The sequence below is a fragment of the Paraglaciecola sp. MB-3u-78 genome, from assembly GCF_002835935.1.
Lineage (GTDB): Bacteria > Pseudomonadota > Gammaproteobacteria > Enterobacterales > Alteromonadaceae > Paraglaciecola.
Window position 1 is genome coordinate 461,372 of sequence record NZ_PJCF01000006.1, and the last position, 57,671, is coordinate 519,042.

The window sequence follows — 57,671 nt, forward strand, 5'->3', positions numbered from 1 at the left end:
TCAAAGGGCCAATTATGCTGCAATTCGCTGAAAACGATAAACGTGTGAATGCCACTTGGCCTGACTATGAAGTTATTTTAAAAGCTAATAATGTGAATTATACCGCCCACTTTTATCCGAGTACCCAACATGGTTTCCATAATGATTCTACCAGCCGTTATGATCCCAAAGCGGCTGAACTTGGATGGTCGCGAACGCTGGAATTTTTTAAACAACACTTAGCCTGATTATCCTGTCTTCTAATGTGTTTTACTTTATTAAGAGCCAGCTACATTAGCTGGCTTTTCTGATCTTTACCTGTAATCCATTCTGGTCTTAAAGACGTATTAGATGAAACTGATTGTAGAGTTAAAAATTATAATGAAAAATTTTTTCATGTTGTTTTTATTAAGCCTACTACTGCAAGGCTGCGCTAATTACGATTATCCCAGTCAGGTTGTATTGGGTGAGAACATTATTGAATTTAAAGGCGAAAGCTTAGCAGGTGAAGCCACTTCTATCCCTCAAGTATTTTCAGGTCGCAATACCTTGTTGTTGTTTGGCTATGTACATAAATCGCAATTTGATATCGACCGCTGGTTGATTGGGTTAGACCAAACCAACACACAAGTTGCGGCCTACGAAATCCCCACCATTAAAGGCATGATTCCACAGATGTTTAGCACAGTGTTTGACGATGCTATGCGCGAAGGGATCCCAAAGGAAATATGGCAAGGCGTGATCACTGTGTATAAAGATGGCGAGAAAGTACAAAAATACACTGGCAATATAAAGCCAAAAAATGCCCGTGTGCTGTTGATAAATGCCCAAGGTGAAGTGACACATTTTTATGATAGAGGTTTTTCAGTTGAGGCTTTAAACGCTCTGAGAGACAAGCTTTAAAAACAGATTGAGTGTTTTGTTTAGACGTTGATAAATTTAGTTACATTTTTAGTAGTGACCTAAGTGTGAGGGTAAGCCATGCTTAACTGCTTAAATAAGGAATAAACAATGAATAAAGATATCAAAGGCTTGTGCTTGTTTTTGGGAATGATTGGTTTAGCTTATGCTGCAATACTGGTATTGACCATGTTGTTTACTGGCGTGAAAATTCTAAAAAGCATTGTATTTATCTCCGCTTTTTCATCATTTTTAGTCAGCCTTGGCCTAACACCTCAGGTTAAACAACGCTTAATGCAAGTGCTTAAGCAAAAAACTGCATTCTACAAATAGACTATTTAACCTGAAAATCTGGTTAAGATGTGCCGCTGCCCTTAAAATAACTTCAATAATAACAGTATGTTAGATTGTAATAGTGGCGCTGGACGGTATGACTTATCCAGAGCTCAGGTTATTTAATAAGGTGTGTTAAAACATGTCTTTATATTATTCATTTAGCAGATTTTATCTAGAACGGTCATTCATTTAGCCCAAATAGCCGAATAGTCACCACCGCTATTGAGTCTTTCGTCTGTCTCTTGCGGGTTGTATATCACATCATGGTAAGTGAATAAGGCCATGTTTGAACAATATGGCGGTAGAGTGAAATTTTAACAGGCAGGTTGTGAGCCTGTAGATGCTTGGGCACGTCCCTTAGATGAGAAATAATCGATTTAATACATATACTTTTTCTAGTAGCTGTAGATAATTGCATAACAATAATAATCTCATTAAAGTTGTCACAAAGGTAAAGGATAACACTTTGAAACTGTTCACATTTCGTCTAGCTACGCTATTTATTATGCTTATATTAACGAGCTGCGCTGCCTTAAATCCTAATTTTGAGAAGCCCAAAGTCAGTGTTAATTCCTTTAAAATACTGCCAAGGGGAAGTATCAATCCTACTTTTGAAATTGGTTTGCGAGTGGTTAATCCCAACAGTATCCCATTGAATTTAAAAGGCATGTCATACACTGCGAGTATTGAAGACAACAAGATTTTTTCGGGTGTGGCTAATCAACTCCCTATCGTGCAGGCTTATGGAGAAGAAGACATAAAACTAAATGCACAAGCAGATTTATTTGGGGGTATTCGGTTATTTGCGGATCTAATGAAGAAAAGGGATACACCGATTTCTTACACTTTAAAAGTCAAATTGGATGTCGGCACTTTTGCTCTGCCTATTTACATCACTCGAGAGGGAAATTTGACTATTCCAACCACTCATTAATCCAAAAAAAAGCACTACCTTTATCAGAGGTAGTGCTTTATTCACATAGGATTTTGAGTTAGTTAAACACGCTCAAACACCGTTGCAATACCCTGACCTAAACCAATACACATAGTGGCCAAACCGATAGACTTATCGTTAGCTTCCATGAGATTGATTAAGGTGGTGGAGATACGCGAACCAGAACACCCTAGTGGGTGACCTAGTGCAATCGCACCACCGTTCAGGTTGACTTTGTCTTCGTAACTATCAATCCAACCTAGCTGTTTGATACAAGACAATGCTTGTGCCGAAAAGGCTTCGTTAAACTCAGCCAGTTCTATATCTGCCATCGTCATACCAGCACGTTTCAGTGCTTTTTGAGTGGCAGGTACCGGACCATAACCCATAATAGCCGCATCACAACCTGCAACTGCCATAGCGCGAATTTTAGCCCTTGGGGTTAATCCTAGTGCTTTAGCTTTATCAGCCGACATGATCAGCATGGCAGATGCACCGTCAGATAAAGCAGATGATGTACCTGCTGTGACTGTGCCATTGACTGGATCAAATACTGGCCTTAGGGCTGCCATTGATTCAGCTGTAGAGTCTGGACGGATCGTTTCATCTACACTGATAGACTTTAAAATTCCGTCTACGTCATGGCCTTGTGTGGCGACAATTTCAGTGGCCCAGCGGCCCTCGAGTGTTGCTTTGTGAGCTCGTTGGTGTGAGCGTGCACCAAAGGCATCCTGCATTTCACGAGTGATACCATTTTGACGACCTAACAATTCAGCTGTCATACCCATGCTGCCTGATGCTTTGGCGGTGTGCTTCGCAATACCTGGATGAAAGTCTAAATTAAAATCCATAGGCACATGGCCCATATGTTCAACACCACCAATCATATACACGTCACCACGACCAGACATGATACCGCTAGTGGCATCATGTAAGGCTTGCATCGATGAGCCACATAAGCGGTTTACTGTGACTGCGCCCGTTGAGCGTGGGATATTCGTTAATAATTGTGCATTACGAGCAATATTGAAACCTTGCTCTTTGGTTTGCTGAACACAGCCCCAGATGATGTCTTCTATATCATTAGGATCTAAGTTCGGATTGCGTTCAACCAACTTTGACATTAAATGTGCAGATAAGGTTTCTGCTCGCACATTACGAAATATGCCGCCTTTAGAGCGACCCATAGGTGTGCGTATACAATCAACTACTACGACTTCTTTCATGATCTTCTCCTGAATTAATGTGACAAAGACTAAGCAAAATATGATTTATTTGATGCAGCCATTTCGCGCACACCATCAGAAATCTGATAAACCGGACCTAAATCAGCATATTTATCGGCTAATGCTACAAAGTTGGCTAAGCCCATCGTCTCGATAAAGCGAAATATGCCACCTTTAAAGGGAGGAAAGCCTAAGCCATAAAGCAATGCCATATCGGCTTCAGCTGCGCTGTCAACGATGCCTTCTTCTAAGCAACGAATAGCTTCATTGGCCATAGGGATCATCACTCGTGCAATAATTTCGTCTTTATCGAAGTCACGTTTGGCGGCGCAATGCGGGGCGAACAATTCGTAAGCTTCTGGCGCAGCTACTTTAGCTGGGCGGCCACGCTTGTCTAAACTAAAGTTATAAAAACCTTTTCCATTTTTTTGACCTAAGCGATCTGCTTTGTACAACAAGGTAACCGGGTCGTTAGCAATTTTCTGCATACGCTCTGGAATACCATCAGACATAACGCTAGATGCATGGTCAGATGTGTCCATACCTACCACGTCCAATAGATAAGCAGGGCCCATAGGCATGCCAAATATTTTCTCCATGACTTTATCAACCGCAACAAAGTCTGCACCATCCATTATCAACCTGCTGAAACCGGCAAAGTAAGGAAACAATACACGGTTGACTAAAAAGCCTGGGCAATCATTAACCACAATGGGGGTTTTACCCATTTTTAAAGTGGCTGCAACAACAGCTGAAATGGTATCTTCAGAGGTGTTTTCACCGCGAATAATTTCAACAAGGGGCATTTTGTGCACGGGATTAAAGAAGTGCATGCCACAGAAGCGTTCTGGTTTTTTCAGACTTTTAGCTAAATGATTAATAGAAATAGTCGAAGTGTTAGAACAAATAATCGCGTCATCAGAGACATACTGTTCTGTTTCGGCCAATACTATGCCTTTTACTTTAGGATTTTCGACGACCGCTTCAATCACTAAGTCGACGTCTTTAATGGCCGAATATTCTAATGTAGGCACGATGTTATTCAGCGTCGATGCCATAGTGGCTGCGTCGACTTTACCGCGCTGCATGCCTTTGCCTAAAATAGTCGCGGCTTCTTTTAAACCTAAGTCTAATGCAGCTTGGTTTATGTCTTTCATTATCACAGGCGTGCCTTTCACCGCAGACTGGTACGCGATACCGCCACCCATGATACCTGCGCCTAAGACGGCTGTTTGTTTGATCACCTTTTTAGCGGCTTTGGCTTGTTTTTTACCTTTACCTTTAACCAATTGATCAGCTAAGAAGATACCCACTTGGGCCTTGGCTGCGTCGGTTTTTGCTAATTTCGCAAAACCTTGGTTTTCTAATTTAAGGGCCCCATCCCTATCAAGGCCAGCGGCTTTTGATACGGTCTCTACCATCATATGCGGCGCTGGGTAATGTTTACCTGCCTGGGCAGCCACCATAGCTTTGGCAGTTGAGAAGCTCATCATAGCTTCGTTTTGATTAAGTGTCAGGGGTGCTTTTTTCTCTGCACGGCGATCTTGCCAATCAAAATCGCCAGCAATCGCGTCTTTAAGCATGCTCAAAGCTGCATCAGCTAACTTTTCTGGTGCAACGACTGCATCTATCGCGCCTTCACCTAGTGCTTTTAATGCTTTGCGATCACGGCCTGTGGTCATCCACTCTAGTGCATTATCAGCGCCAATAAGGCGAGGAAGACGCACTGTGCCACCAAAGCCTGGCATTAAGCCTAGCTTCACTTCTGGAAAGCCTAAGCTTGCGGTGGTATCTGCCACACGAAAATCACAGGCTAAGGTCATTTCACAACCGCCACCCAGTGCAAAACCGTTTATCGCTGCGATAGTTGGGAAAGGTAAGTCTTCAAAGCGATCAAATACTTGAGAGGTTTTGCCTACCCAAGCCAGCACTTCTTGGTCTGGCATATCAAATAAACCAGTAAATTCAGTGATATCTGCACCCACTATAAAGGTGGATTTTGCTGAACGGACTACTACACCTTTTACATCTGAATTGGCTGCTAGTGCCTGCGTCGCCGCATCTAAGTCTGCAACGGTTTGTTGATCAAACTTGTTCACCGAACCTTGCGCATCAAATACTAATTCTGCAATACCATCTTGCAGTAAATTAACCGTAAGGCTCTTACCTTCGTATATCATTATCATCTCCTGTGGCTATCGCCAAAGCGTGGGTGTGGAAGAGGCCAACGGCTCTCCGAGTACAGATTATATGAATTGTTGTTAAAAAAAATGGAAAGGGCAACCTAACCTTTAACAAAACAAACTATGAGTTATTACATGTGGGTGAATAGAGTCAATTCAACTGGTCATGCCAGTTAATGTATGAAATATTCAAAATACTCGCATTTATCATTACGCAAGTTTGTTAGTATCAGGACTTGTACATTAGTTGGCCCCCCTTTTATGTTTTGGAACTTGTGACTATTCGCTATTTACTATGCCTGGTCGTTGCTACCGCGTTGTTTACTCAGATTGTAGTGGCAGCACCTACGTTCGATCGTGAGCAACAAAGAATCCTTTTTCTTAAAGCAGAGAGGCTTGCATATAATCCAAATAGTAGTGCCTTTAAAGAGATAATGGAACAACTGGAAGGTTATCCATTAAAGCCTTACGTTGAATTAAAAACGTTAAGTAAGTTCCCTTTTATGGCGAATAAAAAACAAATAGAAGGTTTTTTAGGCAAATACGGATCATCTCCTTTAGACAGACCTTTGCGCAAAAAATGGTTGGTCTATTTGGCCAAACAAAATCAACCTGAACTGTTTATGCATTTTTATCGAGATATGGGTAATGTCGCTTTGAACTGCACTTATGCAGAAATGTTGCTGCAAAAAGACTCGTCTAATGCTGAAGCATTGAAGCTGGCAGAAAATCTGTGGGTCGTGGGTAAATCACAGCCAAATGACTGTGATGAATTATTCAAGACCTGGCAAAAGGCTGGTAAACGTACATTAGAATTAGTATGGAAAAGGATGTCCTTGGCGGCTGACGGTGGCAATCACACCTTGATCCCCTATTTAAAAACATTGATGCCCAAGGAACAGCAATATTTAGCTGATCTTTGGTTAAAGGTGCGTCGCTCACCTAGCCAGGTTTCTCGGCTATCTAATTTTCCGGGCAAATACCCAGAAAAGGAAACTGAGATACTGGTTTACGGTTTACAACGCCTTATCAGTAATAATAGGGATTTAGCGTTACGTAGTTGGGAAAAACTGTCGAGTAAATTTGCTTTTTCGACATCACAACAAAAACAAATTTCACATAGGTTTGCTATTTTTTTAGCCCTAGCAGATCATGAACAAGCTGAAGTTTGGCTAGAAAAAGCCACAAGCTTTGAACCAGATGCCGAATTATTACGTTGGCATTTAGCCCATGTTTTAAGGCAAAAAAACTGGCAAGATGCCTTAGATGTCATAAGCCTCGTGCCCGCCAACTCAGCCGACGATAATGTATTTCAATACTGGAAAGCCCTGGCTTACGAGAAGGTAGGCGCCCAAAAATTAGCGGACGAAGGCTTACATAAATTAGCTAAACAACGTCATTATTATGGTTTTTTGGCAAGCGGGAAATTATCTGAAATGCCTAGCTTAAATGACAATCCATTACTCATCCCCCAGGAGGAAATAGACAAGGTGGCTTCACTGCCTAGTGCACAAAGAGCTTTTGAATTCAGAAAGTTAGGACGTAATCTTAGTGCAAGGCGAGAGTGGTTTTCTTTACAAGGTCAATTGACCGATCAACAGAACGTAACCGCAGCTGTGCTTGCCAGTCAGCAGAACTGGCATGACCAAGCCATTTTTGGTTTTTCCAAATCAGGCTATCTGGATGACTTGAGCCGACGTTTCCCCATGCCGTTTGATAGTCAACTGCAAAGCAATGCTAAAAAAAATAATATTGATGTCGCTTGGGCATATGCCATCGTCAGACGTGAAAGTTCTTTTATGCCAGACGCAGCCTCTCACGCCGGCGCTTTGGGCTTGATGCAAGTGATGCCGGGTACGGCTCGTTATCTCGCCAAGAAAAAAATCAGAAGAAATAGTTTATTTAATCCCAACAGAAATGTTGAACTGGGTACGCAATATATGCGTTACCTGATGGATAAAATGGATAACAATGCCATATTGGCCACTGCGTCTTATAATGCCGGTTGGCGAAGGGTTCAACAGTGGCTGCCTGAAAAAGGTAATATGCCCTTGGACTTATGGATAGAAACCATTCCCTACAAAGAAACCCGAAATTACGTTAAGGCAGTGTTGGCTTATCAGCAAATATACAGCCAACATTTAGGTGGCAGTGAGAACCTATTTAAGAAATTAGCCACTATGGAAATACAACCAAAAAGTTAGACGCGTCTTTGCAACATATGCAAGGCCAACAGCCCTAAGCTTATGTTAATCTACTATTCTATTCTTTGATGAGAGTCAGGCATGTCAGTTCTAGCGCAATCAGTACAATTAGCACAATTAGCACAAACCTATCCACAACATATTTCTGAGCTTCAAAGCCGGACCCGTGAAGCTATTCAGCGGGAAAGTATTGAAGGTTTGATCATCCATTCGGGGCAAGGTAAGCGCTTGTTTTTAGACGATAACAACTACCCTTTCAAAGTGAACCCTCAGTTTAAGGCGTGGTTGCCCGTCATCGATAATCCCAATTGTTGGCTGATTGTGAACGGCGTTGATAAGCCAAAGTTAGTATTTTACCGACCTAAAGATTTTTGGCATAAAGTGCCTAATGAGCCAAATGATTTTTGGGCTGAGCATTTTGATATAGTATTTCTGACTCAAGCTGATGCAGTGGAAAAGCATCTACCATTTGATAAAAGTAAATATGCTTATATAGGCGAATATATTGAAGTGGCTAAGGCCTTGGGTTTTGAATTAGTGAATCCAGATAGGATCATGCATTATCTTCATTACCAGCGCGCCTATAAAACAGATTACGAATTACTGTGTATGCGTGAAGCAAACCGTATTGCGGTGGATGGACATCGTGCTGCCAAAATGGCTTTTGATCAGGGACTAAGTGAGTTTGATATTAATTTGGCTTATCTTGGAGCCGTCAGGCAAGGTGACAACCAGGTCCCCTATCATAATATTGTTGCACTTAATGAAAATGCATCCATATTGCATTACACCAATTTAGAAACAGAAGCGCCGACCCCAGCCCATTCTTTTTTAATTGATGCTGGGGCAAGTTTTAATGGTTATGCTGCTGATATTACCCGCACTTACGCTCGAGAAAAAGGGGTCTTTGCAGACTTAATCAAGTCTATGCATCAAATTACACAACAATGTGTGAGTGAGTTAAAACCAGGTGCCTCTTATGTTCAAATTCATACCAGTGCTTATCATCAAGTCGCAGCACTTTTATGTGACTCAGGTATAGTGAATTTGGATGCTTACGATATGATTGAAACAGGCATAGTTAACACCTTCTATCCCCATGGCATTGGGCATTTCCTTGGTTTGCAAGTCCATGATGTGGCGGGTCATGTTTCTGATGATAGAGGTACACCTCATCCCGCCCCTGATGCCCATCCATTTTTGCGCAATACCCGCACTATCGAAGCACGGCAAGTTTTTACTATTGAACCAGGTTTATATTTTATTAATAGTCTACTGGCGGAGCTAAAAAGCAGTGAGCAATGCAAATATATTAATTGGAATGTTGTGGATAGTTTACGACCTTTTGGTGGTATTCGAATCGAAGATAATATCATTGTGCACCGCGATAAAAACGAAAACATGACCCGTGAGTTACATTTAAATTAACCTGAACTCTGGATAAGACGTGCCGCAACACGAAAAGTAATTATAACAAAAACAGTATGTTTGATAAGGGCTTTTGAAATCTGCTAAAATTGACCTGCTACAAAGTGAAGCACTTGTTTAGTCTTTATTGTAAAAACTAGCGACCAACAGAAACACTTATGAAGTGTTTCTGTTGGTCTAGTGATTTTCAATATTTGTGTGGCACAATGTCAAGCTGACACATCTGATAGTGATACCTTCTCCATTGCTGAAAAAGTGTTGTATATAGCCAAACATAGAGTCCCTTACAGTGGCATATGCAACTTGTCTGGCTAACAGGTTGATTTAACGCATAAATATGTTTTTACTGCACATTTAGTTTACCCTTTTTCGATTTGTCAAAAACGCCATGTTGGATGAATGCTTTTGTTAATCGGAACCTTTATACATGCTTCGACTTTTTTTCTGTCTACTACTTTTTCTGGTATTCACTCACAACACTTATGCACAACAAACTACTTCTAAAGAGGATATTTCAAATGACTTCGCCAAACTAGATATTCCAAATTTAGGTGGAGAAATAAAAGTTGATGGTGAGCTTGATGATATCCAGTGGCAACAAGCGAAAGAGTTAGAGCTTAACTATGTTACACGTCCATTTGAAAATACCCGCCCTCCGGTGACCACTAGAGTCAAAATATTTGAGAATGGCGATACCCTATATGTGGCATTTATTGCTCAAGATCCCAGGGTAGAAAACATCAGTGCGTTTTATCGAGACCGAGATGGCATATGGAGTGATGATTTAGTCGGGATTAAGCTTGATACTTTTAATGATAGTCGTTTAGCTTACCAGTTTTTTGTGAATCCTCATGGTATTCAAGCAGATTCTATTCAAAATGAAATGACTGGCGGCGAAAGTGATAGTTGGGATGGTATCTGGCAATCGGCAGGTAAAATTGTTGCTGATGGTTATCAGGTGGAAATGGCTATTCCGTTGCGTATTTTAAACTTTGAAGAGGGTAACGAGAATAAAGTTTGGGGCGCTGAACTTGTTCGTTATTATCCAAGAGCGGATCGTTTACGTATTTCGAATATGCCTCGAGACCGCAACAACTCCTGTAATTTGTGTCAAATGGGCGCTATTGTTGGTTTCAAACAAGCCAAACAAGGTAAAAATTTAGCCTTAGTGCCCACATTGGTATTGGGTAAAGGGCAGAGCCGTGACCCAGAAGAAAGCTTTGAATGGGAAGACTCAGATAACCAAGAAATAGGCTTGGACGTGAAGTGGGGCATTACCCCAGAAATATCTTTACAAGCCACACTTAATCCAGATTTTTCTCAGGTGGAAGCCGATGTGGCTCAGCTGAGTATTAACGACACCTTTGCACTTTTCTTTGATGAAAAACGGACATTTTTTTTAGAAAATGCCGATTACTTTTCGAGCAACTACAATCTCGTTTATACCCGTAATGTGGGGGCGCCTGATTATGGTGCTAAAGTAACTGGGCGAATTGATCAACATACCTTTGGTATTTTTGTTGCCAATGATGAATCCACAACTTTCTTAGTACCAGGGAATTTGGGCTCCAGTATTGCTAATGTTGAACAGGAGTCACTTAATCTAGCTTTACGTTATCGATATGATTTATCCGAGCATCTATCCATCGGCTGGACCGGCACTTTGCGTGATGCACAGGGGTATTACAATTACGTCAATGCTATTGATGCTAAATATCAACTTACAGATAACGATACCTTTCGTGCACAAATATTACGTTCAGATACGCAATATCCAATTGACCTATACACAGAGTTTTGCGACAACAACTGTGAGCAGGACGAGGACTATTCAGAGACCGCCTTACGCTTGAAAAATACCGACGCTTTTAGCGGTAAAGCTTATCGTGTCAGTTATACCCACGAGGAGCGTAATTGGAATGTTTTTTTAAACCGAAATAGCCGTGGATCAGGTATTCGCACTGATTTAGGTTTTGGCTCTTTGGCTGACCGTCATCAGTCGGTAGTGGGCGGTGGTTACAACTGGTACAGTGAAAACACTTGGTGGAATAAAGTCAGATTATCCGGTGACTGGGATATCAGCCATAACGATAATAACGAACTGATCGAGAAAGAGTCTGAAGTGCATCTGAGCATGAATGGTCGATTGCAGTCCTACTTTGAAATAAGCTTTTTAAAGCGAGATAAAGTGGGGCTTCGTGCTGACTCAAGTATTCTGAGTATCACTGACAACAGCACATTATTCACCGAGCAGCAAGGCAGTTTTTATTTTGAAATGCGTCCAAGTCCATCGTGGTATTTTAGTACATTTATGCGTTTTGGAGACCATATTGACTACGACAACAACCGCTTGGGTAAACAATGGTTAGTGCGTCCTACTATAAACTGGAATATTGGCAAAAGTTTGCAGTTTAAACTGCGTCACACTTATCAAAACCTTGATGTGCATAATCAGCAACTGTTTACCGCCAACCTATCTGATTTTCGTACTACTTATCAGTTCAATCAACGCCAGTTCTTGCGTCTAATTTTGGTGTATTCTGATATTGAACGTAACCAACAAAATTATACTTTTGATGTTGACGCCAACAGTATAGGATTAGGCACGCAACTTTTATATTCGTACAAACTCAATCCACTCACCAAATTTTTTGTAGGTTATTCAGACTCTGCCTATCAAGATGATGTACTCACTTCATTGACCAAAAGTGGGCGTTCTGTGTTTATGAAATTCAGTTATGCATGGCTAAACTAGCGGATTGGTGAAGCTTGATAATTGTTTGCTTTGGCCATATATATTAACTTGCGGCAAGTCTAGCCGTGTCGAAGAAGGAAGGCAGTGATGGAAGTATTACTCGATTATATTTTGACCGCACAAACACTCGTTTTAGTTTTTGTGGTGGTGTTACTTAAAACCTCAATTAAATTTGTCCCACAAAACCGTGCCTATGTAATAGAACGATTTGGTAAATATCAGTCAACTAAAGAAGCTGGGTTAAATTTTATTGTACCCTTTATTGATCGTATTTCCGCGGATCGTTCGTTGAAAGAGAAGGCTGTAGATGTACCTGAACAAAGCGCCATTACCAAAGACAATATCTCGCTGTCAGTTGATGGTGTTTTGTATTTTCGAGTGCTTGACCCTTATAAGGCCACCTATGGAATAGATGATTACGAGTTTGCCGTGACTCAACTAGCACAGACCACTATGCGTTCTGAATTAGGCAAAATGGAACTCGATAAAACCTTTGAAGAAAGAGACGTGTTAAACATCAATATCGTCTCGGCGATCAATGATGCTGCGGGTCCATGGGGTATCCAAGTTCTTCGTTATGAAATCAAAGATATTGTGCCGCCTCAATCTGTAATGGAAGCGATGGAAGCGCAAATGAAGGCCGAACGAGTCAAACGGGCACAAATTTTAGAGTCTGAAGGTGACAGACAGGCCGCCATTAATCGCGCCGAAGGTCAGAAAGCCTCAGTAGTCTTAGCCGCAGAAGCCGATAAAGAAGAACAAGTATTACGTGCAGAAGGCGAAGCCAAAGCGATAGTTGCAGTCGCTGCCGCTCAGGCAGAAGCCCTCAGACAAGTAGGTGAAGCCGCTGTCACCCCTGAAGGACAAAAAGCCATACAATTGGATTTAGCCACTAAGGCCATTGAGGCCAAACATGCGATTGCTAAAGAATCCTCTGTGGTGTTATTGCCTGATAGCAGTACTGAAGCCGCGAGTGTTGTAGCCCAAGCGATGACCATTATTAATCAGTTGAATAAGGGGTAGTGTATGGACTGGGCATTCAATAATTTAGCTGAAAGTTTGCTCATTCTCGGCATACTTTTATTAGTGATTGAAGTGGCAGTGTTGGGTTTTTCAACCTTTGTACTGTTTTTTGTAGGCTGCGCTGCTGTGGTCACCGCAGGTTTATTGTATGTGGGTTTTATTCCAGATACTTGGTTGTCAGCAATGTTGAGCACAGGCGTGCTCACTGGGTTATCCGCTGTTTTGTTATGGAAGCCTTTAAAAAATATGCAAACGCAGGTGGACACTACAAAAGCACAAGGCGATTTGGTCGGACACCGTTTTATATTATTGGAAGATGTGGCTCCTGAGTTGACCCCTGAATATCATTATTCAGGGATCGACTGGAAGCTAAAGTCCAATGAACATTTGGTAGCTGGCACTCAGGTAGAAGTGACACAAGCTGATGTTGGCGAATTCCACATCAAAGCTAGCTAACTTTTACACTGCGAGTGTCTTTTATGTAAGTCGGGTTGATCCCGACTTTTTTTATTGTTTTAGGGTCATTGCTTGTAATTTTTTGTGCAAGCTCATATAAATAATCAGCAGCCAATCACACGCAATACATCTATTAGAAATTTATGCTTAAGCACAGACCACTTTTTAAATACATTCGAAATCACGATACGCTTTTTAGTGAGCTGGCGATGGCCAGAAACTCTTATGCGCAAAGTCTTGGTCTGAACGATTATGCCTATCACAAAACCCCCAAATTTATCACTGCTGATGGCCGTAGGCTGACCATTGAGCCAGAGAGAAGTTTGATAGTGCAAGACTACCAATCCTTTTTAGGTGTGAAGAGTCTTTTGCAGCGAGAAATTCCGGGCTTTTATATTGTCAATAACAGCGATATTGGGTTTCGCTACCCCACTGCCGCGATTGCAGGTCAAGATGCGCCCTTTATTAAACGTTTTCGGTCGGAGTTTTTTCATAAGGTTGATGAAGATAGAAGTATTTGCCGACCACGGAATCTGTCTTATGGGATTAAAAGTCGTGGCAAAGGTGACAACAGACAGGAATACGAAGTGTGGGTGCCAGATGAGCATGTTCAACTCGATCCCACTCCGTTATTTATTGATAAGTATGGTGAGGATTTGCCTGATGATGTGCGCGATTTTGCAAGCCTGACACCTGTTGTCTATGGTTGGATGGGGGTTAAACGCGCTGCATTTGAAGCTATATATGTGAATAAGAAAAGTATGGGTGATATTGCCATCAATATAGGTTTGTCGGTTGACGCTTATAATATTGGTGCTATGCCAGATTTGTCTTATTCTCCTGTGATTGGTAGTTCGATAGCCGTGAGTAACGCTGAACTGGAATGGGAAGTGATGGGGTATTACGCCCCAAAAGGCGATCACCCTGATCACGATCACATCTGGTCTGCTATAAATCATGTTATTGAAGCCGTGGGAACCGCGACTAGTGATATCTATAACAAGATAGCTATTCCTACTAGCGAGAGTAAAACAGAACGTATTCTTAGCGCTATACAAGAGCAACACATTTCCACAGAGCAAGTTCTCCAATGGGATTTAAAACCGTGGGAGTTTTTACAAGATGCCAGTATTCATAGGCGTAAATCACACGATCCTAGTCGCTCAGTGAACTTGTTAGGCAGACTCAACCGGCTTTTTTATCAAGAATCCTTTAAACTGCCATCGCTCAAAAAGATACACGATTTGATTGCTCAGCCCGTTAAGCGATAGCTCAATGCAATCGGTATACACTTCCTTGGCTATCAATAACTTTCCTCTTTGTGATAGCTTTGTTGTTGATACTGCTCAAATACTCGCGAGTAAAATAAAAATAAGATACTCATTGTTACTCAGTTATTCGTTGTATGTTGTTGAAAATATATAAGCAATTTGACTGTTCTTTTCAGTAACTGCTTATATCGTCTTATTCTCCCGCCACCTGCATTTGTTCAATTAAAATTGAACCTGTTTGCACACTACCGCGGGTCTCTTGTACAGCACCTATAGCCACAATATTCTTTAACATGTCGCTTAAGTTACCTGCAATGGTAATTTCGTGAACCGGATATTGGATCACGCCATTTTCAACCCAAAAGCCTGCTGCGCCTCTAGAGTAGTCTCCGGTAACAATATTAACACCTTGACCCATCAGTTCAGTGACTAACAAACCTGTGCCTAGTTTGGCCAGCATTTCTTTATCTGAGTCACCGGTATGTTGAATAAACCAATTGTGAATACCACCTGCATGACCTGTGGTTTGCATCTTGAGCTTTCGAGCTGAGTAACTGGTTAATAGATAGTGATTGAGTAATCCGTTTGTGACTACATCCATATCTTGGGTTTTGACACCTTCATGATCAAAGGGGGAGCTGGCTAATCCCTTCAATATATGTGGGCGTTCAGTAATATTGAGCCAACTTGGTAGTACTTGCTGGCCTAATTGATCTAACAAGAAAGATGATTTTCGATACAGATTACCACCACTTATGGCGCTGATAAAATGGCCGAATAGACCTGCAGCAATTTCGCGATCAAACAATACTGGTACTTTACAGGTCTTCACTGTTCTAGCACCGAGTCTGCCCAAGGTAAATTGTGCAGCTTCAATACCTAATTGTTCTGGGCTGCTTAACATGCCTACTTCACGGCCGACAGAATAGCTATAATCTCTCTGCATTTCACCGTCTTGTTCACCAATCACTACGCAACTCATGCTGTAACGACTGCTGTTATATCCTGCGACTAGGCCATGGCTATTACCATATACTTTAGTGCCTAAGTTGGCGTTGTAGGACGCGCCATCTGAATTGGTAATACGGGGATCTACGTTTAAGGCACTTGTTTCAGCGGCAATCACTTGTCGAATGGCAGATTCGGTGTCTAGTTCTATTGGATGAAATAAATCCAGATCAGGGAAGTCATAAGCCATCAGTTCTTTATCAGCCAAACCAGAACAATCATCGTCACCAGTATGTTTGGCTATTTCTATGGCTTTTTCTACTGTGAGTTTTAACGCTTGGGGCGATAAATCTGCAGTCGAGGCGCTGCCTTTTTTCTTACCATGGTATACGGTGATACCCAAACCGCCATCGTTCGTAAATTCAACGGTTTCCACTTCTTTGAGTCGAGAAGATACTGCAATGCCTTCTACTTTAGACATGCTCGCTTCGGCCTGAGTCGCGCCTTTGTCCTTGGCTAATTTTAAAACGTCTTCTACTATGCTTTGTATTTCAGCTAATTGTTGTTGCATAAGGCCTTCATTATTTGGCTACACTGTAGTTTATTATTGCTTGGGGGGTTACAATCTTCATTAGTGTATCACTAAAGATAATGTCATGGTCGCCCCGAAAAAAAACAAAGATGTTGAAGTTGAATTCGACGTAAGTGAAGAAGACGAACAACTCAGTAAAACCCAAATAAAAGCCCAAATGGTTGCAATGCAAAAGTTAGGGGAGTCTTTGGTTCATCTTGGTCAATCCTCTTTAGCCAAGGTTCCTATGGAGGAAGAATTGCTCGATGCAGTGATGCTTGCCCGTAAAATTTTACGCAAAAAAGAAGGTTATCGACGTCAATTGCAGTTGATTGGCAAGATCATGCGTAATACAGATATCGCCGCTATAGAACATGCTTTGAGTAATATTAAATCTGCCCATAAAAAATTAAATGATGCTTTTCATGGAACAGAAATGCTCAGAGATGATATTTTGCTGCAAGGTGATAGCAAAATTGAATCGACTATTGTTGATTATCCCCTGCTTGATCGGCAAAAATTGCGACAATATGTGCGTCAGGCTAATAAACAGCTAGCTGATAATAAACCACCCAAAGCCTCTCGTGAGCTTTTCCAATATCTAAAACAGATTATAAACGGATAATATTTATATATGTTTGCCTTGTATTTGTTGGGTTAATTCAAATTGAGACTGAGAGCGGATCTCACCTTGATTTGTAAGATAACGAGCAACTTCGACGGCAATCAATATCTACCCTGGGCTTTAACAGGCTTAGCCCTATAGACAGATAAGTGACTCACCTTGTTCTTGCTTAAAAGACCGTTCTGGCTCGTTAATAAGACTTTTTACCGTATAAAAAATTGTTCTAACATCGGTTATGATATTTAAAATAATTTTAAGAGTTTCCACCGTCGGTACAGTAAGTACAAATAAAAATGGGCGGCATGTCACGTAAAAATGTGACGTATTGAGCACTAAACTACACTTTCTTACAGGATTAATTGACCATGCAATGTTTCAGAACCGTGTGCCTATGGGCCATCTTCTCGCTATTTTTGGCGGCATGTGGCGGCGGGTCTGATACACCTATACCTTCACCTGATGTGCAAGACGATGATAATGACGGCGTGAATAATGATACTGATAGCTGTCCCAACACACCGTCTGGCACAACGATCGATGCCCAAGGCTGTGAAGTAAGTGCAAACAGGCGGTAATGTATCAATTCTCGTTCAGGCTGAGGACTACACAAACTACTATGATACCACCCCGGGTAATACCGGCGGCGCCTATAAATCAGATGATGTTGATATAGAAGTCACTTCTGATAACGGCGGCGGACATAACGTTGGGTTTATTGTTGCTAACGAATTCTTAGAATATTCACTTGATTTACCCGCAGGTATTTATGCTATCAGTGCTCGGGTCGCCTCTGAAGTGAGTAGCGGTGAGTATGCAGTGAGCCTTAATGAGCAAGTTGTGGGTACGGCTTCTGTTTCTGCAACAGGAGGTTGGCAAACGTTTATTACGCAAACCTTGGGTTCAATGCAACTCTCGGCAGCTACTACCTTTACCCTGAAATTCTATGCTATTGCGGGTGACTTTAATCTTAATTGGCTATTGATTGAGACTGTTTTTGATAGCGACCTTTCCGTCCCTGGCGCCAGTGCCTGCAATGGCAGCTGTGCCCAGAACTGGCCGCCATTACTGGTAACGGATGGCCTTGCATCCGGGGTGTCCGGGCTGGGTACAATTATAGCGAGGAGCCTGCGGGCCGTTTCATCGAGATGGCAACCAACCTGAGTCCGGGCAATGCCCAGCCTTTTGTGCGCGGTCGACGAGTACACCACACCAACTTTGAAGATGGCAGCCATGATGAACGCAACGACAACCCCATCTGGACAGAGCAAATTGGCAAGGCTGGCAATCATTATGTCAACCTGTCCTGCGCAAATTGCCATGTTCGAAATGGCCGTGCTTTGGTCGAGAATGTGGGCAATAACCTGACTAAGTGGGTCTTCAAGGTCGGTGACGCCGATGGCAATCCGGACCCACTGATAGGCAGCGTCTTACAGCCGGACCAGACTGGCTCAGCTACACCAGAAGGTACGGTAATGCTCAGCCCATGGACTGAATTATCCAATGGTCTGCGATCCCCAAACTATGTATTCAGCAATGGCGAACCTGCACGATTCTCCGCCCGAATTGCGCCGCAATTAGTGGGTGTCGGTTTGCTGGAAGCAATAGATGAGGCAACTATACTCGAGTGGGCCGAGCAGGATAATGTCGATCACAATGGAAATGGTATTACCGGACGGGCGTCGCTCGTAACCGATCCTGAAACGGGAGAAGTGCGTCTGGGTCGTTTCGGCTATAAAGCAGCTACGGCGAGCGTTAGGCACCAGGTCGCATCAGAACTGAATACCGATATTGGGGTTATGACCAGCGTGCTTCCGGATCCCGATTGTGGCCGCGAGCAAACCGGCTGTGGAGAGAGCGGCGCGGAGCTCTGGTATTCAAGGGGCAGACTATGTTTATGCAGTATGGACGGGGGCCACCGATGTGCCGGCACCTGGAACGGTTATTTTGTTGTCGCTTGGTATAGCAGGCTTGTTTTTGTCTCGACACAGAAAACAATAAAATCGGTTTTTCAATTAGTCCTGCATTTACCCATCGTAACCAGCGGGTAATATAGTCATCAAGCATCGCGGCTCTTTTGGGGGCCGCTAACTTTTGCTCATAAAGCTGACGTACTTTATTGACCGCGTTAGTTATCGTCTTCTCTGCTAACCTTAAGTCTGATAAACCAAATCGATAACCCAAAAAATTACAAATTTGTCAGGAAAAATTTTGAACAGCTTTAGCTGGCCCTAAGTGTTTGCAGCAGCTCACCTCGAATTGTGTGCCAATGAAAACGCAGATGCCAAATATCGGCATTGGCGGGAAAGTTACGCCGCTGCTTACATAGCCAACGGTGGGCCGTATCGAGTGAGGTTGAGTTGAAGATGTCGTTAAGGTTTTGCATGGTTTAAGTGTAGCTGAACGGCCGGTATTGCCACAGGCTGTGTAAAAACTCCAATTTATGGATTTTCGTCTTTAACTTTGACTTAAAAACCTTCTCTACAATGAATATTGATGGTGATTTGCGGTTAATCCTTTGTTTCATCGACACAGCAACGCATTGTCAACGGCGGAAAATTAGTTTTTACACAGCCTGGGCACATTAGAGCCAATCAGTTCTAGCTCCTTAACCAAATCTATGCTTAGTTTCGATAAAGGGTCTTAATCAAATGATAGCCAAACTGGGTTTTCACTGGCCCATGTACCGTCAAAATTTCTTTTGTAAACACCACATTATCAAATGCTTTGACCATAGTACCGGGGCTGAACTCGCCTAAGTCTCCATCTTTTTTGCCAGATGGACAGATGGAATGTTTTTTGGCCAACTGCTGAAAGTTTCCACCTTTGTCGAGTTGGCTTTTGAGTTTTTCGGCGAGGGCTTTGTCTTTGACTAAAATGTGGCAGGCGCAGGCTTTCATGTAGTATGACCCAATAAACGTTTGCTAATGAATTGACGGGTAAGTTTAGCAGTTAGCAGAGTCAAAAAAAGAAAAAGAGCTTCAGCTCTTTTTCTTTTTGGTTCATTTTTGATTTATTTATAGGTTATTGCTTATTTAATAAATAACATTTCTTGATACTTAGGTAAGGGCCACAAATCGTCAGATACCACTAACTCTAACGCATCTGCATGGAAACGCACTTCCAACATGAGTGGGCATAACACATCTGCACAATGGTTCATATGCGCTTCAGTGCTATCAAATTCTTCGATATTTAAGGCGTGTTTGAGTTTGCTAACGGCGGCCATCATGGCGTCAGTTTCAGCGGCAATTTCATCAATACTATTATGGCTAATGATAATGTTCAGTTTGCTTAGGTTAGTCGCGGCGCTTGAAAGGCTGTCTAAATATTCTATGGTGGCTGGATATATTCTAGTATTGGCGATGCCAATCACTAATTTTGATTCCATCTCTATAGACAGAATGTATTGTTCTGCATATACCTCAAATCGACTAGCAAGTTCGGCGGGTGAAAGCACGCCTGTTGATTCAAACAGTTTTATCACTGATTCTTCTTTAAAGGCAGGCAATGCATCGGCACTAGTAGGAATGTTCTTCAGACCACGTTTTTCAACTGCCTCTTTATGCCATTCGCTAGAATAGCCATCGCCACCGAAGATAACATTGCCGTGCAGCTTCATTAACTCTTGCAATACAGTGATGACAGCAGCCGTTTGGTCTTCACCTTTGGCCAGAACCGCTTCAAGCTTTTCGGCTATCCAATTGAGTGAATCGGCTAACATAGTATTCATTGCAACTAGTGGACCTGATACAGATTGCGATGAGCCTACTGCTCTAAATTCAAAGCGATTTCCGGTAAAGGCGAAGGGCGATGTACGATTACGATCACCTGGATCCCGTTCAAATTTAAGAATTTGTGATAAACCAAGATCCATCAAGCCTCCTTTGGCTTTTTCTAATAATTTACCGTCTTTGATATCGTTAAAAACACTTTCTAATTGATGGCCTAAATAGACAGACAGTATAGCGGGTGGTGCTTCATTTGCTCCTAAGCGATGATCATTTGCGGCAGAGGCGATCACTGCTCTTAACAGCGGCCCATGTAAGTGAACACCACGAATGACTGCACCACAAAACAATAAGAAGTTGAGGTTGTCGTGAGGTGTGCTGCCGGGGTCGAGTAAATTACCTTGGGTACCATTGCCTACAGACCAGTTAACGTGTTTACCAGAACCATTTATTCCGGCAAAAGGTTTTTCATGTAATAAACATAAGAAACCATGTTCTTTAGCGGTACTTTTCATCAGTGTCATTAATAATTGCTGATGGTCGGCTGCAACATTGGCTGCTTCGTAATAGGGGGCGATTTCAAATTGACCGGGCGCCACTTCATTGTGGTGAGTTTTAGCTGGAATGCCTAAACGGTAGAGCTTGTTTTCAAAGTCTTGCATGAACACTTGGACTCTGGCCGGTATTGCACCAAAATAGTGATCATCGAATTGCTGCCCTTTAGCCGGTGGTGCACCAAATAGGGTGCGGCCGGCTAATAATAAGTCTGGACGAGCGTTAGCAAAATGTTCATCTACTAAAAAGTATTCTTGCTCGGCACCACAACTTGAATTGAGTGTGGCTATTTCTGTTTCACCCATTAGGCTTAATACTTTTTGTGCCGCTTTATCCATGGCTTTGTTTGAGCGTAGCAAAGGTATCTTTTTATCTAAGGCTTCGCCCGTCCAAGACATAAATACGCTGGGGATCATCAAGGTGGCGCCATTGGCCGTGTGCATCACATAAGCTGGGCTGGTGGGGTCCCAAGCTGTGTAGCCTCTGGCTGCGTTGGTCATGCGCAAGCTACCATTAGGGAATGAAGAACCGTCAGGCTCTCCTTTAATTAATAAACTGCCGGTAAATTCAGTTATGGCACCGCCATCAGAATTGGTAATGATAAAACCGTCGTGTTTTTCAGCGGTAATGTTGGTCATTGGATAGAAAATGTGGGAGAAGAATTTAACTCCTTTCTTCATCGCCCAAGTTTTCATTGCTGCAGCTACAACATCTGCCGTTGCCGGATCTAGAGACGCCCCTGTTTTAACGGTGTTTTTTATGGCTTTAAAGGCATTTTTTGACAACGCTTCTTCCATCGCTGCCAAACTGAATACATCTATTGCCCATATTTTGTTCAATGGATCAGGCATGTCACACACTTTTGGTGCACGATTTGTGATTTCAGTTATTGCATTTTTACGTGATGTTAATCCACTCATATCTTTTCCTTAGCTTATTTTTAAAGGGGCAGCAGGGATTTACTCATTTGTTTTAACGTAAATCTCTACAGGTCTAAGATTTGAGAAAGCAGCTTTTAGGCCAGATATGTGTTTTCAAAATTCGTATTCTAGGGCAAACCTAAGGGTGTGGTCTTTAGAATCGCCGTTTAAGCCGGCTATAAACGCCAATTCCCATTTTAGTTGTTTCTGCCCTTCGTATCGATGAATCCCCATAAAACCGGGGCCAATACCAATAAAATCCTCACCAGTATAGATTTCGATAGAGGGTTGTAAGGCAGGCAAATACCGATAGCGATATTTGAGTCTAAACTCTGTTTCAAATTCATTTTGAATGTTGGTACCCCATTCATAAACGAGCAATGCATTAATAGTTAAACTGGTTCGAGTAAATTCTTTTTCAAACAACAGACCGCTGGTAAATTCGAAGGTATCTTCTTTATGTTGTTTTTCAAGCTCAAACAACATGCCCCAATCGGCCCATAATTCGCCTTGGTCGGTTAACATCCAGCGAACTTCAATTTCATAGGCTTGGAGACCAAAATCGCCGGTGTCGTCTCTTTCTCCTACTATATAACCTTCAATCGTCCAATATTCTGAAACGGCATGTCCGTAGGCAAAACGTTGCGCCAATACATTGCCATCGTCATTTTGTCTGGAAGTTAAACGCCATTCTAATTCCCGCTCATTAGCTAATACATAAGGATGATACACTTTGTCCACTTGAATGCCGTCAGCCCAACTTATTGATATCGAGAATAGGCAGTATAAAAGCGCACCTGATATGCGAAAAAAGGTTTTCATTGTTTGTGACCTGTGTGGGAAGCTGAATATAGCTTGAGGGAATAAAAAATAGCCAATGGGATCAATAGGGCGAGCACATATACAATCACTTGAGCAATAGAGGGGGTTGCCTGATAGCCGAATAACACGTTAAACAAATGACCAAATTCAAATTCATTGCTAACCAAATGTTGACTACTCCAAGCTGTGGCTGATGCATCAATAAAGTCAACCTGTACCAGCAAAGGTAAAGCGTTGACGAGTTGGCCAGTAACGTAAATAAGAACTAATAACCAAGTTGACCAAGGACCTAACCGCTGTCTTAACCACTGTGCGGTTAGATACAACAATATGGCTAAGCTTAGACAAATACCTAGACCCAAAAATGTGCCCAGTAACATGGATTGAATCGCATTGCTTTGGTTCAAATAGCCATCGAAGTACAAAATAAAGTTACTGCCTTTAGACACTAAGGTTAGGCTCACCATTAAGCCTGCGACCCAAGACAAATAATGCTTTTTCGAAGCTTGATTTTGGCTTAATCCATAGCCCAAAATGAGGGTTAGCAAGTAGACAGATATCTGATATATCCACAATGATAATTCAATGCCTTTACCATCGAACCATTGACCGATGACATGGATTTGATTGATGTAGATTAGGCTCAAAAGGGCACCTGCAACAACACTCAACAATAGCCATAATTTAGTCGCGGGCAAGTGTACATATAGATACACAACCAATACAAATATCGGCAACGCATCCCGTAAAAATAAAATAACCGTATTAATTAGCATCTGCAGCCTTTTGCTTTTGATGTTCAACGATCACAGTGCCCCGTGCAGTATTAGGGTTATACTCCCCAAAAAAATCGTATTCGCCAGGCTGCAGTGGTCCAATAAATATAGTGGCTTTATTATTCGCAAAAATGACCTTATCTCTATTCAGTGAAAAGCTATCGAATTCCTCTGGGGTATCGTCTTGATTATGGATCACTAGTTTCACTTTTTGATTTGCGGGAATGGTGATCTGTGATGGGAAAAACAGGTGATCTTTGAGCTGGACTTGATATTCAGCAACAGCCGCCAGCAGTGATTGGCAAAATAAACCAAAGCATAGTGCGGTTCCGCCTACGACTTTATTCACCGATTTATTCATTGGATTGGCCTTGTGGCAATATCAGTTCTACCGACAAGCCTGATAATTGCTCAGAGCGGCTTAGTTGCAATGAAGCATTATGCAGCTCGGCAATATGTTTGGAAATGGCTAAACCTAAACCACATCCTGGCGTATTGCTCGTATGACGATCACCACCAATTCTGTAAAAACGTTCAAACACTCGTTGATATTCTGATTTATCAATTCCTGGGCCTGAATCTTCTACTTGGATAATCACTTGTTTATTCACCGTCTTTAATACCACTCTAATTAATGTTTCTTCAGGGGAATACTTACTGGCATTAGAGATTAAATTTTGCAGCAATATGCCAAGAGAAAATTCATCACCTTGAATGTTTGCTCCTTGACCGATGAGTTCGATATCTTGTTTTTTTGCTTCAATTTGTGGGAATAGACTGGCTATAACATTTTGGCAAAGTGAAGCCGTATGTATTTGTTTAAACTGACCTTGATATTGTTCGGGATTGGTTCGGTTGAGCAGTAAAATTTGTTCTACTACATGGCTCATTCGCTCAATACCTTCTTGCAGGTATTGCATATTGGTGTTTGCAGTACTGTTATTGTTTAGCTCTAACTTTAGGTTGTGGGCATTGATTTTTAACACGCTCAATGGGGTACGTAATTCATGGGCTGCGTCTGAGGCAAAGCGTTTTTCTCGTGAAAAGGCTGCGTTTAGTCGTTCAAATAATTGATTCAAGGTTTCTAAAACTGGGCTGAGTTCGTTTTGCTGATTTTGCTGGGTGATTGGACTAAGGTCATCGGCTTTTTTGGCGCGCAAGTTGTCAGATAAAAGCCTCAATGGCCGCAACCCCGTGCTGACCAACAAAAATATAATAATGGCTAACAACGGAATACACAAAATCAGTGGTGTAACCGCAGCCAAGATCATTTTTTCTGCTAGCTCAAAGCGCCGGTTTAAGGGTTGTGCAACCAAGACCCATTTATTATCTGATTCAAAAAAATGCCCATAGGTACGCCAACGTTGAGATAAAAAATTATGTTCTGCGAATTCATTTTTGAAATCACTTATAGCGGCTTTAAGCTCGGGATGGGAGCTAACAATTAATCTGTTGTGTTGCCATATTTGGTAGATAAAAGCTGTGTCAGGTTGTGGCGCTAGGGATTGAGTACTCATATCGGTAATATTAACCAATACATAGGTCAATGAACGCAATTCATTGTCAAATACGCTGGTTGCCTTCGCCATACTGCCGCGATAACCCTGAATGGCAGCCGCGAAGGTGACTAATGTAATCACCGATAACAAAATCAGCGTTAGATAACGACGAATAGACAAATTTAGGACCCTATACTGGGGCTAGTTTTAACACTGTAACCTACACCGCGGATTGTTTTAATAAAAGCCTCAGGTAATTTTTTGCGTAGATGATGAATATGTACCTCAACCGCATTACTCGCAACCTCTTCACCCCACTCGTATAATTTAGACTCAAGTTGTTCTCTGGATTGAATGCGACCAGCTTGTTCTAACAGCACCTTCAACAACATAAATTCTTTGCGCGACAACTCAACCACCTGACCTGCGACACTTAACTGATGAGACGCGGAGTCAAGGCATACCTCGCCAATAGTAATAGTTGAAGTGTTGGCAGTACCCAATCTTCTCTCAATTACCCGTAAACGTGCGATAAGTTCGTTTACATCAAAAGGCTTACTGAGATAATCATCTGCACCTTGGTCTAGTCCTTTAATTTTGTCCTCAATGGAGTCTCTTGCGGTGAGCACCAGAACTGGGATATTCACCTTCATTTGCCTGATTTTTTTAAGTAGCGTTAGGCCATCCATATCTGGCAAGCCTAAATCTAATATTAACATGTCACATTCATTGGTTTTTATGGTTAACAGTGCTGATTTAGCATTGGTGACGTGATTGGCGGTAAATCCTTCCGACCGAAGGGACTGGTGCAGGCCTCTGGCCAATTGCACATCATCTTCGACTAATAAAATTCGCATTTTGATTACTCTATTTAAAGTCCACTACATTACGCCGTTAAGGTAGCCCAAACCTTTCTAGTTTGAAAGGTCAAGGTTGTTTAGGTAGCTGTTTCTATTGTGTATTTTTGTTAGCATTTGGTCTGTGAGTTGTTTTTTATGTAGACTCCAGCTTTGATTGTACGGTTCACTAGGACTGTGTTGTTTAATTGCCTGCAAAGTGGCTTCAAAGAAAGCCTCTGCTTGAGCATAGTTTTCTTGGTCAAACCAATACTCAGCGTAGCGAAAATTCGCTGTTATGCTGCTTGGGTTAATGTTTACAGCTTTGTTCAGCAGATGCTTAGCCATTTTGTCGCTACCAAAAGAAAATGGCCACCCTGGCGTGCGGTGATAAAGCCAACCTAACTCGGCGTAAGCCACACCATAAAAAACGGATGGATCGATAGACAAGGCCTTCTGTAACATATTTTTAGCCTGTTTGGCTAACTTCAGCCCTTCTAAACCACTGACTAAACGTGCTTGTTGGGCTTTTATCATACCCTGTAAGGCCCACCCATCTGCACACAGAGGGTATTGTTTTGTGAGTATTTCAGCGTGGTTGGATAGGGTAATTAATTTCGGTAGTTGTTCATGTGTTTGTACTTGCAGCACCAACCATCGTTGATAAAGCTCTGATACTGAATGCTCTTGATTCTCAAATCCCTGAGCTGATAAGCAAATAAACAGACTACAAACCAAACAACGCCAAAACATTAGATCCTACCCGCTAAAGGTTATTGAATATGTAATGCATAGGTTAGTCTGGCTTTCTTAAGTCATCCTTAAGAGCCGGGTTTTCTGGTGATTTATCTTGACGTTCAAATTCACCTTCGATGACATCGTCAGATTGATCTTTTGAATGAGGTGGCTGCTGGTATTGCTGTTGAGAAAAGTCACTATTAAAGGATGGATTTACCACCCTGACAGATAAATTTTTAACTAACCCTTTGGCTATCAGCGGACGAGTGACAGGCAAACTCAATAAAAAACCAATGCCGTCTGTGATAAATCCTGGGGTTACTAACAACACACCAGCAATCACCAATAATAAACCTTCAGCCATTTCTTGACCCGGCATGATGCCAGCTTGCATTTTTTGTTGGGCTTGCATCAAGGTGTTGAGCCCCTGTTGTCTGACTAAATGCGCGCCAGCAAAAGCGGTTAGGATAACGATAGCTACTGTATACCAACCCCCTATTTGTTCACCCACATTGATGAGTATGGCGATTTCGACAATAGGTAAAATGGCGAATAATAAAAATAATTTAAACAAAAAAGCCTCGTTATTTGAGCTATACGCAACAAGCTTTACGTATACCTTCAATGATAATGTGTTTGTTATGATACTGGGACTAAACAATAGAAACCCAAGTGACGTATTGTTACAGAGTATTACTTGGTTTGTCTAACGAGTTTGGTTACTAGGGTCTATTTATCTCAAACTCAGATTATTTAAGGAAATAGTGAAATTTGAGTGTCTAAGCTTAGGTCTTTAAACAAAGTAATGTGCAGTCTTAATAATTTGTTAAGATTTGTGTTTTAAAGTGTAAAAATCCCCCTTGGCCCATTGTATTGGTATAATAAAAATAGTGCCAAGTTACCTTTTATATAAGAAGTATTGTTAATGAATTTGAGTGTTAGATATTTTGTTTTACTGCTTGGTTTTTGTTTTTACTCATCTTTGAGTATAGCGCAAACTCCCGCTCCCTTAGCTGATCTGTTTGCTGACGAACCAGAGTTTTTGCAAGTAGACGACGCGTTCCAATTCGATTTCGCCCAACAAGGTGATCACGTCACCCTGAGTTGGAAAATAGCAGATGGATACTACTTATATAAAAAGCAGTTTAAGACAGTGGTTAAACAAGCCGAGTTAGGTATGCCGGTTTTTCCTGTTGCAGAGCAAGTGGAAGATGAGTTTTTTGGGCTGTCAGATGTATTTCGTGGGCAACTAGATGTTACCTACCCCATAATATCCTCAGTGCAAGATGGCATAGTTAAAATTCGTTATCAGGGTTGTGCTGATGCGGGGCTGTGTTACCCACCCACCACCAAAGAGGTGTATCTAAATAAAGTGGGAACTGCTTCAGTAGCGGGGTCTAACCAAGATGCAAAAAAATCGATAACTGACTCAAAACTTTTAGCAGCCAAATCATCAACTGATATACCCATTTCAGAGCAGTTTGAATTAGCCAGTCTGTTGTCTAGTGAGCAGAGTTTGCTCATCACACTTTTATTATTTTTAGGCTTAGGCATTGGTTTAGCTTTTACACCTTGTGTGTTTCCTATGTACCCGATTTTGTCTGGTATTGTGATCGGTCAAGGCAAAACCATTAGCACATCTCGAGCGTTTACTTTGTCATTTGTCTACGTGCAAGGCATGGCGATTACCTACTCGTTGTTGGGATTGATTGTGGCTTCAGCTGGTGTGCAGTTTCAGGCTTGGTTACAACATCCAGCCATTTTAATTGGTCTAATTGTCTTATTTGTCTTACTCGCCGTGGTGATGTTTGGTGCCTATGAATTGCAATTACCGTCTAAATGGCAAGAGAAGCTCAATGCGATGAGCAACAACCAAACCCGTGGAAGTTATTTTGGTGTATTGGTAATGGGCGCGATTTCTGGTTTAGTAGCATCTCCTTGCACCACAGCGCCGTTGACCGGGATTTTGCTATTTATCGCCCAAAGTGGTGATTTAGTCTTAGGTTTTAGTGCGCTATATGTGCTGAGTTTAGGCATGGGTATACCTTTGATATTATTTGGTATTACTGGTGGTAAGTTGTTACCTAAAGCAGGTAATTGGATGAACGTGGTTAAAGTCACTTTTGGATTTATGATGTTAGCCGTTGCCATTATGTTTGTTGAACGTTTAGTCACCCATGTTGCGACAGACTTTGCTTGGGCGTTACTTGGTTTGATGACCTTTACCTACTTTTATGTGATGAACCAAAATAGCCCAGTATCCTTTTTCAAAGGTCTCCGTGCGTTTTTAATCTTCATCGGACTATTCGTTTCAGCTGGGTATGGTTATCAGGCATTTAATGGAATAGGACACAGCTCAGTGCAAGGGCAATCAAACAATAATGCCATAGCACACCCAGAATTTCTTAAAGTCAGCAGTTTAGAGGAGTTTAATCAGGCACTATCCGAGGCCAATGCTCAAGGTCAAACTGTGATGTTAGATCTGTATGCAGATTGGTGCGTGGCATGTAAAGAGTTTGAAAAATATACCTTCTCAGATGAAAACGTAATCAAGGCATTAAGTAACAGTGTGTTGATGCAGATTGATCTCACCGACAGTAGTGAAGCCAATCTTGAGTTTCAAAAACGTTTTTCTGTTCTTGGCCTGCCTACTATCATGTTCTTTGATACCCAAGGACAAGAGCTCGACACTGCCAGAGTGACAGGTTTTATGCGTGCCGCGCCTTTTGCTCAACACATTAATAGCCTTTTTGCTAAGTAACCGTGTCTTGCCCTTTTACTCTGCATTTTATCAGTAAATTTTTTGCAGCCATATCTTGTGTGTTGGTTACCTGCAGTTCTCTAGCGAACTCAGGTAGCTACTGCATGGATGATTGGGCCTGTGTTGAGAAAGTAGAACAAAACAAACAGGTTAGTTATTGGTTATACAATAAAAAACCCTTTGTGGTGACTGTCACTTTGGAAGTGGACACCAGTAACCTAAAAACTACCGCCTCAAACCAGCGCCAACATATTGTTAACCAAGTGCTTCAAGGGTATCAGCGAGTTAAAGTGCTTGAGTTGCACCCTATCAACACTAAGGGAAGAATTTGGTACGACGAATCCTTTTATTGGACACCAGGCAATATGCTGGCGCAGCATCAAAAGGATGCTGTTTATCAATATCCATATGCTGACGGTGATTATTTCCCCATAGTGCAAGGTTTTGGTGGCGGCTATAGCCATAGTGGTGCGTCTCAGTATGCTGTCGACTTTGCTATGCCTATAGGTACACCGATACATGCGGCAAGGGCAGGGATGGTGATTGATTTGGTTGAACAGCATTCACGTGGAGGTGCTAGTCGCAAATACGCTAAATATGCTAACTACGTAGTGATTTTGCATGGTGATGACACAACCGGTGAGTATTATCATCTAAGAAAGGATGGCGTTGCCGTGACCCAAGGTGAGCGCGTTGCTGCAGGTCAATTAATAGGTTATTCGGGTAATACAGGCTTTTCTTCTTTGCCACATTTACACTTTGCGGTTTATCACGCAAAACCCTTTGGTAAGTATCAATCATTGCCTTTTGCGTTTGAACCTAGATCCCGCAGTTAAACCACGAGAAATAGCGGCATCCACTGATGCGCCTAGCTATGGGAAAAAAGTTCTCATCACCAATAAGGTGACTACGAATTTTTTCCCTACGCCAGTCACACCATTGGCTACCACTCTTCCCACGAGTTCAACTGCGGAATCTAGGTTGAATAAAGACTAAGGATTGTGCCTATATTTACCAAGTTGTTGCTAATAGTGCTAGGATCTTTTCTGCCGGAACCGGTTTAGAAAAGTAATAATCTTGTAAATGTCGACATTTGTTCTTTTTGAAAAATTCGACTTGCTCAATAGTTTCAATACCTTCAGCTACGCAGCTCATTTTTAATTGTTTGGCCATACTTAGCGTGGTGAGGATAATGGTCTCATTATTTTGATTTTTAGAGGATCAAAAAAGATGAGGCCTTTTGGTGAGCCGTAAACCATACGCCCATCCAATAGCGTTAAACTGGTGTCTGAATTAAATTCACTATTGGCTAAACCTTGTTCTTGGTCAAATTTTTGTATCTGATGGTTTTGAGACGAAAATTTAATCAGACCAGAGTTAGAGCCTAACCAAATATTGCCTTTGGTATCTAGTTGCATATCAAAGATTGCATTATTTGGCAGTAAATTTTGTTTGTTATAAAAAAACTTTTTTCATGTGTCAGTGCATCAATACCCACCAATCCATAGCCTGGATAAATTATCCACATAATGTTATTAGCGTCTATTAATACGTCACTGGGATACACCTTTGATTTTAATTGTTGCAGAGGGGGTTCATGGATTGATGTAACTTGTGTCTGCATACAACATCTTAACATTTAGGCTATCTATTGTTGTTGCGACTGATTGCGCATAGTTAATTAAAAGAGGTGTGTTGCTTCCTCTTTCAACCGCAAATAAACCATCTCTTGTGCCTATAAAAAGAATGTTCTGTGACAATAAATGGGCTCTTACATAATTCCCGTTAGCAATCATTGTATCTGACAACGAATACTCAACAGAAAGCTTATCGGTGACGTAAGAATAGGAATAAACACCCTCATCCATCGAGAATAATATGTCTCCCTTTTCGTCTTCGCTAATGTAACTCGCTTCTTGAGTTAGTTGATTATCCCGTTGTAACCTTAAATTGATAACGTGTTTGGTAGTATTATTTATGAGGTTATATTGGTGAACGCCTTTGACAGAGTCACAGACCCAAAGATTTCTTTTTGAATCTTGAAATAAGTAATTGATCGGAGCATCATTGAATTCATTGTTCGGGCCCAGTACATGTTGGTTTTGATAGCCATCAAACCGGTTTAACCCCTCAGCAGTGCCCAGCCATAAAAAACCTTCATTATCTAGCAATAACGAGTTGATAGTATTCTGAGATAAACCATTTTCTGTGGATAAACGAGAAAATGTCGGATCTGCGATCAACGGCTTACTTTGACTCACAAATGAAATGAGCAGTAATAACACGAGAACTGAAAGATAATACTTCTTTGGCCCAAAGTAGAGGCTATTTATCGATTTGTATTGGTACATATTTATCTACGTTCAAATAATAAAAAAATAAATGGCGCTAACTTAAACACATATATATCTTTCATTTTACAAAGCGACATTTAATCTGATTAGACTTACCGAGTACCAAAAATTTTATCACCCGCATCACCGAGTCCTGGCAATATGTAACCGCGTTCATTAAGCCTTTCATCTATTGCAGCGATATAAATTTCAACGTCTGGGTGCGCAGCTTGAACTGCCTCTAAACCCTCTGGAGCCGCAACTAGAAATAGCCCCATTATATGTTTACAGCCTTTTTGTTTGAGTAAATCAATAGTGGCGATAAGGGTGCCACCAGTGGCTAACATGGGATCTACGATTAATGCAGTACGCTTTGCTGCGTCTTTTACGACTTTATCAAAATAGGCCACTGGTTGCAGGGTTTCTTCATCACGATACAAACCTACCACGCTAATTTTTGCATTAGGAATAAGCCTCAAGACTCCGTCTAACATACCTAAACCAGCACGTAAGATAGGTACTACCGTTATCTTTTTACCTTTTATTTTTTGTATATTAATTTTTTTCCCATTCCAAGCTGTAGTTTCAACAACCTCGGTTTGTAGCCCTCTGGTGGCTTCATAAGTTAAAAGATTACCCACCTCGCTGGCTAATTCCCGAAAATCTTTGCTGCTAATACCTTCTTCACGCATTAAGCCTATTTTATGGTGTATCAAAGGGTGGTGAATTTCATGTACGGGCATACTTATTTCTCGCAGTTATTGTTGAGACTGTAGTCTTGGACAAATTTCAGCCCGTGATCAAGGCACTCAGGATAGAACTGTTGAAAGCTAGACTCAAGCTGATCGCCATGTTGAAGTATAAAAAATTGTGCTTTTTTAGCAAACATCACTTTATTTTTTAATCGGTTCTCAATGCTGACAAATGCTCGGAAACAAGTTTCAATATTAATATATTCATTTAGCCATTGATGGTTTATCAAGTTTTCAGCAAGTTTACTAAAATGTGGATTATCAGGTAATGAAAATTGTTCAAGTTGCTGATAAAAATTAGCAAAGACAATATTAAAGTGAGTGTTAGAGTAACGTTTCCACGTTTGCATCAGTAAGTAATCAAAATAGATATCGATAATCACCCCCGCCATCCTGCGTAAATCTATGGGGAAACATCGCCTTAATTCAATTATCAGTGGATGTGAATCAGTGAACACGTCAATGCTACGATGCAAACGGATACCCTGCTCAATCTCAAAAGGTAAGTGTTGCAGTTGACTACCTTTAACAAAGTCCCCAAGAAAATTTCCTAACAAGTTGGTTTGAGTATGTGTGCCTATGTGGATATGGGCGATATAGTTCAAATTAAAAATCCATTCCAATTAAGTAGATAATAAGTCCTAATTAAAGCCTAAAATTCGTTAACTTTGCGGCAATCTTCGCTGATAAGACCAGTATTTTGCTGTTAATTTCTATTTGCTCTCTATAATGGATGAATAATTTAAGTTAATGTACATTTAGTTTACGAAAAGTAATTTTGAAATAATGTTTTTCATATGCTTAAACACTCATCAGAATCATTACTAATTAAAACGGCGACCCAGTGAAAGTATTAGTTATCAATGGCCCAAATCTAAACATGTTGGGCAAACGCGAGCCCGCAACTTATGGCTCACAAAACCTACAACAAATTGTGAGTAAGCTAAGCACTTATGCAGACTCAATAGGTATGAGTTTAACGCACCTGCAGTCAAATGCTGAACACGAGTTAATTGATACTATCCATAATGCTTTTGAACAAATAGACTTTATTGTCATCAACCCAGGTGCATTTACCCATACCAGCGTTGCATTGAGAGACGCGCTTTTGAGCGTGTCTATCCCTTTTATCGAAGTGCATTTATCTAATGTACACGCCAGAGAAGCGTTCAGACAGCATTCTTATCTATCCGACATTGCCCAAGGGGTGATTTGTGGATTAGGCGCACAAGGTTATGAATTCGCTTTAGCGGCGGCCAAACAATATTTAACAAAATAAACATCAGCAAAATTTGCTTGCTGATTAACTAATTAGAGAGAAAAAAATGGACATTCGTAAAATTAAAAAGTTGATAGAGCTAGTGGAAGAGTCTGGCATATCTGAGCTAGAAATTACTGAAGGCGAAGAATCGGTTCGCATTCACCGCGGTGTGACGGCGGCGCAGCTTGCTGCACCTATGCAATTCGCACCACAACCACAATTCGCACCTGTTGCTGCTGCACCTCCAGCTGCAGCAGCTCCAACACCTGAAGCCGCGCCCGCGGTTAGTGGTCACACTATGTGTTCACCTATGGTCGGTACTTTTTATCGTTCTTCATCTCCGGGTGTTAAATCCTTTGTAGAAGTCGGTCAAAAAGTGAATGTAGGTGACACGCTTTGTATTATAGAAGCGATGAAAATGATGAATCAAATCGAGTCTGACAAATCCGGTGTGGTTAAACAAATTTTAATTGAAAACCAAGATCCAGTAGAATTTGACCAACCTATGTTTGTGATTGAATAAAAGGTCTATGACAATGTTAAAAAAAGTGCTTATTGCAAACCGCGGCGAAATCGCCCTGCGAATTTTGCGTGCCTGTAAAGAGTTAGGCATTAAGACTGTGGCAGTGCATTCGACTGCCGACGAGTCACTCAAACATGTATTGTTAGCTGATGAAACAATTTGTATCGGCAAAGCGTCGGCCACAGAGAGCTATCTTAATATTCCTCGTATTATCGCCGCTGCTGAAATAACAAACGCAGATGCCATTCATCCCGGTTATGGATTTTTAGCCGAAAACGCTGACTTTGCTGAAGCCGTTGAAAAAAGTGGTTTTACCTTTATTGGCCCAACCGCTGAAACCATTAACTTGATGGGTGATAAGGTCTCAGCAATTAGATCGATGAAAAGTGCCGGTGTACCTTGTGTTCCGGGTTCGGATGGGCCTTTGGATGAAAACGAAGCTCGCAATAAAAAGCTTGCTGAAGGTATCGGATACCCCATTATTATTAAAGCAGCAGGGGGCGGCGGTGGTCGTGGCATGCGCGTGGTCCGCAGTGAAGATGAACTTATTTCATCCATTGCCATGACTAAAAGTGAAGCCGGCGCGGCATTTAATAATGATGTTGTTTACATGGAAAAATTCCTTGAAAATCCCCGTCATGTGGAAATTCAAATATTGGCTGATGGCCAAGGCAGCGCCATTCACTTAGGTGAACGCGACTGCTCTATGCAACGCCGTCACCAAAAAGTGGTAGAAGAGGCGCCAGCGCCGGGCATTACCCCAGAAATGCGCGCGGCAATTGGTGCAAGGTGCTGCCAAGCCTGTATTGATATCAACTATCGGGGTGCTGGTACCTTTGAGTTTTTGTTTGAAAATAATGAGTTTTATTTTATTGAAATGAATACCCGTATTCAGGTTGAACACCCTGTGTCTGAAATGATTACTGGTATTGATTTAATTAAAGAGCAACTCAGAGTAGCTGCAGGGCAAAAGCTGTCTTTCACTCAAGATCAGATACAAGTCAAAGGTCATGCGATTGAATGTCGTATCAACGCCGAAGATTCAAAAACCTTTATTCCCAGCCCGGGTAAAATTACCAAGTTTCATTCACCGGGTGGATTGGGCGTGAGATGGGATTCGCATATCTACACCGATTACGTAGTGCCACCTTACTACGATTCAATGATTGGTAAATTGATCACCTACGGTGAGACCAGAGAAGTGGCTATCGCCCGAATGCGTCATGCTTTAGACGAGCTAGTCATCGGTGGAATTAAAACCAATGTTGATTTGCAGAAAAGTATCATGGCAGATGAGGCCTTTGCTGCTGGTGGAGCAAATATTCACTACCTAGAGAAAAAATTAGGTATGGGTGGACATTAGTTGAATCGCCAATCAGCTAAAACATGATTAAAAAAGAGCGATGTATCGCTCTTTTTTTTGCTCTATAATGCGGCAAATTTCAAGTGTGACTTACGTTTATGCCCTGGATCCAACTAAAAATAAACAGCCAAGCAGAATACGCAGAACAAATCGGCGAAATGTTATCGGCTAATGGTGCACAAGCCGTGACTTTTGTGGATGCAAAAGACACGCCTATGTATGAACCTAAGCCAGGTGAAGTGATGCTCTGGCCAGACACCCAAATAGTGGGGTTGTATGATGCACAATACGATATGTCTCGTGTGGTCAGCCAACTAAGTAAGTCCAAGCTTTTAGGCAAAAACTTCAATCATAAATTAGACCAATTAGAAGACAAAGACTGGGAAAGAGAATGGATGGTGAATTTTCATCCTATGCAATTTGGTGAACGTTTATGGATTTGCCCCAGCTGGCGTGATGTACCGGATCCAACCGCAGTGAACGTCATGCTCGACCCCGGGTTAGCTTTTGGCACTGGCACACATGCCACAACGAGTTTGTGTCTAAGATGGTTAGATAGTTTAGAGCTGTCTCAGGCAACCGTGGTTGATTTTGGTTGTGGTTCAGGCATTCTGGGTATAGCTGCACTTAAATTAGGTGCCAAGCGTGTGGTAGGCATTGATATCGATCCTCAGGCCTTATTAGCCAGCCAAGACAATGCCAATCGTAATGATATAGGCGAAAGAATTGAATTATATCTGCCGGAACATCAACCAGAGCTAAAAGCTGATGTGGTGTTAGCCAATATTCTAGCCGCACCATTACGTGAATTAAGAACCGTAATCACCGGTTATTGTAAGCCAGGTGGAAAATTAGTACTTTCCGGAATTTTAGATAACCAAGCCCAAGAAATTAATGATCTATACAGCCAAGATTTTGTTATGGAGCCGATTGAAATAGATGGTGAGTGGGCTAGGGTGTCTGGGGTTAAAAAATAATAATATCATCAAAAATTTAACAGGGTTAAATTACGCTGCCTAGGAAGAATAATTTACTTCAAATAAGCGTTTTAACCCTGTTTACTTGCTCTCTTTATCTGATACATAGACTGATCGGCCTGACTTAACATAACTTCAGCGCCTTTAGGGGGCTCTTCATAGATAACATGTCCGACGCTAGCGCTGACCTCAACTGTTTTTTGTTTATCAATATGCAGACTAACGGCTTGTAACCTCTTTTGTATTCTTATGACTAAATTTTCGGCTTCAGTACGATCGTAAAAAATTCCTAAGGCAACAAATTCATCGCCCCCGACTCTTCCAATACTGTCGATGGAGCGTAACTGGTTACGAATGATGTCTGATACCACTTTGAGTACCTTATCACCCGTATCATGACCCCATTTGTCATTTATTTGTTTGAAGTTATCTAAATCTATGTACAACAAACAGATGACTCCCCCTTTTATTTTTTGCTCACTTAATATCTCATTGACTTTTTTATCCCATCCGCGGCGATTTAGTACGTTACAAAGCGCATCGGTATTTGCTTGTGATTCGGCTAAGATTTTATCTGTTTGAATACTTTTAATTCTCTCCGACACCGCTACGGCCAACATAAAGGCTTCAACGGCAAAAGCAATAATTAAAGAATAACGCTGCAGAAATGGATTTACATCATGTAATACAGTTCGAAATACCATAGCTATCACCATGAGAACTAAGCTTAAAAGTACTAATTTTGCACTTTGGACATTTCGGTAAGCTTGTATCGATACTAGAGTTAAAATCCCCAACATCAGCAATAACGTCACTCTCGCCATCGCGCTTCCTAACAGTGCCGATAGTTCGTTATGGTTTAGAAATAACATCAATACAGACATCAGTAAAACAACGACTGCTCCGAATTCCAAACCGTATCGGGTTAACTTGGGCCATGTCGTATTTAGATCTGTCAAACGGACAATAAAGACTATGGCTGTGAAAACGGTAAAACCGGCGAATAAGAGATAAAATTGATGACTTAATAAAAAGCTTTGCTGCTGTAAGAAGATATTCAATTGCCCTTCTTGCAGTAAAAAGAAGGTGGCGGCACAAAAAACATACAGGCTATAAAACTGAAACCTAGTATCCCCAACGACTCTACCCATAAAAAAAACATATAAGATCAAGGTTAAGCACAACCCGTAAAAGACCCCCATGGTAATATTATTAAGCAAACTGGCATTGAGGAAAGTGACAATGGGCTCCCAAACAAAATTTTGCTTGTAGTTATGATGGGTTAAAAATACAAAATCGATGGAAAAAGTGCCGGTTGGCAATAAAAATGACGGACTACTTGCCGCTAATGGAACGAGCTTAACTTCTAAGGCTTCCCAAGACACATCCAATATTTCGTCGTTACCAAAAGTAAACACACCTTGTTCATCTAATCTACAGTTGAGACGCAAGCGACTTTTTCCTGCGGGTATCTCTAACAAAGTCACCTGTTCTTTATCAAGATTTTTAATGGGAGGGTTAACTGAGGGCGATTTTTCAGTACTGATTAATTGAATTTGGCAATATTCATTACCTAGTGTATTTTCTTGAGAGAATAAAAATGAGCTGTTCAATAATGTGAATAACAGTAAAAATAATTTGGCCATTATTGCCTTGCTGATAAATTGAAAATAAAAAAGGTAACTCTATCGCTGTGCCAAGATATCGATACAAGCTTGTCGAACCAACACTATAAAGTATTTCTCTCAAATTTATAGGTGGAATATTTTAAAAAGAATTTGATAAGAAATGATACAGACTACCGTACCGGAGGTGAAGCTGGCCTTTGTAGCTGCACCGCAGCGCCCAGCTGAACAGCTCGACAAGGAAGTCGAGATTGGGTGCATATCATCAAGGATGTGTATTTGACTACTAAAAAGTTAAAACGGATGAATCAGGATAGTAACCGGCTAAAGCTACTGATTACAATTTTTTGGAGTTTGCCATTAAGCTTTAAGCTGTGCTTGTTGGTGGGTTGCGCGAATGTCACCTCAAGAATGAGAATTCGCTGCGCTCTGCGTTTTGTTTCGATGAATTTGCACGAAAGAATGGTGCCGACTACCGGAGGTGAAGCTGGTCTTTGTAGCTGCACCGCAGCGCCCAGCTGAACAGCTCGACAAGGAAGTCGAGATTGGGTGCATATCATCAAGGACGTGTATTTGACTACTAAAAAGTTAAAACAGATGAATCAGGACAATAACCCGCTAAAGCTACTGATTACAATTTTTTGGAGTTTGCCATTAAGCTTTAGGCTGTCCTTGTTGGTGGGTTGCGCGAATGTCACCTCAAAAATGAGAACTCGCTGCGCTCTGCGTTTTGTTTCGATGAATTTGCACGAAAGAATGGTGCCGACTACCGGAGTCGAACTGGTGACCTACTGATTACAAGTCAGTTGCTCTACCAACTGAGCTAAGTCGGCACACAGGATAAAAAGTACTGGGTGACGCTACTTTTGGGTTGTTGGTAAACTGCTTGGTAGCAGCTAATCCCGAAAGCGAGCGCCATTGTATTCATAATTTATATGTTGTCAATCAAATACAAAAAAAATCTAATTAAACGTCTAAAGTTTCACCAGTCTGGCGGCTTCATCTTTTAGCATCGGAAAATATTCAATGGGTACGTATTCAGCCAAAGCCTGCATTGTTTTCCCGAGTTCAGCGTAGTTATCTGCACACAAATTAAAGTGTCCCATCTTACGCTTTTTCCGTGGGCTTTTACCGTACCAGTGCAAATGGCAACCGGGAATGCTGAGCATGTCCCTTGTAAAAGTTTTGCAACCTATGATGTTTATCATAGCGGTAGGTGATGTGACTTTAGTTGAGCCTAAAGGTAAACCTCTCACGGCTCTAAGGTGGTTTTCAAACTGGCAGGTGTCTGCTCCTTGCATGGTCCAGTGTCCTGAATTATGCACTCGAGGCGCTATTTCGTTAACCAGTAACTGTTGCCCAATTTGAAAAAACTCAACTGCTAACACACCCACATAATCTAGGGATTTGGCTAATTTATTAAAGATATCTTGCGCTTGTTGGTTAAGTGCTTCGTCAACCTTCGGGGCAGGAGCTATCGATACGTGTAATTGGCCTTGATAGTGTAGGTTTTCAGCTAGCGGGTAATAAGCAATATCACCATCGACGCTGCGCACTGCGACCAATGAAAGTTCGCGATCAAAATTGAGCATTTTCTCAACTATTAAAGGCACTTTTTGCAAGTCTAATTTCGATAATTGTTGCTTCAACTCAGGCAATTTGTTTTTGTTTTGTAAACGCCATTGGCCGTATCCATCATAGCCATCTCTGCTGGCTTTGATAATTAATTTTTCGCCAAGCTTTTCAACAGCAGCATCTAATTGTTCAACGTCGGTAACGATTTCAAATGGGCAGTTGTCTATCGCCAGTCTTTCGAGTAACTTTTTCTCACGTATCCTATCCGCACCGGTCAAAATCGCCTCTACAGTAGGTTTAAGTTTGCCACTGCCATGCACTAACTCAAGTAGGTCCTCAGGAATATGTTCAAACTCAACAGTGATCCCGTTGACTTCCTCAATCACCCTATCGAGGGAGTTATTGATAATATGCTTAGTAACGGGATCGACAATTTTATTATCCGCTACATCGACTGCCTGCACACTTATTCCAAGTGGATAGCCAGCCAAAGCCATCATTCTAGCCAACTGCCCTGATCCAAGAACTAATATGCTCATTTATACAGTCTCACGTAGTTTTTATCATAAAGAGGGAAGGACTAATTCGTCTTGCGCCAACACAGTAGCTGTTTGCTCAGCTCTAAAATCTTTAATGGCTTGTTGCACATCTGGATTTTGAAGAGCGACTACCTGTGCTGCTAGCAATCCAGCATTGGCTGCACCTGCTTCACCAATCGCCAAAGTGCCTACTGCGACCCCTTTGGGCATTTGCACAATAGAAAGTAAAGAGTCAATACCGTTAAGCTGGCTTGAGCGTACAGGTACTCCAAACACAGGCAAGTATGTATGTGCCGCGATCATTCCGGGTAAATGTGCCGCACCACCTGCCCCACCAATAATGACTTGATAACCTTGATTCGCAGCTTGTTCAGCAAAGTCTGTGAGTAAATTTGGGGTACGATGAGCAGAAATAACTTTTGCTGTATAACTTACGCCAAGCTTTTCTAACATTAGCGCCGCTTTTTGCATGGTAGGCCAATCAGACTTGGAGCCCATTACTATTGCCACGTTTGGCATAATTCTCTCTCTTAAATCACATTGTATGATATGGGGGAAACCAATCCCCCTAAAATTTTGGACGAGTATTGTAGCTTATCGTAATCAGCATAGAAACCACCCTAATGAGTGGTTCTGTTAGCCTGAACTTTAATGTAGATCCATGTAATCCAAGGTTAAGTCTGTGAGCAGTTTTACGCCAGTTTTCATACCTGAATCATCGACATAAAACTCTGGGGTGTGATGGGCAGGGGCTTGATCCTCTGGCATATCCAAGGGTTTACCGCCAATCCACATATATAGTCCTGGTATTTTTTCTTGAAAAAACGAAAAGTCTTCAGCGCCAGTCACGGGTTTACTATAAATAACATTCTCACGGCCAGCACTCTTGATCAGTGTAGGCAGCATTTTTTCAGTGAGTTCAGGATCGTTGTAGGTGATGGGATAGTAATAATCTAAAGGCAAAGTCACTTCAACTTCAGCGCGCATACTGTCAGCAATACCTTTAACTTTTCTGGGGATCGCTTCATACATGTGTTCACGCGCCGCTTTATTTAAAGTGCGAATGGTACCCACTAATTCAACTTCACTAGGGATAATATTTGAGCGGTTACCACCATGAATAGAGCCTATTGTGACTACCGCGGCTTCATCAATGAGTTTGATTTCTCGGCTGACTATGGTTTGTAAACTCATAATAATTTGTGCTGCTGTAGTGATTGGATCCACGCTCAACCAAGGGTAAGCGCCGTGGGCTTGTTTGCCTTTTATGACTATTTTAAATGGGTCAACAGCAGCCATAGTGCCGCCTTCTTTGTAGCGTATTTTGCCTACATCGGTATCAGCGCTAATATGCAAGCCAAAAATCACATCTACTGCTGGGTTCTTGAGTACACCATCTGCAACCATCAGTTCAGCCCCCCCTTTTTCACCTCTAGGTGCACCTTCTTCCGCCGGTTGAAATATAAACTTTACTTTGCCCCGAAGTTCACTCTTCATGTTAACTAAAATTTCTGCGGCACCCATTAGCATGGCAACATGGGTATCATGACCACAGGCGTGCATCACAGGCACGTCATTACCTTCAAGCTCGCCACGTTTGGTCGACTTCCAGGGTAAATTATTTTGTTCAAGTACCGGTAGACCATCCATATCTGCACGCAGTGCAACTACCGGACCTGGTTTGCCACTATCAAGTACAGCTACCACCCCCGTTATGGCTACACCTGTTTGCACTTCTAAGCCAAGGCTCTTAAGGTGTTTAGTAATATACTTTGCCGTTTCAAACTCGCGGTTAGACAGTTCTGGGTTTTGGTGTAAATGATGACGCCACTTAATCACTTGAGGTTCAATATCGTTAACCATTTGCTCGACGTTCGAAGCTGCAGTTATTTTAGGCGTGAAAATTAAGAGTAATAAGACGGGTATAAGCTGTTTCATTAATAATCGATTGTAAGTGAATGAATGAATATCTAATATGTTAAAAGCACATCAGCTTGTCAAATATTAAGAATAATTGTTGTGTGATATCCTTAAAAAAGCCATAAAAAAATCCGCAAGCAGTTTCCTGAAGCGGATTTTTATCATTCTATAAAAGGCTTGTACAAAAAGTTAGTTTCTTTGTTTGCGCATAGCAGTAAAGAATTCATTGTTTGTTTTAGTCATAGACAACTTACCGATAAGAAATTCCATGGCGTCTATCTCAGACATTTCATGCACTATTTTGCGCAATATCCACATTTTTTGCAATTCGTCTGGTGTGGTTAATAACTCTTCACGACGGGTACCAGAACGATTGTAATCAATCGCTGGGAACACGCGTTTTTCAGCAATTTTACGGTTCAGGTGTAATTCCATGTTACCCGTACCTTTAAATTCTTCGTAAATAACCTCATCCATTTTAGAGCCCGTATCAATCAATGCTGTGGCAATGATCGTTAAGCTACCGCCTTCTTCGATGTTACGAGCAGCACCAAAGAAACGCTTAGGTTTGTGCAATGCGTTGGCATCAACACCACCGGTTAATACTTTACCTGATGAAGGTATCACTGTGTTGTAAGCGCGAGCCAAACGGGTGATTGAATCGAGTAAAATGACCACGTCTTTTTTGTGTTCAACTAAACGTTTGGCTTTCTCGATTACCATTTCAGCTACTTGTACGTGACGGCTGGCTGGCTCATCAAAAGTTGATGCAATCACTTCACCGCGCACTAAGCGCTGCATTTCTGTTACTTCTTCTGGACGCTCATCAATTAACAGCACCATCAATAAACATTCTGGATGATTAGCGGCAATAGATTGAGCGATGTTTTGTAACAGTAATGTTTTACCTGCTTTAGGCGGTGCAACTATTAAACCACGTTGACCGCGGCCAATTGGCGCGGCTAAATCTAACACTCTTGCAGTGATATCTTCACTACTACCATTGCCACGTTCCATGATTAAACGTTCGTTAGCGTGTAATGGCGTTAAGTTTTCAAATAATATTTTATTACGTGCATTTTCAGGGCGGTCGTAATTGACCTCACTTATTTTTAATAATGCGAAGTAACGTTCGGTATCTTTTGGTGGGCGAATTTTGCCTGAAATTGTATCGCCAGTTCGCAAGTTGAAGCGTCTTATCTGACTAGGCGAGACATAAATGTCGTCTGGCCCTGCCAAGTATGAAGAGTCGTTGGAACGCAAAAATCCAAAACCATCTTGAAGAATTTCTAGTACGCCATTGCCAAAAATGTCTTCACCGCTTTTAGCGTGAGATTTAAGGATAGAAAAAATAATGTCTTGTTTGCGAGCGCGAGCCATGTTTTCTAGCTTCATTTCTTCGGCTAGGCTAACCAGTTCACTGATCGGTTTATTCTTGAGTTCGGTAAGATTCATAATTGGTAGGTCTTTATGCTAGAAGCTTGTCTTAAAAGCCAGTTTGATTGATTCAAAGGTTATTACTTAAGTACATCTCTGATTTGAGCGAAGTGTGGGTGTGTTCAGGTGTGAACAAAATAAAGTTAGCACCAAATAATTCTCGCGTCCAGTGAATTGTCTGCTTGTCAGCCGATTTAACACCATCTTAAATACTTTTGTTTGCAGTATTAGCCAACCGTTAAAAACATAAATAATAATTTATTTACAATAGGAATAGGCTCTGCAGGCAAGATGATGGTTTAGATATCTACAAAAAAGCTCAGCAAATGCTGAGCTTTTATAATTAATTATTTTAACCACAAATACTAGATGTTTTCGTTCAAAAACTCTAAAAGTTGGGCTTTTGACAATGCACCTACTTTAGTTGCAGCTACACTACCGCCTTTAAATAATAATAATGTAGGTATACCTCTTATGCCATACTTAGGCGGGGTTTCGTTATTTTCATCGACATTCAGCTTACCAACTGTTACTTTGCCTTCAAATTCGTCAGCCACTTCATGCAGTATTGGTGCGATCATTTTACATGGACCACACCATTCTGCCCAAAAATCAACTAACACAGGACCAGCTGCATTGATAACATCTGCCTCGAAACTATCATCAGATAACTTGATAATTTTGTCGCTCATTCTTTTCTCCGTAATTTTTTCTCTCGCTGAGATGACTCAGCGCGGTTATGATTGTTATATAGAAACTGGTTTTTAATGCAAGCAATGATAAGCTATAAGCTATGCCAACTACACATTTAACCGATACAAAATTTTCAGACTTACCCATTCATCAGCAGGTTGTAGACGCGCTGTCTGAGGCTAATTTCAACCTTTGCACACCTATTCAAGCGTTGAGTTTACCGCCCTTGCTTGAAGGCAATGATCTTGCCGGTCAAGCGCAAACAGGAACAGGTAAAACCATTGCATTTTTGGTCGCTACTTTCCACTATTTGTTGACTAACCCTCAAGACTCAAAACGTCAGCCTAGGGCAATCATTATGGCTCCCACACGTGAGTTAGCTGTGCAAATTTTTAACGATGCAGAATTACTTAGCCAGCACACAGGTTTGACCCTTGGTTTAATTTATGGGGGCGAGGGTTACCAAAGTCAACGGGAAAAATTGCAAGGTGGTGTAGATATTATTATCGGCACCACGGGTCGTATTATCGATTACTACAAACAAAATATCTTTTCATTAGCCGCTATTCAAGTGGCGGTATTAGACGAAGCCGATCGTATGTTCGACCTTGGCTTTATTAAAGATATTCGATATTTATTTAACAGAATGCCCAAACCGACCGAACGTTTGAGTATGCTGTTTTCTGCTACCTTGTCTTACCGCGTTCAAGAGTTGGCCTACGATCACATGGATAATCCTACACATGTTCAGATTGAGCCAGAAAGAAAAACCGCTGAACGGGTAAAAGAAGAACTCTTTTACCCGTCAGACGAAGACAAACCTTACCTGCTACTCACATTGATGGAAGAAGAATGGCCAGACAAAGCTATAGTGTTTGCAAACACTAAACATGGCTGTGAAAGAATTTCTGATTGGTTAGAAGCTGACAAGCATAGGGTGGGTTTGTTAAGCGGTGATGTACCTCAGAATAAGCGCCTTAAAATACTAGAAAACTTTACCAGTGGTGTACTTGATGTATTAGTCGCCACAGATGTAGCAGCACGTGGTTTACATATTCCTATGGTAAGTCATGTTTTTAACTACGATTTACCCGACGATGCAGAAGATTATGTGCACCGTATAGGTAGAACGGGTCGTGCTGGCGAAAGCGGTAGTTCTATCAGTTTTGCTTGCGAAAAATACGCACTAAACTTACCGGCGATTGAGGATTATGTGCAACACTCAATACCAGTGACCGATTACAACCCAAATGATTTAATGTGGGACGTCACCCCACCTAAACCTCGTTTTAAAAAACGTATGCAAAGTGGTAAAAGTCACCAAAAACGTCCTTCAGGTCCACGCCCTAATAGAAATAGATGAATAAAAACACCGAAGTCATTGTCCCCTTCGCTCAGCCTGAGCAACTGTATGCAGCTGTAGATCTAGGCTCCAACAGTTTCCATATGGTGATCGTTCGGGTTGTGGCGGGTAGTGTGCATATTATTGGTAAGGTAAAACAAAAAGTACGCCTTGCCGCTGGGCTAGATGAAAATATGGTGCTGGACCAACTTAGCCTCGAAAGAGGTTGGAAGTGCCTTGAAACTTTCGCAGAACGTTTGCAGGACATTCCCCTGTCAAATATCAAAATCGTTGGCACTGCCACTTTACGCTTAGCAGCGAACGCTGACGTATTTATAAAAAAAGCTGAAGAAATTCTCAAACATAAATTGAATGTCATTGATGGTGAGGAAGAAGCCAGACAAATTTACTTGGGTGTGGCTTACACGTCGTCTAACCAAGGCAATTCTTTGGTGATTGATATTGGCGGCGCAAGCACAGAAGTAATTGTCGGTAATGATATGACCCCAATTCATTTGGTCAGTATCAACATGGGGTGTGTCACCTTCAAAGAACGCTTTTTCGCCGATGGCAACATGTCAGTGGATAATTTTGAGCTTGCTATTAATCAGGCTAAAATTTTATTAGAGTCGGTGATCAATGACTTTATAAATTTTGACTGGCAGCAATGTTTAGGCGCATCAGGTACTCCCCAAGCCATTACTGAAATATTGGTGACACAAGGTATCAGTGACTCTATCCGCATCGATTATCTGCATAATCTAAAACAGCAATGTATTGATTGTGTGACCATAGATTTATTACAAATAGACGGTTTGACTGAAGCAAGACGAGCGATTTTCCCAAGTGGCTTGGCCATACTGATTGCCCTGTTTGAACAATTAAAAATTCAAGAAATGCAGATATCAGGCGGGGCACTTCGTGAGGGCCTTATTTATGGCATGTTAGATAACATGCAACAAAATGATCGTAGGTTGCAAACACTAGAGCAATGTATTGAGCGTTTTCACATAGACTCGGAACACGCTTATCGTGTCAAAGGCATTGCCCTTAGTCTGTTTAAACAAGTGCAAAACCAGATGGTCTTAGGCAAAGTAGAGTGTGAAGCGATGTTGATGGCATCTGCCATGTTGCACGAAACGGGTCTGCATATCGAATACAAACTACACCATCAACATGGCGCATATATACTTAGTCACTTGCCCATGGTGGGTTATACACAACAGCAACGTGCTGGTATCAAAACGTTAGTGCAAAGTCACAGACAGGAAATTAAACTCGGTTTGTTTGATTCTTTTCATCCAGAGGTGCGCCAAGCACTTTTGGTGTTAGTGAGAGTATTACGTTTATCTTGCTTACTTTCCATCCGGCGCAAAGACAACTTACTGGCAGATTTTAATTTAATCACTTCAGATGAAAAGTGGACTCTGACTTTTCCAAAAGGTTGGCTAAAGTCGCACCCACTAATAGATGCCGAGTTAGCTAACGAAAAATGGCAACAGCATAAAGTGGGCTGGAGCTTGGAGTGTTTTTAAATTTTCATCTTGTTGATTGAGAACAACCCAAATAGATAAAAATTAAGACGTTGTTGTTTAATCCTGAGGCTAAGGCCCTTAGCTTTGTCTCAAAAGTATGGCTGCCTGCTTTGCAAAATAGGTCAGAATACCATCTGCGCCAGCACGTTTAAAAGCAATCAAAGATTCTAAAATCACCTCATCTTCATTTAGCCAGCCATTGGCAAATGCCGCTTTGTGCATGGCGTATTCGCCACTGACTTGGTAGGCAAAAGTGGGTACTTTGAATTCGTCTTTGCAACGTCTAACTATATCTAGATAAGGCATGCCAGGTTTGACCATGACCATGTCTGCACCCTCTTGTAGGTCCAATGCGATTTCGCGCATAGCTTCGTCTGAATTGGCGGGATCCATTTGGTAGTTTTTCTTATTGCCACCTTTAATATTACCTGCTGAGCCGACTGCGTCTCTGAAAGGTCCGTAGTAACTGGAAGCGTATTTAGCCGAATAAGCCATGATACAGGTGTTGATAAAGCCATGACTTTCAAGTGCTTGGCGTATTGCACCCACGCGGCCATCCATCATATCGGATGGTGCAACAATATCAGCTCCGGCTTGGGCATGAGACAATGCTTGTTTCACTAATACCTCGATAGTTTCATCGTTTAACACATAACCCTGCTCGTCAATTAGGCCATCTTGGCCGTGAGAAGTAAAAGGGTCTAGGGCTACGTCTGTGATAACGGCAATGTCAGGAACTGCTTGTTTGATGGCGCGCACGGCTTTTTGTGCTAAGCCGTCTGGATTAAAAGCTTCGCTTGCACACAATGACTTGACTTGCATGGGTGTCACGGGAAAAAGAGCAATAGCAGGAATGCCAAGCTCAACAAGCTCATATGCCTCTTTGACTAACAAATCGATTGATAAACGTTCCACACCAGGCATAGATGGGACGGCTTCTCTTTTATTTTCGCCTTCTAATACAAACATGGGGTAGATTAAGTCACTGGCAGTGAGTTGGTTTTCAGCTACTAACCTTCGGGTAAAATCCTGTTTACGTAATCTACGCATGCGAGTATTAGGGTATTGTTCTATCATGATTAATCCTGCTGTTGAATGTCGTCTAAATGGCTGCCTTGTACATTATTTCGGCCTGCATTCTTGGCTGCGTATAGTTGTTTATCGGCCAAAGCTAAAATAATGTCTTCAGGCTGGTTCAAGTCCGCTATTGCGGTCCCTATACCTGCGCTAATAGTAATATTGACTGATATCCCTTCGGCTTGTATGGCGGTTTTTTCAATTTCAGCTCTAAGCTGTTCAACCAAGACCAAAGCGCCTTCTAAGTCGGTGCTAGGCAAAGTAAGGGCAAACTCTTCGCCGCCGTAACGAGATACATCATCACTGGGTCTTTTTAAGGCTTTTTTAAGTGTATTGGCAACTGTTTTAATGCATTCGTCGCCGACTAAATGACCATATTGATCATTCACATTTTTGAAATGGTCAATATCCATCATCACTACAGATAATTGGGTTTGTTCACGGCGGCTTCTACGCACTTCTGCTTGATATTTTTTGTCAAAATAACTGCGGTTATGGATCCCTGTTAATGCATCTAGGGTGTTTTTTTCTTGTAGTTCACGATTAGTTTCAGATAATTCACGCAGCGCAACTTCTAACTCTAAAGTGCGCTCTTGTACTTTGTATTCAAGCTCTTCGGTCGCATCTTCTTGTAATGCCAACATATCTTTTTGTGCATGCTGGGCTTGGCGTTCTTTGTGCAATAACGTTGCCTGAGTATTGTGTAACGCTTGGCGTTGTTGATTGTGGCTGATAGCCAGAATGAGTGCTAAAAGCACTGTTTCTATGCCTGCACCTAACATCAACAAATAATATGCAGGTAGGTTAAAGTTAATAATATTGAGTGTGTTTAAGCTTACGGCAAAACCACTGACGAAAAGTATTGCCCATGCCAAAGTATAAAATCCTGCGATAGCGAGACCTTGTATCCACAACCAAATTGCCACGGCTAGAATAAATACGCCACTGGCGCAGAACATCAGTAAAAACGCTTTAATAAAAACCTGTAGAGGTATAAACAAACTGATGATTAAGCCCAGTAGAAAAACATAAGCTGTCATTTTGAGAAATGTACTTAGTTTAGTATTAAAAGTTCTGACATTGAGTAACTGATCGCAAAATAAAATCGATAAGCACACCGCTAAATTGGCAAAAATACCCACAGCATGTTGCTGTAACCAGGGGGCGTTAGGCCAAATGTAGCGATAGCCTAAGCCCTGAAGCGCTGACAAAGTTAAGCCCAAGAAAATGACATAACCGGCGTACATCAAAAATATTGGGGAGCGGGTTGTGATAAAAAATAGCAGGTTGCTTAATCCCATTGCCAGCATCAGACCAAAAAAACCGCCCATCATTAAGCCACTTTTACTGGTAAATTCTAAGTATTCGTTTTGAGTCCAGATATTTAAGGGCAGACCCATTGGGCCTTCTGAATAAGTGTTTACGTATACTTCTATTGGCCGCTCACTTGTGGGTACTGAAAATATAAAATTTTCATGTGCAACTGAACGTTGCGAGAAAGCCAAAGTATCACCCCCTTGATATTCTGCTAGTATTTTGTTGTCTTGAACAAACCAAATGTTAACGCTGTCCAATAGCGCATTGTCAATTTCTAATAACCTAGATTGTACTGGGAGGATGTGACTGATAGTAAATCTGAACCAATGCAACTCATTAGACAAACCTAAGGTGGTTAGGTCCTGGCTTGGCTCTTCCCAAATATTGTCTGTGCTACTGAGAATATTAGAAATCGAATATTGTTTTTTTGTATCAACTAGGTGATCTACGTCTTGCGCCACAGTATGGTTAGGGCGGATTAGCGTAGAAAAATTAGTTGCTGCAAAAATGAAAGCAATACAAAAAATACTGATGATCAACAACAGCCAGTTTTTGCTTAGGATCACGCTAAGTGGATTATTCGGCAAGGTCAGCACTTATACTTGGAATATTAAATAATGCCTGGGTATTCGCTTGGCTCGCTAGCTGTAATGTTGTTATATCAGTGACAATCAAACGGGCTACTTCCTGAGCTACGAATGGCAGATAAGCGGGTTCGTTATTGCCATTGTCGACTCTACGGTTATTGGCTAAACCCTTGGGGCGTAAATAAGGTGCGTCTGTTTCCAACAAGATACGATTTAATGGTAGCGATTTAACCGCTTCACGTAATGTTTGCCCACGTTTGAGATCACACACCCAACCGGTTATGCCAATGTACAAATCTAAATCTAAGTAACGTTTCATCTGCTCAATATCGCCGGTGAAACAATGCACTACGCCACCTTTTAATGTTTTATGATATTTTGTTAATAGTGCAATTTGAGCTTCAAATGCATCCCGCTCATGTAAAAAAACAGGTAAGCCCAGTTCACAGGCTAATTTAAGTTGTTGTTCAAAGGCAAACAGTTGTTGGTCTGGGGTAGAAAAATTCCGATTAAAATCTAAACCACATTCGCCAATGGCCACTACGCATTTAGACCTAGCTAAGGTATTTAGTTCCTGTATGGTTTCATCACTAAATTGACTGGCGTCGTGGGGATGAACACCAATAGTCGCAGACAAGTGGTTGGGGTATTGCTGGGCTAATTGAATGGCTTGTTGGCTTTTGTTTATATTAGTACCGGTAATAATAATATGGCTAACATCAGCGACTAAAGCGCGTTCAAAGACTGGCTCAAATAACAAGCGTTTGTCGGTAAAATTGACACCAATATCACACCAGGACATTAACTTATTTCACTCGTTTAGCGCGAATACGCTTGTTTGCGTTCTCTTTACCAATAAAAAAAGAGCCCAACGCGCCGCGCTCGATAATAACCACGTTATCTTTGCTCAACTTTAGACGGGTGCTGTCTGTCTGGCGCCATACTTGTCCATTATCAAGGAAAATAATTAGCTCTCCGCGAGGTGCTTTTTTTGTCTTGATTACTGTGGCTTGGATCTGACTGATCAAACCTTTAGGATGTTTTATATTTTCTTGCCCAAAATTTGCAGTAGAATTAACTATTGGCTTGGGCTTACTTATGTCAGGCTCAATTGGAAGCTCTGCTATTAATTTAGTGGATAAAACCGCTTTTTTCTGTAGCACAGGAGGTGAGGGGGTTACTACGATTTTTTGTTTTTTTGTTTGCTTGTTTTGTTCTTGGGTCGTTTTAACCTGAGTTTTTTTCGCTAGATTGTCGTAACAAACAAGCCGTTGTAGGCTATCGTTACTCTGTGCGCAGTCTAATAAATCACTTTGTAGCGATTGCGTTATGCCAAAGGTACTAAAAAAAGCTACTAATCCTACATACTTTTTAATATCGCTCATAAATCTCCCTGATGTTCTTGCTCTGTCTTTTTTCTCGAATAAATACTGCCAACTACTATACCAAACTCGTATAATATCCACATAGGTATGGCCAGTAATGTCTGAGAGATGATATCTGGCGGCGTGAGTAACATGCCTACTACAAATACGCCTACAATCACATATGGACGTTTTGCTCTCAATGCATCTGGTGTCGTAACCCCAGTCCAACACATCAGTACTACTGCCACAGGTATTTCAAAAGCCAACCCAAAAGCAAAGAAAATTTTAAGAACAAAGTTAAGATAACTACTGATGTCAGTGTTGATAACTACCCCTTCAGGCGCCACGCTAGTGAAAAACGCAAATGCCAAAGGAAAGACCACGTAGTACGCAAAAGACATACCTAAATAAAATAACAAGGTACTCGAAAACAACAACGGCGCCACCAAACGTTTTTCGTTTTTATACAAACCGGGCGCCACAAACCCCCAAATTTGGTAAAGCACCACAGGGATAGCAATAAAAAATGACAACACCATAGTTAGTTTAAAAGGTGCAAAAAAGGGCGAAGCCACGTCGGTGGCAATCATTTGTGCGTTTTCTGGCAGAGTGTCTAACAGGGGAGTCGCTAACCAGTGGTATAGGTCTTGTGCAAAATAAACTAAGCATAGAAACACTACAAACACACTGACAACTGCTTTTAATACACGGCCTCTGAGCTCAATTAAATGAGCAATTAAGCTATTGGGTTCAGCCATGTTTCGTTACTCTTTAGAATAAGGTTTTTGGACGGACTTCGCTGCATCGCGAAGCTCATCAACAGATTTTTGTAATTCTGGAGATAGATTTTCTAGGTTTTTTTCTTCGGCTTTTTTCAAATTTTCATGTAACTCATGAATTTTAAATTGCTGCTCGACTTCTTGTCGAAATCCGCTGGCCATGCCTTTAATACTGCGTACAGTTTTCATAGTCGAGCGAATGGCACCGGGTAACCTTTCAGGTCCCAATACCACTAAACCAACTACAGCAATAATTAAGAGTTCGAAAAATCCGATATCAAACATTAATTACTCTCTTTGTGTTCACTCTTTGCTTGCTGAACAGTACTTTTTGAATTTTCAGTATCTCCAGTATTTCCAGTGATTTTATCTTCGACTTTCTCTTTAGCAACGAAATCAGCATCGGCATCGGCATCCTTTTCCTTATCATCATCGCTCATGGCTTTCTTAAAACCTTTCATTGCAGAGCCTAAATCTCCACCTAAACCGCGTAATTTTTTAGTACCAAAAAGCAATACTACAATAACCAAAATAATCACCAATTGCATGGGGCTAATACCAAACATAAAATACTCCTAGAGACTGTATGTTTTTCATTATACGTAGCTTATTAAAAAGGTCACTGGATTTGATAGCGAAATCTAGGTTGTTTGACTTTTTAATCGCTAATTGCGTTAATCTAAAATCTGAAAACGCTAACGTTCTGCCTATCAAATACCTGTTATGGATGTTTTCGCTGTGAGGATAATTGTGAAAAAAGTTTTTTTATTTTTTGTCAGCATCGGTTTTTTATCAAATCTTAAGGCTGAAGAGATACAACAAGAATATCCATGGTTAGATACCATGCACCAGAGTATTGCATCTTCGGTCAATACCAGTGCTTTATGGTTTGATGATTTTTTTGCCTTAGATGAATTTAAAAATAATGAAGAAGCCTATGGTGAAGCGCGAATTCGTTTAGGTTGGGAGCCAAGAAGCCGCAGTGTAAATGAATTTGAAACTCGTTTTAAAGTAAGAGTGAAATTACCTAATTTGAAAAACCGTGTCGATTTGGTTTTATCTGATTATGACGATGACAGACCATATAATGACATCCAAGCGTCGGGCGTTAATGATTTTGTAGAGCAGAATCGCTTTAGTTTGGCGCTGCGCTGGCGACGCAGCCCTGAGAGTGGATTGTCACATCGTATCGGGGTCGGCCGTCGTTTGCAGGCTTTTGCCAAAAGTCGTTATCGGAATTCCCATATTTTGACTGATAAAACTATTCTACGTTGGGAAACGTCTGCTTATATGTATAGTGATGACGGTTTGGGAGCTGATTTTTCTTGGCAGTTAGGTTACAACGCTTCTGATCGCTCTATATTTAGATGGAATAATCATTTTTATTTCAGAGACCGGACCAGCGATTGGCTTTGGCAGCATAGTATACAGAAACTCACTCAATTTGATGAAAAAAATGCCTTGATAGCGGGCTATTATATTGAAGGACTAAGTCGACCAAATTATCGTTTAGAAGAATATTTGGTCAGTCTAAGATGGCGTAAAAACACCCTGCGTGAGTGGTTATTCTATGAAGTTGAGCCATTTATATTGTGGCGACGGGATGAACAATTTTCTGCTTCTTATGGTATGGCTCTTCGAATAGAAGGTTTCTTTGGCAAGTAGAAAGGCTCGTTGGCGACCACAATATTTCTGATCTTTGTTAAGTAAAAAACTTAGCCAGCATATCCCTAGTTAAACAAATTCAGGTGGCATTAACTGCGTTTTGTTTTAAAGGCAAAGAACCAGCAGCTTAGACCTAATAAATCGAAGCAGCCACTGGGCCACCAATTATCTTGATACATAGGCAAAATTGCGCCAATGATAATAAAGGTTGTGCCCATTATCATCAGTAAAGTGCTGGTATGTTGCTGTCTAAGTTGTTCTTGCTGCGCTTCGAACTGAAGCTTTTGTAGCTCAGGCAAGGTTTTAACTTGTTTCAACGTGTCATACACTAGGTCAGGTATTTCGGGTAATTTCTCAGACCAATAAGGTAGGTTAGTCGAAATCTTTTGATACATGGCTTTCAGGCCAATTTGTTCTTTCATCCAATTCTCTAAAAATGGTTTTGCAGTTTTCCACAAATCAAGTTGTGGGTACAACTGGCGACCTAAGCCTTCAATGTAAAGCAAGGTTTTCTGGAGTAGAACTAGTTGTGGTTGTATCACCATATTAAAACGTCTGGCGGTATTAAACAGTTGCAGCAATACATTACTAAATTCAATTTCTGCTAAGGGCTTTTGAAAAATGGGTTCGCATACTTTGCGAATGGATGCTTCGAAATCGTCGATATCGGTATCCGATGGCACCCACCCCGAGTCCACGTGTAATTGAGCTACTTTGCGATAATTACGATTAAAAAAGGCGATAAAGTTTTCGGCTAAATATCGTTTGTCTTCGCTATTGAGTGTGCCGACTATGCCAAAGTCTATGGTGATATATTGGGGATCATTAGGGTTAACGGTAGACACAAATATATTACCGGGGTGCATATCTGCATGGAAAAAACTATCACGAAACACCTGAGTGAAAAATACTTCTACTCCCCGCTCTGCCAGTCTTTTCATATTGGTATTGCGTGCAACTAGTTGCTTGATATCAGATATAGGTGTGCCGTAAATACGTTCCATTACCATTACGTTTTTATGGCTATAGTCACTGTATATAGTCGGCACATACAGAGCTGTTGAATTTTCAAAGTTGCGTTTGAATTGCATGCCATTTGCGGCTTCGTGGGTTAAGTCTAATTCATCAATAATAGTGCGTTCGTATTCCTTGACTACTTCAACTGGGCGTAAACGTTTGCCATCAGGTAACAGTTTTTGTAAGGCGCTTGCTGCTGTTCGCATAAGCTCAATATCAGATTGAATAGTATGTTGAATATTCGGCCGAATGACTTTAACAATTACATCTTGGTTACCGTCTTTTAATTTTGCTGCATGCACTTGAGCAATGGACGCAGAAGCCAATGGTTTAGTTTCAAATTCACTAAACAGGTCGCTTAGTTTCTCCAACCCTAAGGATTGAAGGATAATTTGCTTAGCTAACTCTGGATCAAATGGTTCGACTTGATCTTGCAAAATAGACAGTTCAGTTGCGATATCGGGCGGCAACAAATCTTTGCGAGTAGATAACATTTGACCAAATTTAATAAATACCGGGCCCAAGGTTTGCAAAGCTAACCTGACACGAGTTCCTTGGGATTTATCGGGGTGTTTATTGCGAAGCCAAAAAAAACCAATGCGGCCTAATTTCGCATACCAAGGTAGCCATTTACCAGGAATAAGTTCATCTAGCCCGTGTTGTAACATCACTTTGTTGATCTGATAAAAGCGTAGAATTCTCACGTTAGTTATTGAGTCCTGTATCGACTTTCTTAGCTTGTTCTAATAAAGCAATTTTGGCAGATAAGCGCTCTGTGCTACTACGCAGGTCGCTCACACCTCGGCTAAATTCAATCATTTCGCTAGGTTTGACCGCAATTGAATCACTCTGAGTTAAATATTCTCCAAGTTCAATCGCACCTTGTTCTATTTGAGATTTAGCTGTATCAAACAATGTTCTCATGGTGGTAAACGTCTGGTGGGCCATTACATCGCCGGTGTAACGAGAGAGCTGTTCTTCCCAGTCAACATCCAAATCTTTGAGCAATGCACTAAAGGTTTGTGCCACATAAATGTCGCCAATAAGACTTAGCTGCTTTTGTTGAATAAGTTGGGTGAGTTGGCTGCTATCTTTGAGCTTAGGTAACGTCTCTAAATTTAACTCAATCAAACAATCTACTGGTTCACAGGGGGGCTCTGAATCACTGTCTGGGGTAAGAACAATGCGTACATCAATCTGCTCTGAAAAGCTGAACAATAGTGGCCACGGCAGTTCTTTGATCGTCACTTGCAACGATTTTCCTGATAACTTTTTTAAGCGCTGTTGGCTATCATCATCGAGTTTTAGCAATTGATTCATCGCCAGCTCGATCCCCGAGGTTACTAATTGGGCAAAGGGCATATTAAAACTTAAAACCTCTATGCAATGCGACTATACCGCCGGTTAAATTTTGATAAGTTGTTTGCTCAAACCCTGCAGTATCCATCATGGCTTTGAGTACTTCTTGCTCAGGATGCATGCGAATCGACTCGGCCAAATATTGGTAACTGTCGGCATCGTTAGCCACAAGTTGGCCAATTTTAGGCAATAGATGGAATGAATACATATCGTAAGCCTTGTTCAACATCTCGTTGCTGGGTTTAGAAAACTCTAATACCAACAAACGACCGCCAGGCTTTAACACGCGATACATGGATGCCAACGCTTTGTCTTTATCAGTAACGTTCCTCAGTCCAAAAGCAATGGTGATAATATCAAAACTATTATCAGGAAAGGGCAATGCTTCGGCATTAGCTTGCACATATTGCACATTGCCGACTATGCCTTTATCACGTAATTTATCACGGCCTACTTTGAGCATGGCATCATTGATATCGGCCAATACTACCTGACCCGATTCACCGACAATACGTGAAAATTTGGCGGTTAAATCACCGGTGCCACCGGCTAAATCCAATACTTTGTGCCCAGCACGCACACCGCTGCAATCTATGGTGTAACGTTTCCACAGACGATGCACACCCAAAGACATCAGATCATTCATAATGTCATACTTCGCGGCGACTGACTGAAACACCTCTTTAACCATATTCACTTTTTGGCTGGACTCTACCTGTTTAAAGCCAAAGTGTGTGCTGGGTTCAGAAGTATGGGTCGATGCCGGGGTATCATTTGTGTCAGGGCCGCTCATGAAAATTCCTTGATAGTCATATGTCGTTAGTTTACCGAATAAAAGCCCACGCCAACAGATAAGAATTATGGAATATCCTCCACTCATTGTTTGAGAGGAGGTTTGACAGAAATTATTTGAACAAGTAAAAGCAGTAACTACATTAAGGCTAAGTACGACGGGGATCCTTCCCCGACCGACTTAGATAAGATCAATTAGCTAGAACGATTTGTTCAACTGCTTGTGGTGGTTTTTTCATTCCTGGAAAAGCTGAAGCCGGTGAAGATGCTAAAGAAAAAGAAACAACAAGAGTTAAGATTATCAATTTAATTTTTTTCACAATAAATGCTCCGAAATAGTTCGATTAGATGAGGACTTAGTT

General features: G+C 41.4%; 57 protein-coding genes, 1 tRNA gene and 1 pseudogene (1 of these 59 cut by a window edge). 24 read left to right on the forward strand and 35 right to left on the reverse strand.

The features are described 5' to 3' along the window. From CXF95_RS16450 to CXF95_RS16465, 4 genes are all read left to right on the forward strand, one after another. Nucleotides 1–227, forward strand: the 3' portion of a protein-coding gene (locus CXF95_RS16450) for a dienelactone hydrolase family protein (protein WP_198556610.1). The gene continues 664 nt to the left of window position 1, outside the view; 227 of the gene's 891 nt are visible here — the last part of the coding sequence; its start codon lies off the left edge, out of view; its stop codon occupies nt 225–227. A gap of 133 nt (nt 228–360) precedes the next feature. Beyond that, nucleotides 361–882 carry a hypothetical protein gene (locus CXF95_RS16455; protein ID WP_101200093.1) on the forward strand — a complete coding sequence of 174 codons (522 nt, stop codon included), beginning with the start codon at nt 361–363 and terminating at the stop codon, nt 880–882. 108 nt (nt 883–990) lie between these two features. Beyond that, nucleotides 991–1,212 (forward strand): hypothetical protein, encoded by a 222-nt coding sequence (locus CXF95_RS16460; RefSeq protein ID WP_101199691.1) that lies wholly within the window; start codon nt 991–993, stop codon nt 1,210–1,212. 469 nt (nt 1,213–1,681) lie between these two features. Continuing rightward, complete coding sequence (locus CXF95_RS16465; RefSeq protein ID WP_101199692.1) at nt 1,682–2,149, forward strand: LEA type 2 family protein; 468 nt, start codon at nt 1,682–1,684, stop codon at nt 2,147–2,149. Nucleotides 2,150–2,211: 62 nt separating this feature from the next. On the opposite strand, the gene fadA is transcribed toward CXF95_RS16465, so the two are convergent. Together fadA and fadB are read right to left on the reverse strand one after the other, a co-directional pair. Then, a complete protein-coding gene (gene fadA, locus CXF95_RS16470; protein WP_101199693.1) occupies nt 2,212–3,375 on the reverse strand; it encodes an acetyl-CoA C-acyltransferase FadA in 1,164 nt (387 codons plus the stop codon). Between the two features lie 29 nt (nt 3,376–3,404). Continuing rightward, nucleotides 3,405–5,555 (reverse strand): fatty acid oxidation complex subunit alpha FadB, encoded by a 2,151-nt coding sequence (gene fadB / locus CXF95_RS16475; protein ID WP_101199694.1) that lies wholly within the window; start codon nt 5,553–5,555, stop codon nt 3,405–3,407. 437 nt (nt 5,556–5,992) lie between these two features. On the opposite strand from fadB, the gene CXF95_RS16480 reads away from it, so the two are divergent. From CXF95_RS16480 to CXF95_RS16505, 6 genes are all read left to right on the forward strand, one after another. Continuing rightward, a complete protein-coding gene (locus tag CXF95_RS16480; protein ID WP_232787888.1) occupies nt 5,993–7,762 on the forward strand; it encodes a lytic transglycosylase domain-containing protein in 1,770 nt (589 codons plus the stop codon). An 81-nt stretch (nt 7,763–7,843) separates the two neighbouring features. Continuing rightward, nucleotides 7,844–9,190: a Xaa-Pro dipeptidase gene (pepQ, locus tag CXF95_RS16485; RefSeq protein ID WP_101199696.1), complete on the forward strand. Its 1,347-nt coding sequence runs from the start codon at nt 7,844–7,846 to the stop codon at nt 9,188–9,190. A gap of 427 nt (nt 9,191–9,617) precedes the next feature. Continuing rightward, nucleotides 9,618–11,945, forward strand: coding sequence for a carbohydrate binding family 9 domain-containing protein (locus CXF95_RS16490; RefSeq protein ID WP_101199697.1), 2,328 nt, complete (start codon nt 9,618–9,620; stop codon nt 11,943–11,945). A gap of 87 nt (nt 11,946–12,032) precedes the next feature. Then, the gene (locus CXF95_RS16495; protein WP_101199698.1) at nt 12,033–12,968 is read left to right on the forward strand and encodes an SPFH domain-containing protein; all 936 of its coding nucleotides are present in this window, start codon (nt 12,033–12,035) and stop codon (nt 12,966–12,968) included. 3 nt (nt 12,969–12,971) lie between these two features. Beyond that, a complete protein-coding gene (locus tag CXF95_RS16500; RefSeq protein WP_101199699.1) occupies nt 12,972–13,424 on the forward strand; it encodes an NfeD family protein in 453 nt (150 codons plus the stop codon). A gap of 143 nt (nt 13,425–13,567) precedes the next feature. Beyond that, complete coding sequence (locus CXF95_RS16505; protein ID WP_101199700.1) at nt 13,568–14,695, forward strand: hypothetical protein; 1,128 nt, start codon at nt 13,568–13,570, stop codon at nt 14,693–14,695. Between the two features lie 193 nt (nt 14,696–14,888). Here the strand turns inward: CXF95_RS16505 and pmbA are convergent, their stop codons facing one another. Beyond that, nucleotides 14,889–16,214 carry a metalloprotease PmbA gene (pmbA, locus tag CXF95_RS16510; protein ID WP_101199701.1) on the reverse strand — a complete coding sequence of 442 codons (1,326 nt, stop codon included), beginning with the start codon at nt 16,212–16,214 and terminating at the stop codon, nt 14,889–14,891. 85 nt (nt 16,215–16,299) lie between these two features. On the opposite strand from pmbA, the gene yjgA reads away from it, so the two are divergent. The 5 genes and pseudogenes from yjgA to CXF95_RS31510 all read left to right on the forward strand — a co-directional run bounded on the left by yjgA (nt 16,300) and on the right by CXF95_RS31510 (nt 18,837). Next, nucleotides 16,300–16,839, forward strand: a complete 540-nt coding sequence (gene yjgA, locus CXF95_RS16515; RefSeq protein WP_101199702.1) for a ribosome biogenesis factor YjgA — start codon at nt 16,300–16,302, stop codon at nt 16,837–16,839. A gap of 365 nt (nt 16,840–17,204) precedes the next feature. Continuing rightward, nucleotides 17,205–17,414, forward strand: coding sequence for a hypothetical protein (locus CXF95_RS16520; protein WP_101199703.1), 210 nt, complete (start codon nt 17,205–17,207; stop codon nt 17,412–17,414). Continuing rightward, nucleotides 17,398–18,000, forward strand: a complete 603-nt coding sequence (locus tag CXF95_RS16525; protein ID WP_101199704.1) for a carbohydrate-binding domain-containing protein — start codon at nt 17,398–17,400, stop codon at nt 17,998–18,000. Before CXF95_RS16520 ends, CXF95_RS16525 begins: the two co-directional genes overlap by 17 nt. Further along, nucleotides 17,985–18,674 (forward strand): annotated as a pseudogene (locus CXF95_RS16530) (di-heme oxidoredictase family protein); the annotation flags it as partial. The gene CXF95_RS16525 and the pseudogene CXF95_RS16530, both read left to right, overlap by 16 nt. A gap of 85 nt (nt 18,675–18,759) precedes the next feature. Then, nucleotides 18,760–18,837: a PEP-CTERM sorting domain-containing protein gene (locus tag CXF95_RS31510; protein WP_369809326.1), complete on the forward strand. Its 78-nt coding sequence runs from the start codon at nt 18,760–18,762 to the stop codon at nt 18,835–18,837. Nucleotides 18,838–19,460: 623 nt separating this feature from the next. On the opposite strand, the gene CXF95_RS16540 is transcribed toward CXF95_RS31510, so the two are convergent. The 9 genes from CXF95_RS16540 to CXF95_RS16580 form a co-directional block, all read right to left on the reverse strand. After that, nucleotides 19,461–19,736 (reverse strand): peptidylprolyl isomerase, encoded by a 276-nt coding sequence (locus tag CXF95_RS16540; protein ID WP_101199705.1) that lies wholly within the window; start codon nt 19,734–19,736, stop codon nt 19,461–19,463. Nucleotides 19,737–19,867: 131 nt separating this feature from the next. Continuing rightward, complete coding sequence (locus tag CXF95_RS16545; RefSeq protein ID WP_101199706.1) at nt 19,868–22,042, reverse strand: glutamine synthetase III; 2,175 nt, start codon at nt 22,040–22,042, stop codon at nt 19,868–19,870. A gap of 114 nt (nt 22,043–22,156) precedes the next feature. Then, nucleotides 22,157–22,864, reverse strand: coding sequence for a hypothetical protein (locus CXF95_RS16550; RefSeq protein ID WP_101199707.1), 708 nt, complete (start codon nt 22,862–22,864; stop codon nt 22,157–22,159). Continuing rightward, on the reverse strand, nt 22,861–23,640 hold the full coding sequence (locus tag CXF95_RS16555) for a hypothetical protein (RefSeq protein ID WP_101199708.1): 780 nt from the start codon (nt 23,638–23,640) through the stop codon (nt 22,861–22,863). Before CXF95_RS16555 ends, CXF95_RS16550 begins: the two co-directional genes overlap by 4 nt. Continuing rightward, complete coding sequence (locus tag CXF95_RS16560) at nt 23,630–24,001, reverse strand: cupredoxin domain-containing protein (protein ID WP_232787890.1); 372 nt, start codon at nt 23,999–24,001, stop codon at nt 23,630–23,632. Before CXF95_RS16560 ends, CXF95_RS16555 begins: the two co-directional genes overlap by 11 nt. After that, a complete protein-coding gene (locus tag CXF95_RS16565; RefSeq protein WP_101199709.1) occupies nt 23,994–25,319 on the reverse strand; it encodes an ATP-binding protein in 1,326 nt (441 codons plus the stop codon). The genes CXF95_RS16560 and CXF95_RS16565 overlap by 8 nt, the downstream gene beginning before the upstream one ends. 2 nt (nt 25,320–25,321) lie before the next feature. Next, entirely contained in the window at nt 25,322–25,996 is a 675-nt protein-coding gene (locus CXF95_RS16570) for a response regulator (protein WP_101199710.1), read from the reverse strand. A gap of 57 nt (nt 25,997–26,053) precedes the next feature. After that, nucleotides 26,054–26,728 (reverse strand): hypothetical protein, encoded by a 675-nt coding sequence (locus CXF95_RS30025; protein WP_198556611.1) that lies wholly within the window; start codon nt 26,726–26,728, stop codon nt 26,054–26,056. 43 nt (nt 26,729–26,771) lie between these two features. Further along, a complete protein-coding gene (locus CXF95_RS16580; protein ID WP_101199711.1) occupies nt 26,772–27,287 on the reverse strand; it encodes an FxsA family protein in 516 nt (171 codons plus the stop codon). A gap of 351 nt (nt 27,288–27,638) precedes the next feature. On the opposite strand from CXF95_RS16580, the gene CXF95_RS16585 reads away from it, so the two are divergent. Both CXF95_RS16585 and CXF95_RS16590 read left to right on the forward strand, forming a co-directional pair. Next, the gene (locus tag CXF95_RS16585; protein ID WP_101199712.1) at nt 27,639–29,474 is read left to right on the forward strand and encodes a protein-disulfide reductase DsbD; all 1,836 of its coding nucleotides are present in this window, start codon (nt 27,639–27,641) and stop codon (nt 29,472–29,474) included. A gap of 104 nt (nt 29,475–29,578) precedes the next feature. Then, on the forward strand, nt 29,579–30,310 hold the full coding sequence (locus CXF95_RS16590; RefSeq protein WP_101199713.1) for a M23 family metallopeptidase: 732 nt from the start codon (nt 29,579–29,581) through the stop codon (nt 30,308–30,310). 175 nt (nt 30,311–30,485) lie between these two features. Here CXF95_RS16590 and CXF95_RS31515 read toward each other — a convergent pair whose 3' ends face one another. From CXF95_RS31515 to CXF95_RS16620, 5 genes are all read right to left on the reverse strand, one after another. Beyond that, nucleotides 30,486–30,647: an EAL domain-containing protein gene (locus CXF95_RS31515; protein WP_101199714.1), complete on the reverse strand. Its 162-nt coding sequence runs from the start codon at nt 30,645–30,647 to the stop codon at nt 30,486–30,488. A gap of 2 nt (nt 30,648–30,649) precedes the next feature. Beyond that, nucleotides 30,650–30,916: a two-component regulator propeller domain-containing protein gene (locus CXF95_RS16600; protein WP_255418935.1), complete on the reverse strand. Its 267-nt coding sequence runs from the start codon at nt 30,914–30,916 to the stop codon at nt 30,650–30,652. 153 nt (nt 30,917–31,069) lie between these two features. Beyond that, entirely contained in the window at nt 31,070–31,717 is a 648-nt protein-coding gene (locus CXF95_RS16610; RefSeq protein WP_232787891.1) for a two-component regulator propeller domain-containing protein, read from the reverse strand. Nucleotides 31,718–31,920: 203 nt separating this feature from the next. After that, entirely contained in the window at nt 31,921–32,550 is a 630-nt protein-coding gene (upp, locus tag CXF95_RS16615) for a uracil phosphoribosyltransferase (RefSeq protein ID WP_101199717.1), read from the reverse strand. 2 nt (nt 32,551–32,552) lie between these two features. Beyond that, nucleotides 32,553–33,164, reverse strand: coding sequence for an ACP phosphodiesterase (locus tag CXF95_RS16620; protein ID WP_101199718.1), 612 nt, complete (start codon nt 33,162–33,164; stop codon nt 32,553–32,555). A gap of 239 nt (nt 33,165–33,403) precedes the next feature. Between CXF95_RS16620 and aroQ the strand changes: the two genes are divergently transcribed. From aroQ to prmA, 4 genes are all read left to right on the forward strand, one after another. Continuing rightward, entirely contained in the window at nt 33,404–33,838 is a 435-nt protein-coding gene (gene aroQ, locus CXF95_RS16625) for a type II 3-dehydroquinate dehydratase (RefSeq protein ID WP_101199719.1), read from the forward strand. A gap of 46 nt (nt 33,839–33,884) precedes the next feature. Continuing rightward, entirely contained in the window at nt 33,885–34,343 is a 459-nt protein-coding gene (accB, locus tag CXF95_RS16630; protein ID WP_101199720.1) for an acetyl-CoA carboxylase biotin carboxyl carrier protein, read from the forward strand. Nucleotides 34,344–34,356: 13 nt separating this feature from the next. Continuing rightward, the gene (accC, locus tag CXF95_RS16635) at nt 34,357–35,706 is read left to right on the forward strand and encodes an acetyl-CoA carboxylase biotin carboxylase subunit (protein ID WP_101199721.1); all 1,350 of its coding nucleotides are present in this window, start codon (nt 34,357–34,359) and stop codon (nt 35,704–35,706) included. 98 nt (nt 35,707–35,804) lie between these two features. After that, nucleotides 35,805–36,683 (forward strand): 50S ribosomal protein L11 methyltransferase, encoded by an 879-nt coding sequence (gene prmA / locus CXF95_RS16640; protein WP_101199722.1) that lies wholly within the window; start codon nt 35,805–35,807, stop codon nt 36,681–36,683. Nucleotides 36,684–36,754: 71 nt separating this feature from the next. Here prmA and CXF95_RS16645 read toward each other — a convergent pair whose 3' ends face one another. From CXF95_RS16645 to trxA, 7 genes are all read right to left on the reverse strand, one after another. Continuing rightward, nucleotides 36,755–38,329 carry a diguanylate cyclase gene (locus tag CXF95_RS16645; protein ID WP_101199723.1) on the reverse strand — a complete coding sequence of 525 codons (1,575 nt, stop codon included), beginning with the start codon at nt 38,327–38,329 and terminating at the stop codon, nt 36,755–36,757. A 736-nt stretch (nt 38,330–39,065) separates the two neighbouring features. Beyond that, nucleotides 39,066–39,141: transfer RNA gene (locus CXF95_RS16650), tRNA-Thr, on the reverse strand. Between the two features lie 141 nt (nt 39,142–39,282). Continuing rightward, nucleotides 39,283–40,422, reverse strand: coding sequence for a 5-(carboxyamino)imidazole ribonucleotide synthase (locus CXF95_RS16655; RefSeq protein ID WP_101199724.1), 1,140 nt, complete (start codon nt 40,420–40,422; stop codon nt 39,283–39,285). A 24-nt stretch (nt 40,423–40,446) separates the two neighbouring features. Beyond that, nucleotides 40,447–40,941 carry a 5-(carboxyamino)imidazole ribonucleotide mutase gene (purE, locus tag CXF95_RS16660; RefSeq protein ID WP_101199725.1) on the reverse strand — a complete coding sequence of 165 codons (495 nt, stop codon included), beginning with the start codon at nt 40,939–40,941 and terminating at the stop codon, nt 40,447–40,449. A gap of 129 nt (nt 40,942–41,070) precedes the next feature. Then, nucleotides 41,071–42,360 (reverse strand): amidohydrolase, encoded by a 1,290-nt coding sequence (locus tag CXF95_RS16665; protein WP_101199726.1) that lies wholly within the window; start codon nt 42,358–42,360, stop codon nt 41,071–41,073. A gap of 171 nt (nt 42,361–42,531) precedes the next feature. After that, nucleotides 42,532–43,797 (reverse strand): transcription termination factor Rho, encoded by a 1,266-nt coding sequence (rho, locus tag CXF95_RS16670; RefSeq protein WP_101199727.1) that lies wholly within the window; start codon nt 43,795–43,797, stop codon nt 42,532–42,534. Nucleotides 43,798–44,144: 347 nt separating this feature from the next. Then, nucleotides 44,145–44,471, reverse strand: coding sequence for a thioredoxin TrxA (gene trxA, locus CXF95_RS16675; protein WP_101199728.1), 327 nt, complete (start codon nt 44,469–44,471; stop codon nt 44,145–44,147). 101 nt (nt 44,472–44,572) lie between these two features. Between trxA and rhlB the strand changes: the two genes are divergently transcribed. Further along, complete coding sequence (gene rhlB / locus CXF95_RS16680) at nt 44,573–45,835, forward strand: ATP-dependent RNA helicase RhlB (protein WP_101199729.1); 1,263 nt, start codon at nt 44,573–44,575, stop codon at nt 45,833–45,835. Next, complete coding sequence (locus CXF95_RS16685) at nt 45,832–47,349, forward strand: guanosine-5'-triphosphate,3'-diphosphate pyrophosphatase (protein ID WP_101199730.1); 1,518 nt, start codon at nt 45,832–45,834, stop codon at nt 47,347–47,349. The genes rhlB and CXF95_RS16685 overlap by 4 nt, the downstream gene beginning before the upstream one ends. A 78-nt stretch (nt 47,350–47,427) precedes the next feature. Here CXF95_RS16685 and hemB read toward each other — a convergent pair whose 3' ends face one another. Genes hemB through tatA form a run of 7 tightly spaced genes read right to left on the reverse strand, consistent with a single transcriptional unit; the run spans nt 47,428 to nt 53,042 of the window. After that, entirely contained in the window at nt 47,428–48,426 is a 999-nt protein-coding gene (gene hemB / locus CXF95_RS16690; RefSeq protein WP_101199731.1) for a porphobilinogen synthase, read from the reverse strand. A 2-nt stretch (nt 48,427–48,428) separates the two neighbouring features. Next, on the reverse strand, nt 48,429–50,330 hold the full coding sequence (locus CXF95_RS16695; RefSeq protein ID WP_101199732.1) for a diguanylate cyclase: 1,902 nt from the start codon (nt 50,328–50,330) through the stop codon (nt 48,429–48,431). After that, nucleotides 50,320–51,132, reverse strand: a complete 813-nt coding sequence (locus tag CXF95_RS16700) for a TatD family hydrolase (protein WP_101199733.1) — start codon at nt 51,130–51,132, stop codon at nt 50,320–50,322. The genes CXF95_RS16695 and CXF95_RS16700 overlap by 11 nt, the downstream gene beginning before the upstream one ends. A gap of 4 nt (nt 51,133–51,136) precedes the next feature. Further along, nucleotides 51,137–51,715 (reverse strand): hypothetical protein, encoded by a 579-nt coding sequence (locus tag CXF95_RS16705; protein WP_101199734.1) that lies wholly within the window; start codon nt 51,713–51,715, stop codon nt 51,137–51,139. Continuing rightward, nucleotides 51,712–52,455 carry a twin-arginine translocase subunit TatC gene (tatC, locus tag CXF95_RS16710; protein ID WP_101199735.1) on the reverse strand — a complete coding sequence of 248 codons (744 nt, stop codon included), beginning with the start codon at nt 52,453–52,455 and terminating at the stop codon, nt 51,712–51,714. The genes CXF95_RS16705 and tatC overlap by 4 nt, the downstream gene beginning before the upstream one ends. 6 nt (nt 52,456–52,461) lie before the next feature. Then, complete coding sequence (gene tatB, locus CXF95_RS16715) at nt 52,462–52,761, reverse strand: Sec-independent protein translocase protein TatB (RefSeq protein WP_101199736.1); 300 nt, start codon at nt 52,759–52,761, stop codon at nt 52,462–52,464. Beyond that, the gene (gene tatA / locus CXF95_RS16720) at nt 52,761–53,042 is read right to left on the reverse strand and encodes a twin-arginine translocase TatA/TatE family subunit (RefSeq protein WP_101199737.1); all 282 of its coding nucleotides are present in this window, start codon (nt 53,040–53,042) and stop codon (nt 52,761–52,763) included. The genes tatB and tatA overlap by 1 nt, the downstream gene beginning before the upstream one ends. Nucleotides 53,043–53,226: 184 nt before the next feature. Between tatA and CXF95_RS16725 the strand changes: the two genes are divergently transcribed. Then, nucleotides 53,227–54,141 carry a hypothetical protein gene (locus tag CXF95_RS16725; protein WP_232787892.1) on the forward strand — a complete coding sequence of 305 codons (915 nt, stop codon included), beginning with the start codon at nt 53,227–53,229 and terminating at the stop codon, nt 54,139–54,141. Between the two features lie 89 nt (nt 54,142–54,230). Here CXF95_RS16725 and ubiB read toward each other — a convergent pair whose 3' ends face one another. The 4 genes from ubiB to CXF95_RS31160 all read right to left on the reverse strand — a co-directional run bounded on the left by ubiB (nt 54,231) and on the right by CXF95_RS31160 (nt 57,629). Further along, a complete protein-coding gene (ubiB, locus tag CXF95_RS16730; RefSeq protein WP_101199738.1) occupies nt 54,231–55,862 on the reverse strand; it encodes a ubiquinone biosynthesis regulatory protein kinase UbiB in 1,632 nt (543 codons plus the stop codon). 1 nt (nt 55,863) lies between these two features. Next, on the reverse strand, nt 55,864–56,520 hold the full coding sequence (locus CXF95_RS16735; RefSeq protein ID WP_101199739.1) for an SCP2 domain-containing protein: 657 nt from the start codon (nt 56,518–56,520) through the stop codon (nt 55,864–55,866). Between the two features lies 1 nt (nt 56,521). Beyond that, nucleotides 56,522–57,310 (reverse strand): bifunctional demethylmenaquinone methyltransferase/2-methoxy-6-polyprenyl-1,4-benzoquinol methylase UbiE, encoded by a 789-nt coding sequence (ubiE, locus tag CXF95_RS16740; protein WP_101199740.1) that lies wholly within the window; start codon nt 57,308–57,310, stop codon nt 56,522–56,524. 190 nt (nt 57,311–57,500) lie between these two features. Further along, nucleotides 57,501–57,629 carry a hypothetical protein gene (locus CXF95_RS31160; protein WP_255418927.1) on the reverse strand — a complete coding sequence of 43 codons (129 nt, stop codon included), beginning with the start codon at nt 57,627–57,629 and terminating at the stop codon, nt 57,501–57,503. Between the last annotated feature and the right edge of the window lie 42 nt (nt 57,630–57,671).

Bases quoted from the DNA above. Each gene is read 5' to 3' on its own strand.
- purE (WP_101199725.1), bottom strand. From the start codon at position 40,941: ATGCCAAACGTGGCAATAGTAATGGGCTCCAAGTCTGATTGGCCTACC.
- CXF95_RS16500 (WP_101199699.1), top strand. From the start codon at position 12,972: ATGGACTGGGCATTCAATAATTTAGCTGAAAGTTTGCTCATTCTCGGC.
- accC (WP_101199721.1), top strand. From the start codon at position 34,357: ATGTTAAAAAAAGTGCTTATTGCAAACCGCGGCGAAATCGCCCTGCGA.
- rhlB (WP_101199729.1), top strand. From the start codon at position 44,573: ATGCCAACTACACATTTAACCGATACAAAATTTTCAGACTTACCCATT.
- CXF95_RS16700 (WP_101199733.1), bottom strand. From the start codon at position 51,132: ATGTCCTGGTGTGATATTGGTGTCAATTTTACCGACAAACGCTTGTTA.
- CXF95_RS16455 (WP_101200093.1), top strand. From the start codon at position 361: ATGAAAAATTTTTTCATGTTGTTTTTATTAAGCCTACTACTGCAAGGC.
- ubiE (WP_101199740.1), bottom strand. From the start codon at position 57,310: ATGAGCGGCCCTGACACAAATGATACCCCGGCATCGACCCATACTTCT.
- CXF95_RS16555 (WP_101199708.1), bottom strand. From the start codon at position 23,640: ATGCTAATTAATACGGTTATTTTATTTTTACGGGATGCGTTGCCGATA.
- pmbA (WP_101199701.1), bottom strand. From the start codon at position 16,214: ATGCAACAACAATTAGCTGAAATACAAAGCATAGTAGAAGACGTTTTA.
- CXF95_RS16735 (WP_101199739.1), bottom strand. From the start codon at position 56,520: ATGCCCTTTGCCCAATTAGTAACCTCGGGGATCGAGCTGGCGATGAAT.
- fadA (WP_101199693.1), bottom strand. From the start codon at position 3,375: ATGAAAGAAGTCGTAGTAGTTGATTGTATACGCACACCTATGGGTCGC.
- CXF95_RS16545 (WP_101199706.1), bottom strand. From the start codon at position 22,042: ATGAGTGGATTAACATCACGTAAAAATGCAATAACTGAAATCACAAAT.
- CXF95_RS30025 (WP_198556611.1), bottom strand. From the start codon at position 26,728: ATGTTTTGGCGTTGTTTGGTTTGTAGTCTGTTTATTTGCTTATCAGCT.
- CXF95_RS16550 (WP_101199707.1), bottom strand. From the start codon at position 22,864: ATGAAAACCTTTTTTCGCATATCAGGTGCGCTTTTATACTGCCTATTC.
- fadB (WP_101199694.1), bottom strand. From the start codon at position 5,555: ATGATATACGAAGGTAAGAGCCTTACGGTTAATTTACTGCAAGATGGT.
- CXF95_RS16570 (WP_101199710.1), bottom strand. From the start codon at position 25,996: ATGCGAATTTTATTAGTCGAAGATGATGTGCAATTGGCCAGAGGCCTG.
- CXF95_RS16460 (WP_101199691.1), top strand. From the start codon at position 991: ATGAATAAAGATATCAAAGGCTTGTGCTTGTTTTTGGGAATGATTGGT.
- CXF95_RS16520 (WP_101199703.1), top strand. From the start codon at position 17,205: ATGCAATGTTTCAGAACCGTGTGCCTATGGGCCATCTTCTCGCTATTT.
- prmA (WP_101199722.1), top strand. From the start codon at position 35,805: ATGCCCTGGATCCAACTAAAAATAAACAGCCAAGCAGAATACGCAGAA.
- pepQ (WP_101199696.1), top strand. From the start codon at position 7,844: ATGTCAGTTCTAGCGCAATCAGTACAATTAGCACAATTAGCACAAACC.
- CXF95_RS16490 (WP_101199697.1), top strand. From the start codon at position 9,618: ATGCTTCGACTTTTTTTCTGTCTACTACTTTTTCTGGTATTCACTCAC.
- tatB (WP_101199736.1), bottom strand. From the start codon at position 52,761: ATGTTTGATATCGGATTTTTCGAACTCTTAATTATTGCTGTAGTTGGT.
- CXF95_RS16560 (WP_232787890.1), bottom strand. From the start codon at position 24,001: ATGAATAAATCGGTGAATAAAGTCGTAGGCGGAACCGCACTATGCTTT.
- hemB (WP_101199731.1), bottom strand. From the start codon at position 48,426: ATGATAGAACAATACCCTAATACTCGCATGCGTAGATTACGTAAACAG.
- CXF95_RS16590 (WP_101199713.1), top strand. From the start codon at position 29,579: ATGGATGATTGGGCCTGTGTTGAGAAAGTAGAACAAAACAAACAGGTT.
- yjgA (WP_101199702.1), top strand. From the start codon at position 16,300: ATGGTCGCCCCGAAAAAAAACAAAGATGTTGAAGTTGAATTCGACGTA.
- CXF95_RS16665 (WP_101199726.1), bottom strand. From the start codon at position 42,360: ATGAAACAGCTTATACCCGTCTTATTACTCTTAATTTTCACGCCTAAA.
- CXF95_RS16655 (WP_101199724.1), bottom strand. From the start codon at position 40,422: ATGAGCATATTAGTTCTTGGATCAGGGCAGTTGGCTAGAATGATGGCT.
- CXF95_RS16480 (WP_232787888.1), top strand. From the start codon at position 5,993: ATGGAACAACTGGAAGGTTATCCATTAAAGCCTTACGTTGAATTAAAA.
- CXF95_RS16495 (WP_101199698.1), top strand. From the start codon at position 12,033: ATGGAAGTATTACTCGATTATATTTTGACCGCACAAACACTCGTTTTA.
- CXF95_RS31515 (WP_101199714.1), bottom strand. From the start codon at position 30,647: ATGGCCAAACAATTAAAAATGAGCTGCGTAGCTGAAGGTATTGAAACT.
- trxA (WP_101199728.1), bottom strand. From the start codon at position 44,471: ATGAGCGACAAAATTATCAAGTTATCTGATGATAGTTTCGAGGCAGAT.
- upp (WP_101199717.1), bottom strand. From the start codon at position 32,550: ATGCCCGTACATGAAATTCACCACCCTTTGATACACCATAAAATAGGC.
- rho (WP_101199727.1), bottom strand. From the start codon at position 43,797: ATGAATCTTACCGAACTCAAGAATAAACCGATCAGTGAACTGGTTAGC.
- tatA (WP_101199737.1), bottom strand. From the start codon at position 53,042: ATGTTTGGTATTAGCCCCATGCAATTGGTGATTATTTTGGTTATTGTA.
- CXF95_RS16705 (WP_101199734.1), bottom strand. From the start codon at position 51,715: ATGAGCGATATTAAAAAGTATGTAGGATTAGTAGCTTTTTTTAGTACC.
- tatC (WP_101199735.1), bottom strand. From the start codon at position 52,455: ATGGCTGAACCCAATAGCTTAATTGCTCATTTAATTGAGCTCAGAGGC.
- CXF95_RS16685 (WP_101199730.1), top strand. From the start codon at position 45,832: ATGAATAAAAACACCGAAGTCATTGTCCCCTTCGCTCAGCCTGAGCAA.
- CXF95_RS16585 (WP_101199712.1), top strand. From the start codon at position 27,639: ATGAATTTGAGTGTTAGATATTTTGTTTTACTGCTTGGTTTTTGTTTT.
- CXF95_RS16540 (WP_101199705.1), bottom strand. From the start codon at position 19,736: ATGAAAGCCTGCGCCTGCCACATTTTAGTCAAAGACAAAGCCCTCGCC.
- CXF95_RS16505 (WP_101199700.1), top strand. From the start codon at position 13,568: ATGCTTAAGCACAGACCACTTTTTAAATACATTCGAAATCACGATACG.
- CXF95_RS16645 (WP_101199723.1), bottom strand. From the start codon at position 38,329: ATGGCCAAATTATTTTTACTGTTATTCACATTATTGAACAGCTCATTT.
- accB (WP_101199720.1), top strand. From the start codon at position 33,885: ATGGACATTCGTAAAATTAAAAAGTTGATAGAGCTAGTGGAAGAGTCT.